This is a genomic window from Cryobacterium cryoconiti (assembly GCF_004403065.1).
GTDB classification, from domain to species: Bacteria; Actinomycetota; Actinomycetes; order Actinomycetales; family Microbacteriaceae; genus Cryobacterium; species Cryobacterium cryoconiti.
In genome coordinates, this window is the sequence record NZ_SOHA01000041.1 from 170,360 (window position 1) to 218,800 (window position 48,441).

Below are 48,441 nucleotides of genomic sequence, written 5' to 3' on the forward strand. Positions count from 1 at the left end.
GCTGTGGAGGCCTGGATCGCCGCCCTCACCGCCTGATAATCCACGCGAGAGCGCAAAAATTGCCCCTTCACGACAGGTGAAGGGGCAATTTGTGCGCTCTCGCGAGTGCTTTAGGGCTGCGGAGCGGCGGGCGGCTCCTCGGCGCGCGGGGGCTCCGACGGATGCGGCGGGGCCGGCACCACCGCGGCGGCCGCGGCCTGCCCGGACAGCAGGTTGCGGGCGCGATTGACCAGGGCGCCGTCGACGATCACCTGATAGTTGCTGGCAATCACCTGCATGGTGGATGTGAAGTCGCGGCGACGGCGATTGAGTGCGGCACTGACCACTCCGAAGAGCATGCCGAACCCGGCGCCGATCATGACCGCGGCGAAGACGAACGGCAGGCCGGCGCCGTCGGGCGAGAAGATGAAGAACAGCAGTCCGAAGAACACGCCCAGCCAGGCGCCGGAGGCCGCACCGCCCAGCGCGACGCGCCCCCAGGTGAGTTTTCCGGTCACTCGCTCGACGCTCTTGAGGTCATTGCCGAGGATGGAGACCTGTTTCACCGGGAAGTCGGCCTTCGCCAGCGTGTCCACGACTTCCTGGGCCTCGCCGTAGGTCGCATACGTGGCGAGCACCTCGCCCTTGGGCAAAACGGGGAACAATGCGGCCCTGCGCCCGCCGAAGGGACTCTGATTGCTCATGACCTCATTCTTTCACAGGACCGATAGGCCCTGAAGGTGGCCTAGATTTGTACTGTGTCTGCCACCAGAGTCTTCGTTGCCCGTTTGGCCGGGTGTACCGTTTTCGACCCCGCCGGTGACCGCGTGGGCAAGGTCCGCGATGTTCTGGTGGTCTACCGAAAAAGCGACCCGCCCCTCGTCGTCGGCCTGATCGTTGAGATCCCGGGCAAACGGCGCGTCTTCGTGTCCATCGGACGCGTCACCAGCATCGGGTCGGGCCAGATCATCACCACCGGTTTGATCAACGTGCGCCGCTTCGAGCAGCGCGGCGGCGAAGTGCGCGTCATCGCCGAATTGCTCGGCCGCACGGTGGTCTTCAACGATGGTTCCGGCGAAGCAACCATCGAGGACGTCTCGATCGAGGAACTCCCCCAGGGTGGCTGGGCGATCAACCAGCTCTTCGTGCGCCGCCCCAAGACCAGCCTGTCCCTCTTCGCGAAGGGTGCCACGACGTTCACGGACTGGGCCGAGGTGCGCGAGCAGACCACCGAGGGCCAGGCCCAGTCCGCCGAGCAACTGATCGCCACCTACTCCGACCTCAAGCCCGCCGACCTGGCGAACACGCTGCTCGACCTGCCCCCGGAGCGCATGCACGAGGTTGCGGGTGAGTTGCCGGACGGCCGCCTCGCCGACGCCCTCGAGGAGATGCCGGAAAGCGAGCAGGTCAGCATCCTGACCCGTCTCGGCGACGCCCGCGCCGCCGACGTGCTCGACCACATGCAGCCCGACGACGCCGCCGACCTGATCGCGCAACTGCCCGAGGAACTCGGCGAACAGCTGCTCGACCTGATGGAGCCCGAGGAAGCCGACGACGTGCGGTTCCTGCTGACCTACGCGCCCGACACCGCCGGCGGCCTGATGACCACCGAGCCGATCATCGTCTCCGCCGACGCCACGGTCGCCGAGGGTCTCGCCCTGATCCGCCGCCACGACCTCGCGCCCGCTCTCGGCGCGGCGATCTGCGTGACCCTGCCGCCGTACGAGCCGCCCACCGGCCGCTTCCTCGGCATGGTGCATTTCCAACGGATGCTGCGTTACCCGCCCCACGAACGCCTCGGCACGCTGCTCGACCAGGGTCTCGATCCCGTTACCGCGGACACCTCGGCGGCGGAGGTCACCCGCATCCTCGCCAGCTACGACCTCGTCTCCGTGCCCGTGGTCGACGAGAACCACCGACTCGTCGGGGTGGTGACGATTGACGACGTTCTCGACTATCTGCTGCCCGACGACTGGCGCAGCCAGGACGGCAACGACGATGTGCGCCGCCGGGCCGAGGCCCGCACCGAACTGACCACGGGAAGCATCCCACTGCACCACGGACGGAGGACCGGCAATGGCCCGAGCTAACCGAGCGGATCTCCGCCTCGACTCCCCCAAGGGCCTGCGCGCCCCCGCGCTGGGACGCAAACGCAAGCGCAACCGGAACCGCCCCAGCCGCGACCGCTTCGGCCGGTTCACCGAAGCCATCGCCCGCGGCATGGGCACGCCGTGGTTCCTGCTCGGGCTCACCTTCTTCGCCGTCAGCTGGATCGCCTGGAACACGCTCGCGCCGGCGCAGTGGCGCTTCGACTCGGTCTCGCTCGGCTTCATCGCGCTGACCCTGGTCCTGTCCATGCAGGCCTCCTACGCGGCCCCGATGATCCTGCTGGCGCAGAACCGCCAGGACGACCGCGACCGGGTGCAGTTCGAACAGGACCGGCAGCGCGCCGAACGCAACCTCGCCGACACCGAGTACCTTGCCCGCGAGGTCGTGGCCCTGCGCCTCGGCATGAAGGACCTGGCCTCCCGCGACTTCCTCCGTTCCGAGCTGCGCGCCCTGCTCGAGAACCTGGAGGAGCGCGAAGATCAGGACAAACAGACCCGCAAGCGCGCCCGCAAAGGCGACCGGGATCGTGACCGTGACCGTGACGAGCGTCCGCCCGGTGTCTGACCCGCTCTTCTCCACCGACCAGGTGCTGGCGGCCCTGGCCCGGGTGATCGACCCGGAGATCCGCCGGCCGATCACCGACCTCGACATGGTCGCCGGGGTGGACATCGTGGACGGCCGCGCCCTGGTCGGCATCCGGCTCACCATCGCCGGCTGCCCGGCGGCGCGGCAGATCGAACGCGACGTGCTGCAGGCAGCAGAGTCCGTGGCCGGCCCCGGCAACGTCTCCGTCTCCGTCGACGTGATGACGCGCGAGCAGCGCCGCGCCATGACGGAGAAGCTGCGCGGCGGCACGGAAGCCCGCGGCAACCAGTTCGGCCCGGATTCCCTGACCCGGGTGTACGCCATCACCAGCGGTAAGGGCGGCGTCGGCAAATCGACCATCACCGCGAATCTGGGTGTGGCGCTGGCCGCCCGCGGTCTTCGGGTCGGCATCGTCGACGCGGATGTCTACGGGTTCTCCATCCCCGGACTCCTCGGCCTGGTCACCCCGCCCGACCCCGAGACGGGCAAGTCCGCCGCGGTCAAGCCGACCCAGGTCGGCGAGATGATCCTGCCGCCGATCGCGTTCGACGTGAAAGTGATCTCGATCGGCATGTTCGTGGAGGACGGCTCGGTCGCCGTCGCCTGGCGCGGCCCGATGCTGCACCGCACGATCACCCAGTTCCTCACCGACGTGTACTTCGGCGACCTGGACATCCTGCTGCTGGACCTGCCGCCGGGCACGGGTGACGTGGCCATCTCGGTCGGGCAGCTGCTGCCGCAGGCCGAGGTCATCGTGGTCACCACTCCGCAGCCGGCCGCGGCCGACATCGCCGAGCGCAGCGGCGTCGTCGCCCGCCAGACCGGCCAGACCATCTACGGTGTGATCGAGAACATGGCCGGCATCGTGCAGCCGGACGGCACGGTCCTCGAACTGTTCGGCTCCGGCGGCGGCGCCGAGGTCGCACGCCGGCTCGGCGCCGGTCAGGAGTCCCCCGTGCCACTGCTGGCGCAGGTGCCGCTCAGCGTGCCGCTGCGCAGCGGCGGGGACACCGGGGTGCCCGTGGTGCTGGGTGCGGCGTCAGACCCGGCCGCGGTGGCCATCCGTCTCCTTGCCGACCGTCTCGCCACCCGGGCGCGCGGACTTTCCGGGATGAGCCTCGGAATCACCCCGAAATAGCGGCCCGCCGCACCTAGACTTCGGGGATGCCTGCCTCCCCCCTTGACCCTGTCGAAATCGCGGGCCTCACCCGCGACGTGCGCTCCACCACCGGTGACACGATCCCCGTGATCGCGCCTTTCACCGGCCGGGTGCTGCACGAACTGCCGGTCAGCGGTGTGCACGATGTTCAGGATGCGTATTCCACGGCCCGCCTGGCCCAGCTCGCCTGGGCGCGGGCCGGGTTCGCCCGCCGCCGGGCGATCCTGCTGCGGGCGCACGACCTGATCCTCGAACGCACCACGGCGCTGCAGGACACCGTGCAGGCGGAGACCGGCAAGACCCGCGGCCAGGCCTTCGAAGAGGTCTTCCAGGCCGCCGGCGTCACCCGGTTCAACGCCCTCGCCGCCCGTGGCGTGCTGCGCGGCGGTCGGCGGAGAAGCGCGATCCCGCTCGTCATCACGACCGCGGTGCGCTACCGGCCGAAGGGCGTCGCCGGCGTCATCACCCCATGGAACTACCCGCTCAGCCTCGCCGCCATGGACGTCGTGCCGGCCCTCGCCGCGGGTTGCGGCGTGGTGCAGAAGGCCGATGACCAGGGCGCGCTCAGCGTCCTCTCGCTGCGCCGGGCGTTCATCGACGCCGGCGTGCCCGAGGGGCTCTGGGCCGTGGTCACGGGCGACGGCGCGGAGATCGGCGGGGCTGTGACCGGCGGGGCGGACTACGTGTGCTTCACCGGGTCCACCGCAACCGGCAAGAGGGTCGCGGCGCAGGCGGCCGGCACCCTCACCGGGGTCTCCCTCGAACTCGGCGGCAACAACCCGCTGATCGTGCTCGACGACGCCGACCCGGCCCGTGCGGCCGCTGACGCGGCCACGGCCTGCTTCACGGCGATGGGCCAGCTCTGCGTGTCGATCGAGCGCATCTACGTGCAGCGCGGGGTGGCCGACGCGTTCCTCCGCGAATTCGTGGCGGTCACCCGCTCTCTCCGGCTGGGCGCCGCGTACGACTACTCGACGGATGTCGGCTCCCTCACCTCCGAGGCCCAGCTGAACCGGGTGAGCGCCCGCGTGGCCGACGCGGTGGCACACGGCGCCACGGTGGAGGCCGGCGGCCGGGCCCGCCCCGACCTGGGACCGTTCTTCTACGAACCGACCGTGCTGACCGGGGTCACCGCCGAGATGGAGTGCTTCGCGTCGGAGACCTTCGGCCCCGTGGTCGCGGTGACCGTGATCGACTCGGAGCAGGAGGCCATCCTCGCCGCCAACGACAGCGACTACGGTCTCAACGCCTCGGTGTTCTCCGGCTCGGTGCGCCGGGCCCTGCGGGTGGCCGGCGCCATCGAAGCAGGCAGCGTGAACATCAATGAGGGCTACCGCGGGTCGTTCTCCTCCGTGGCGGCCCCGATGGGCGGCATGAAGCAGTCCGGCATAGGACGCCGCAACGGCCCGGAGGGGCTGCTGCGGTTCGTGGACGCGGTCACCGTCGCGCGGGCGACGGGACTCGTGCAGCTGCCCCGCACCGGCCGGGATTTCGAACGGCTGGCCCGGCCGATGCTGTTACTCGCCGCGGTGCTGAAAGGCGTGCGCCGCCGCTGAACCTGGGCGCGGAGCCGTCGACCGGCTCCGCGCCGCCGAGTCAGACCGTCAGTTTGGCTTCCGCCGCTTGCTGCTTCGCAGCCTGGTCGGCTGCCTTCGCCGACGCCTGCTTCGCCGCCTTCTGAGCTGCCTTCTTCGTGGCCTTCTTCTCCTGTTTCTTGATCTTGGCCTTGCCCTTGGGCTTCGCCGTGGGCTTGTCCAGCGTGGTCGTGATGTCCGGCACGGGGCGGTTCAGCTCGCGCGGCGGGCGCTCGTATTCGGCGCCGGCGGGACGCACCGGGATGGTCACCAGGGGCGGCTCGCGATGCGTGTAGGGAACGATTGACAGCAGGTGGCTGATCATGTTGAGGCGCGCGGCCCGCTTGTCCTCGCTCTCGACGACCCACCACGGGGCCTCGGGCAGATCGGTGTGCACGAACATCTCGTCTTTGGCGCGGGAGTAGTCGACCCACTTCGTGATTGAGAACAGGTCGGTCCCGGACAGCTTCCAGCGGCGCATGGGGTCGTTCAACCGCGACCGGAAGCGCCTCTCCTGCTCATGGTCCGACACCGAGAACCAGTACTTGACGAGCAGGATGCCGTCTTCGACCAGCATCCGTTCGAAGAGGGGCGCCTGGTGCAGGAACCGGCGGTACTCGTCGGGCGTGCAGTAGCCCATCACATGTTCGACGCCGGCCCGGTTGTACCAGGACCGGTCCATCAGCACGATCTCCCCGGTGGAGGGCAGGTGCTCGATGTAGCGCTGGAAGTACCACTGGCCCCGCTCGCGTTCGGTCGGCACCGGCAGGGCGACGATCCGGGCGACGCGCGGGTTCAGGAACTCGGTGACCCGCTTGATCGCAGACCCCTTGCCGGCCGCATCCCGGCCCTCGAAGATCACGACGATGCGGGCCCCGGATTCCTTCACCCATTCCTGCATGGCGACCAGCTCGGTCTGCAGTCGCCGCAACTCGGCGGAATAGACAGAGAGCGGAACCCGCTTGGGCTTCGCGCGATTGTTCGACGGGTTCGGCACGGTCACACTCCTCAGATACGTGCGTTCAGCGTAGCGTGCGCACCTAGCCCGTTCTCCCCGGCGTGCCTATTCTGTCGGCACAAGTCGGAGCCCGAGGGGACAGCATGTCGGAGCAGCACCGAACGCTCATCTCGTCGGTGCAGCGCGCCCTGGGCCTCGTGGACCTCGTCTCCGCATCGGCCCGGCCGCTCCCGGTCAAGGCCCTGGCCCGCACGTCCGGGCTCAGCCTCGGCACCACCTACAACCTCACCCGCACTCTCGTGTACGAGGGCTATCTGGCGGCCGAGCCCGACGGGCTGGTGCTCGGGGCCCGGTTTCCGACCCTGCGCGCCGACAGCGCTCCGGGCGAATTCCTGGCCCGCGTGCGGCAGACCCTCCGCGGGGTGGCCCGGGAGCATGGGGCTCCGGCGCACCTGTCACGGTTCGAGTCCGGCGAGGTCCGTCTCGTCGACGTCGTCGACGCCACCGGCACCCCGCGCCTCGACCTGCGCGACACCATGTCCGGGATCGCCCCGGCCGCAGCGATCGGCCGCCAGATCCTGGCGCAGCTGAGCCGTGAACAGCGCTCCGTGTACCTTGCCCGGTTTCCCGACGAGGCGCCGACCCTACTGGACATGGTCGACCTGCGGTCGTCCCGGCAGAGTCGCCGCCAGCCGAAACCGGATGCCGGGGGCATCCGTTCGGGCGACCGCCCCGTGGACTGCGTCGCGGTGCCCGTGCGCGCCCCGGGCGTCATCGCGGCGTTGGCCGTGTGCGTGCCGCCAGGCCGCGTCGGGCACGACCTCGACCTGGTGCTGCGACGGCTGCGGACCGCCGCCGGGTTGCTGTCCTGCCAGCTGGGAGCGGCTCAGGTGGCTTCGGAGTCGAAGGGCGCCGGCTGAGTGGCGGCCTCCCTGGCGCGTTTCCGCTGAAGGTAGGCCCCGTCGGGGTTCGGCGCGGCCCGCGATACGGTGGCCGACTGCGCCTTCAGTTCGTCTTCGTCGGTGAGCGCCTCCCGGATGATGCGGCGCGGGTCATACTGGCGGGGGTCGAGCTTCTTCCAGTCGACGTCGTCGAACTCCGGGCCCATCTCGTCCCGCATCCGATCTTTGGCACCGTTGGCCAGGTTACGGAGCTGCTTCACGAGGCGGGCCAGCTGGGCGGCGTAGTGCGGAAGCCTTTCGGGTCCGAGCAGGAAGACGGCGACAATGCCGATCAGCAGTATCTTCTCGAACGTCAAACCGAACATTCCCCCAGAATAACCCCCGGCGAGGCCTCCACCGACCATGCCCGGGCCCCCTTAGGCTTGACCCATTCACCTACTGGAGTTGCACTGTGTCTGACAAAGATCTGAACTGGAAATTCTCCGACGACTCAGTCGTGGAGTCCGACGCTGTGGCGCGGGCCAGACAGCAGTCCCTCGAACTCGGAATCGACGCGATCTCGCCCGCCGTCGGCGCGCAGTCGGCCGTGATCGCGGCCGCCACCGGTGCGCGCAGCATCCTCGAGGTCGGCACCGGCGCGGGCGTCTCCGGCATCTGGCTGCTCACCGGCGCCCCCGGCGCCACCCTCACCTCGATCGACACCGAGGTTGACCACCAGCAGCACGCCAAGGCCAACTTCGCCGAAGCTGGCATCCCCGCGAACCGGGCGCGCCTGATCACGGGCCGGGCGGCGGATGTGCTGCCCCGCATGAACGAGAACTCCTACGACATCGTCTTCGTCGACGCGGACCCGCAGTCCGTGATCGAGTACGTCGAGCACGCCCTGCGCCTGGCCCGCCCGGGTGGAACCGTCCTCGTGGCCCACGCGCTCTGGCGCGGCCGGGTGGCCAACCCGGCCCAGCGCGACGACGTGGCGACCGGGTTCCGCACCCTGCTCACCGTCATCGCCTCCTCCACCGCCGTCATCAGTGCCCTCTCCCCCGTCGGCGACGGCCTGCTGCAGATCACCAAGCTCCGCGCCTAGGCGGTCTCCCCGCCGGTGGTCGAGCCTGTCGAGTCCAGGCCCGTCGCTGGTCGAGCCTGTCGAGACCGAGCTTGTCGAGACCCAGGCGACCCGCCCCCGGGAACTCACGTCGACGTTGGTCGAGCTTGTCGAGACCGAGCTTGTCGAGACCCAGGCGACCTGCCCCCGGGAACTCACGCTGACGCTGGTCGAGCCTGTCGAGACCGAGCCTGTCGAGACCCGGGACCAGACCCCGCCCGATGTGCTCCCGCGGGCCGCCAGGTTCGGGTCGGGTCGTAGCAGTACGGTGCCCTGACTTCGGGTTTGCCGCGGATCATGCGGATTTCCCAGCCCGACGTGTCGATGCTGTGGTGGTGGTACCAGCAGAGCAACACCCCGTTGCCGATGTCGGTTTTCCCGCCTTGGTACCAGGGGATGACGTGGTGCACCTCGCACCAGGCTGCGGGCACGGTGCAGCCCGTGATGGCGCAGCCCCCATCGCGGGCGGCGATCGCGCGGCGCTGGGCCCGGTTGAAGAAACGTTTCTCGGTGCTCAGGGTGAGGACCTCGTTGTTCTCGCCGAACAGGACCTCCTGGAACCCGCCCGCGCAGAGGGCCTGCTTGACGGTTTTCAGTGAGACGGGAGCGTCGACGCCGTCGATCCAGCCCACACCGCGGCCCGCGGTCAGGTCGGCCTGGTTCACGTGGATCATGACCGTGGGCGCCGCCCCGCCCATGGTCGGGGTTCCCGCGTCGCGGGTGGCGGCCTCGAACACCCCGCGGAGGATGTCCGCGCGCTTCTGACCGCCGTTCCGGTCATCGCTCAGGGCCGCGGCCTCCGCACCCGGGATGAGCTGCCCGGCATTCATGCGCGCCTGTTCCTCGGCCGTGGGGAACGCCGGCGCGGCATGGGCGGAGAGATACGTGTCGAAGATGCCGTTCATGATGCCGCGAAGCTCGGGGGTGACCCCGCCCCGCAAAGGGTAGAGGCCGTCACGGAAGAGGCCGAACCCGACGGTGCTGCGGGCCTCGGCGACGGGCTCGTTCGGGGCGGTGCCGTCAGGGTCGAGGCGGGCCTGCCACTGCGTGGCCATCCCGCGCACCAGATCTGCCGGGAAGGCGAAGCCTTCGCCGGGAAGCCCGCGGGTCTCGTCCGTGATCGCACCCGTCGCACTGGCGACCAGGGCACGTTCGGCCGTGCCGAGGTCATCGGGTGCGACCCGGGCGGCGACCTTGTCGAGGGCCGTCACGATGTTCTCGGCCGCGTCGACACCGAGATCACCGGCGGTGAGGGCATCCGCCACGGCCGGGTAATACGGCGGCAACACGCTGGTGCCGGCCAGGCGCGGGGTGACGTTGTCGCCCAGCCGCACCCGCCGGGTCGCCTCCCGGGCGGAGATGCGGGCCAGACGCGTGATCAGGTCGGTACCGCTGGAGGCCCCGTTCTTGTAGGCCAACGAGTCGTGGCCGAGGATGCGGCGGGACCGCACCGAAATGTCGGCGGCGGAGGCGACCCTCGCAGCATCGACCCGACGGCCCAGATCTTCGACCGTGCCGAGCACCGCCATCGCATCCGCCTCGTTCAGCAAGGAGAAGGAGACCGAATCGAGCACAGTCGCGGCCAGATCACGCGCCTGCTGCAACTGCTCCAGGACGGAAGGCTGCACAGCGGAGGCTGCCACCTGGGTGGAGGTGGTCGGGTGGTGCGGAGTGGGAGCTCCTGCCATGCATTAATAGTAAATGACTTCGAATGATAAGTCAATAGATTTGGTGAATTTACGAAAGTAATTACTTTAAGCATCAGCGTCTTGACGGTAATTCGGAGATTTGTGGGGCGCGCCGGGTGAGTAGCCCGGGATGACGGCGTGTCGCGAAAAACTCCGAGATTAGCGTGAGGGCACGGATGCTGGCGGCCGAGTGTGAAGAATGGACTCGCCGGGGTTTCGACAAGCTCAACCACCGACAGGCTCAACCACCGGGGTTTCGACAAGCTCAACCACCGACAGGCTCAACCACCGGGTTTCGACAAGCTCAACCACCGACAAGCTCAATCACCGGGTTTCGACAAGCTCAACCACCGACAAGCCCGACCAGATTCTCCGCGGTGCGCCGGATGACGGTGGGAACCCCATCCGCCCCCGGCGGGCAAAAAAAACGGCCGCGCAGCGTGAGCTGCGCGGCCGTTCTGCGACTATACGGTCGGCTGGACTACGCCGGCAAGTGCATCGTGAAGCTCTTTGGCTTCAGCGTCGTTCACAGAGACGACAAGTCGGCCTCCACCTTCGAGCGGAACACGCACGATGATGAGGCGCCCCTCTTTTACAGCCTCCATTGGCCCGTCTCCGGTCCTTGGCTTCATGGCCGCCATGAACTCCCCTTCCATTCATTCGTCTGAACCTCCATTATCGACCATCCCGGCCCCAGACAGTAATTAGGGGGGTGTCCAGTCCGCACCGTCCACTCCCCAGCACAGCAGCAGCCAGCCCCACTGGCCGAGAATGCAGAGCAGGACGACGCCCGTCCGGTACCAGGGATTGCGTGGTTGGGCGATCGCGCCGAGCAGCGGGAACAGCGGCATCAGCAGACGGAACGTGCTCGACTGCGGGAAGAACACGGCCAGCAGGTAGAGGCCGTAGCTGGCCACCCAGAAGCGCAGATCGACGCCGAGCCGCCGCACGGCCGGGAGGAACAAGATCCCCCCGAAGGCCACGATCAGGACGACGACGACGACGATGCCGAGCGGTATCCCCAGCCACCAGACCCCGCTCTGGAACCAGGCGGTGAACGGAACGAGCTCCTGGTAGCCGATGTACGGCGCCCGCCAGGCCAGCTCGGTGCCGGTGTACGCCGTGACGCTGCCGGTCACGATCCAGGCCACGACCGGCCAGGCCACCCCGACCAGGGCGCTGAACCCGGCGACGGATGCCGCCAGCATCCGTTCGCCGAGCGGGAAGGGGTCTCTCGCCCGGGTGAGCCAGCGGTGCACGACGTGCAGACCGAGGGCCAGCGCGAAGGCCAGGGCACTGGGCCGGGTCAAGCCCATCACGGCGATGACCGGGAACAGCAGCACGTACCGCCGATCGAGCAGCAGGAGCAGCGCGAGGGTGAGCCAGAACAGGTACATCGACTCGGCGTAGCCGAACTGCAGCACGGGCGACAGCGGAGCCACGCAGAACAACAGCACCGAGAACAGGGCGGCCGACGGGTCCAGCACCCGACGCATCAGCCGGAAGAACAGCAGCGCGGTGCCCAGGCTGAACGCGGCCGACACGAACACGGCTGCCACGTCCCACGGCTGGCCGCTGAGGGCCATCAGCACCCGCACGGCAGCGGGGAAGCCCGGCATGAACGCCCACGCGTTCTCCGCGATCTGCCCCTCCGCCGTCACCGGCAGCGTGGCTGGGTAGCCGCTGATCGCGACGATGTTGTACCAGCGGGCATCCCACATGTTCGCGAACGCGGCGTAGCCCGGCGACGCCGCCGTCCACGCGTTGGCGCCCTGCACATTCGCGAGCAGCAGCACCAACGTCGTCGTGACCACCCGGGATGCCGCCCAGATCACGACGACCCTGGCCCACCAGGGGGTGGCCCGGTAGCCGGCCCGCCAGCGCGACGGTCGGACTGCGGGCGGGACGGACGCCGGTGTGGCCCGGCGCACGGGCGGCTGGAGGGGCTTGGCTACCGGACGCTTGCGCTCAGCCATGAGCGGAGCCCGTCCTCACAGTCCGTGATCTGCGACAGGGCGACCCGCTCGTCGTCGGCGTGGGCCTTGAGCGGGTCGCCGGGGCCGTAGTTGACGGCCGGGATGCCGAGGGCGGAGAAGCGTGCGACGTCGGTCCAGCCGTATTTGGGTTTGGCCTCGCCGCCGACCGCGGTCAGGAACTGCAGGGCGAGCGGGGCGTCCAGGCCCGGGCGGGCACCCTCGGCCTGGTCGACGACCGTGATCTCGTACCCCGCGAACAGTTCTTCGAGGTGCTCGACGGCCTGGGCGGAGGTGCTACTGGGCGCGAAGCGATAGTTGATGTGCACCATGCACTCGTCGGGGATGACGTTGCCGGCGATGCCGCCGCTGATCCCGACGGCGTTGAGGCCCTCACGGTAGACGAGCCCCTCGACCTCGACCTGGCGCGCCTCGTAGCCGGCCAGGAGGGTGAGGATGGGGGCGACCTTGTGGATGGCGTTCTCGCCCACCCAGCTGCGGGCGGAGTGCGCGCGCAGTCCGAAGGCGCGCACTTCGATGCGCACATTGCCGTTGCAGCCACCCTCGATCCGGCTGTTGGTCGGCTCGCCGAGGATGGCGAAGTCACCCTCGAAGAGATCGGGCCGGTTGCGGGCGAGGCGGCCGAGGCCGTTGAGCTCGTCGGCGACCTCCTCGTGGTCGTACCAGATCCAGGTCACGTCGACGCTGGGCGCGGTGAGCTCGGCGGCGAGCTTCAGTTGCACGGCCACGCCCGCCTTCATGTCGACCGTGCCACGGCCCCAGAGGTACTCGACGCCGTCGATGGTCTCGAAGCGGGTCGGCAGGTTGCGGTTGACGGGGACCGTGTCGAGGTGGCCGGCGATGATCACGCGCTGGGCCCGGCCGAGGGTGGTGCGGGCCACGACGGTGTCACCGTCCCGGATGATCTCGAGGTGCCCGTACCCGGCGAGCGCACGTTCCACGGCGTCGGCGACGGTGGTCTCGTTCCCCGAGACCGACTCGATGTCGCAGAGCGCACGGGTGAGCTCGATCGAGGTTTGGGAGAGGTCCAGGGTCACGGGGATTTGAGGCACTCTACTAATCTAGAGCCATGATCACCGCCGTGCCCCCGACATCCGTTGCCCCCTCGAACGCCTGGGGGTACGGCCTCGCCACCGTCGCCGGAGACGGCACCGTGCTGGATACCTGGTTTCCGGAGCCGCAGCTCGGCCCATTGCCGGCCGGCCGCGACCGTTGGATCGTGCCGTCCGAACTCGAGCAGTTCGCCCGGGAGGACCCGCGGCGCGCCGTGCGCCTCGAGGCGGTCACCGTGGAGATCGACCTCACCGCACCGCCGGCCGGAACCTCGGATGCCTACCTGCGCCTGCACCTGCTCTCGCACTTGCTGGCCCGCCCGAACACCCTCAACCTCGACGGCATCTTCGGTCACCTGCCCGCCGTGGTCTGGACCAACGCGGGGCCGATGCTGCCCGCCGATTTCACCCGTCTGCGGCCGTCCCTGCAGCGGCATGGAATCCAGGCCACCGGGATCGACAAGTTCCCGCCGCTGCTCAACTACGTCACGCCCGACCGTGTGCGGATCGCGGATGCGTCGCGGGTGCGTCTGGGTGCCCACCTCTCCCCCGGTACGACGGTGATGCACGAGGGCTTTGTGAACTTCAACGCGGGCACGCTGGGCGTCTCAATGGTCGAAGGGCGGATCTCCCAGGGCGTGGTCGTGGGCGATGGTGCCGACATCGGCGGCGGCGCGTCGATCATGGGCACACTGTCCGGCGGCGGCACCGAACGCGTGTCGATCGGCGAGCGGGCCCTGCTCGGCGCCAATTCCGGGGTGGGCATCTCGATCGGCGCGGACAGCGTCGTGGAGGCCGGGCTCTACGTGACGGCCGGAACCAAAGTCCTGCTGCCCGGGCAGCCGCGCACCGCCGACGGGAAGACGGCGTCGGTGAAGGCCGTCGAACTCTCCGGGGTCGCCAACCTGCTGTTCCGTCGCAACTCGGTCTCGGGTGCGGTTGAAGTGCTGCAGCGCAGCGGCACCGGCATCGTGCTGAACGCCCAGCTGCACGCCTGAGCAGGGAGGCCCCGCCGCCGGAAGTTTTTCCCGCGGCGGGGCCGGCCCGGAGTACGCTGCCGTCACAAAGGAGTGACGTGGGAACCGACGCACCGCGCAGCAAACGCCACCGCCGGGTGGGGCCGGCTCTGATCGCGGTCGCCGTGGTCGTGACCCTGACCCTGGCAGGCATCGGAACCGGAATCTGGACCGTGACCCGCTCCTTCCCCCAGTTCGCGGGTGAGGCACGGCTGCCCGGCCTGGGCGCCGAGGTCACGGTGTACCGGGACGAGGCGGGCATCCCCCAGATCGTGGCCGACACCGCCGGCGACCTGTTCCGTGCCGAGGGTTACGTGCACGCCCAGGACCGGTTCTGGGAGATGGATTTCCGGCGGCACGTGACGAGCGGGCGGCTGGCCGAACTCTTCGGGGAGAGCCAGGTGGCCACCGACACCTTCATCCGCACGCTGGGCTGGCGGGCCGTAGCCGAGCAGGAGGTCGCGTTGCTCGACCCGGTCACCGCCGGCTACTACCAGGCCTATGCGGACGGCGTGAACGCGTATCTGGCCACGCACACAGGCCCTGACCTCTCCCTCGAATACGTGGCCCTGGGACTGCAGAACCCCGGCTATACGCCCGAGCCGTGGACTCCGGCCGACTCCGTGGCCTGGCTCAAGGCGATGGCCTGGGACCTGCGCTCGAACCTTGACGACGAGATCGACCGGGCACTGCTCTCGGGCAGTTACAGTCCCGCGGAAATCGAGCTGCTGCATCCGTCGTACCCGTTCGCCGCCCACCCGACCATCGTCGACGGGGCCCCGGCCCCGGCCGCCGAGGCCGAGGCCGCACCCGAGGAGACGCAGCCGGAGACGGCATCCGCCCTCACCGGGCTCGCGGGCACGCCCGCCCAGCCGGCCCTGGCCTCCTCGCTCACGGGGCTGCGAGCCGCACTCGCCGGCGTGCCCGAGCTTCTCGGCCCGGCCGGTGGGGAAATCGGCTCCAACTCCTGGGTGGTCGCCGGCGAGCACACCGACACCGGTGCGCCGATCCTCGCCAACGATCCGCACCTCGGCGCGGTGATGCCGTCGGTCTGGTACCAGGTGGGGCTGCGCTGCCGCACCGTGAGCGCGGACTGCCCGTTCGATCTGGCCGGGTACGGCTTCTCCGGCCTGCCCGGAATCATCATCGGCCACAATGCGAAGATCGCGTGGGGATTCACCAACCTCGGGCCGGATGTCGCAGACCTCTACCTGGAGAAGGTCACCGGGGACACGTATGAGTATGACGGGGCGCAGAAGCCCCTGCAGCTGCGCAGCGAGACGATCAGGGTCGCCGGCGGGGACCCGGTGCGGATCGAGATCCGGGCCACCGAACACGGTCCGATCGTGAGCGGGCTGGGCGGCACCGTCTTCCCGGCGATCGCGAACGAGTACCCGTCGGCGATCGACCTGCCGGCGGCGGACGCGCCGGCAGCCGGTGACGCGACGGATGCCGCGGCCGACGCGGGTGCCAGCGGCGCCGCCGCCGAACCCACCGTCTACGCGCTCTCGCTACAGTGGACGGCCCTGACGCCGGGGCGCACGGCATCCGCCGTCTTCGCGCTCGGAGCGGCGACCGACTGGGCGAGCTTCCGTCAGGCGGCCGAGCTGTTCGATGTGCCGTCGCAGAACCTCGTCTACGCCGATGTGGACGGCAACATCGGCTACCAGGCGCCGGGGCTGATCCCGATCCGCCGGGCGGGCGACGGCACCGTGCCGGTTCCCGGCTGGACGAGCGCGTACGGCTGGGACGGCTTCATCCCGTTCGATGCGCTGCCGCAGATTTTCAACCCGCCCCGCGGCTTCATCGTGACGGCGAACAATTCCCCGGTCGGCCCGGACTACCCCTACCTGATCACCAAGGACTGGGATCTCGGCTACCGGGCGGCGGAGATCACCCGGCGGCTGCAGGCCCGCATCGACTCCGGAACCCCCGTGACGACCGCGATGATGAGCGAGATCCAGGGTGACACCTACAACCCGCTGGCGGCGGCGCTGGTGCCCGTGCTGCAGGACATCGAGACGACCGGCGCGACCCGGGACGCGCTCGCCCTGTTCGACGGCTGGGACTACCACCTCGACGCCGGCAGCGCCGCCGCCGCGTACTTCAACATCGTCTGGCGCAACCTGCTCTCGGTCATGTTCGACCAAAAACTCCCGGAGGGCACCGCGTTCACCGGTGGTGACCGTTCCTTCGCCGTTGTGATCGCCCTGCTCGACACCCCCGAGTCACCGTGGTGGGACAACGACCGGCTCGGCTCCGGCGGCCGCGACAGCATGCTTGAACGTGTGCTCGTCCGGGCCGCGGCCGAGGGCGAGAAGCTGATGGGTGCGGATGTCGCCGGCTGGGAATGGGGCCGGATCCACACGCTCGAGGTGACGCACTCCAGCTTCGGGGAGTCGGGGATCGCCCCGCTGGAGTGGCTCTTCAACCGGGGACCGTATGAGGTCGCGGGCGGCTCCAGCGTGATCGACGCCGTCGGCTGGGATGCGACCATCGGCTACACCGTGGACTGGGTGCCGTCGATGCGGCAGGTGGTGAGCCTGGCCGACTGGGACGACTCGACCTGGCTGAACCTGACCGGAAGCTCGGGACACGCATTCCACCCGAACTACGACGACCAGACCGTGCTCTGGCAGGAGCACCGCACCCGGCCGTGGCTCTTCTCACTGGCAGCCGTGAAGCAGGCCGCCACCCACACGCTGCTGCTCACCCCGGACGTGACGGGGCCGGACCGCGAACACGGCCCGGCCGTCAATCGCTAGCGGCGCGGGAAGTCGCGCGCCGGCTCACCGATGTACAACTGCTGGGGGCGACCGATCTTGGTCGTCGGGTCCTCGTTCATCTCGCGCCAGTGCGCCACCCAGCCGGGCAGACGGCCGATCGCGAAGAGCACCGTGAACATGCTGGTCGGGAAGCCCATCGCCTTGTAGATCACGCCGGTGTAGAAGTCCACGTTCGGGTAGAGCTTGCGCTCCTTGAAGTAGTCGTCGTTGAGCGCGATGTGCTCGAGTTCCTTGGCGATGTCGAGCAGGTCGTCCTTGACGCCCAGGGCGGCGAGCACCTCGTCGGCGCTCTCCTTGACCAGGGTGGCCCGGGGGTCGTAGTTCTTGTACACCCGGTGGCCGAAGCCCATCAGGCGCACGCCCTGCTCCTTGTTCTTGACCCGTTCGACGAACTTCTCCACGCCTTCGCCGGATGCCTTGATCTCACCGAGCATCTTGAGCACGGCTTCGTTCGCGCCACCGTGCAGCGGACCGGACAGCGCGTTGATGCCCGCGGACACCGACGCGAACAGGTTCGCCTCGGTGGATCCGACCAGGCGCACGGTCGAGGTCGACGCGTTCTGCTCGTGGTCTTCGTGCAGCATCAGCAGGCGTTCGAGGGCCTTGCTGACAACGGGGTTCACCTCGTAGGGCTCGGCGAGGGTGCCGAAGATGAGGCGCAGGAAGTTGTCCACGTAACCGAGCGAGTTGTCGGGGTACAGGAACGCCTGACCGATGCTCTTCTTGTAGGCGTACGCCGCCATGACCGGCAGCTTGGAGAGCAGGTGCACGGTGGCAAGCTCGACCTGTTCCAGATTCTTGGGGTCGAGGGAGTCCTGGTAGTACGCGGCCAGGGCGGACGTGCCGGCGGAGAGCACGGCCATCGGGTGCGCGTTGTACGGCAGCACGTCGAAAAGGCGTCGCAGGTCTTCGTGCAGCAGCGTGTGCCGACGGATGCGCGTGTCGAAGGCCTCGAGTTCACTCGCACTGGGCAGGGAGCCGTAGATCAGCAGCCAGGCGGTCTCAAGGAAGTTGGAGTTCTGGGCGATCTGCTCGATCGGATAGCCCCGATAGCGCAGGATGCCCTTCTCACCGTCGATGAACGTGATGGCCGACCGCGTGGCGGCGGTGTTCACGAAGCCGGAGTCGAGGGTGATCAGGCCCGACTTGCGGGTCAGAGTCGAAATGTCGATGCCGGACGCACCGGCCGTGCCGCGCACGATCGGGAACTCGGCGGATCCGCCCGGAAACGACAGCGTCGCCTGTTTGGGTTCGATGGATGGCGTTCGCTCGGCGATGTCGCTCACGGCGGCTCCCTGGGTCTGACTGAGTGTCACTGAATATCACTACCTAACCGTCTGGTGGCTGACCGTCTGTGGCGATTGGCCACAGCACACCGATGTGTCTGGAGACGTCAACGCGGGTACAGCCTAATAGGCCGAGCCGCCTACTGTTGCATCCACCAAGAAAGCCAACTTCTCCTTGGAGGGAGTTGACAAATGGGGATCTGTGGATCTACCCGGCGTACAACCGGCTCGCGGCGGCCGCCACGCGTTCGTCCGTGGCGGTGAGCGAGAAGCGAACGTGCTGCGGATAGCCGTCACCGTAGAACGGCCCCGGCCCGGCAAGGATGCCCCGGTCTGCGAGCCCGCCGATCGACTCCCAGGCAGGGCGCCCTTCGGTGGCCCAGAGGTACAGACCGGCCTCGCTGCGGGTGATGCGGAAACCCGCCGCGACCAGGGCGGGCAGCAGAACCTCGCGGCGCGCCTGGTAGCGGCGGCGCTGCACGGCGACGTGCTCGTCGTCGCCGAGCGCGGCCACCATGGCGGCCTGCAGCGGCGCGGGAAGCATGAGACCGGCGTGCTTGCGCACCGTCAGAACCCGGGCCAGCAGTTGTGAGCAGCCGGCCGCGAACGCACCTCGGTAGCCGGCCATATTCGACTGCTTGCTCAGGGAATACAGCGCCAGCACATTGCGGCGGTCCTGACCGATCACGCGCGGGTCCAGGACGCTGGGGGTCGGCTGCTTGTCCCAGCCGTCGGTCCAGCCGAGTTCGGCGTAGCACTCGTCGGAGACGATCACCGCGCCCAGTTCGCGCGCGCGGGCGACGGCGGCCCGTAACTCGTCGACCGACAGCACCCGGCCGTCCGGGTTGCCCGGACTGTTCAGCCAGATCAGCTTCGTCGACGCGGGCCAGTCCGCGGGGTCGTCAGCGGCGAGCGCGTCGGCGCCGGCCATGGCCGCGCCGATGCTGTATGTCGGGTAGGCGGCGAGCGGGTGCACGATGGTGTCGCCCTCGCCGAACCCGAGCATGAAGGGCAGCAGTGCCACCATTTCCTTCGACCCGATGGTCGGCAGCACGTTCTTCTCGGTGAGGCCGGTGACGCCGCGACGGCGCTCATACCAGTCGATGATCGCCCGCTGCAGCTCGGGCGTGCCGGCGGTCTGCGGGTAGGCGTGGGCGTCGGTCGCGTGGGACAGTGCGTCGCGGATGACCTCGGGGGTCGGATCCACGGGCGAGCCGATCGACAAATCGACGATGCCGCCCTCGTGCGCACGGGCCCGGGTCATGAAGGGGACCATCTGGTCCCACGGATAGTCCGGGAGCGGTTTCAGCACGACGGATCAGACCTGCGGAGGCAGCACGGCGATGATCGGGTGGTCCTTGTGGATCACGCCGACCTTGGCTGCTCCACCGGGGGACCCGATGTCGTCGAAGAACTCGACATTCGCCTTGTAGTACTCGGCCCACTGCTCGGGCACGTCGTCTTCGTAGTAGATGGCCTCGACCGGGCACACCGGCTCGCAGGCGCCGCAGTCCACGCACTCATCGGGGTGGATGTACAGAGAGCGGTCACCCTCATAGATGCAGTCGACCGGGCATTCGTCGACGCAGGCGCGGTCCTTCACATCGACGCACGGCAAGGCAATGACGTATGTCACGTTGGAGGGCTCCCTTCACGAGCGAATTTCCAGTCTACGCGGTACCCGGTCTGGCCGGGATTCGGGGCCAGGCCAGCACGATCGTGGCGACCAGGGTGGGCCCGAGCGTCCAGACCATTCCCGGCAGACCCTGGGGTACCAGGACCGAGCCGCCGGCGCTGCGCAGCGACAGGATGAAGATGGTGCCGAGGAGACCGAGAGCGCAGAAGAACACGATCGTCCGGTCCCCCAGAACCAGGCGCAGTCCGGCCAGGAGCGCCGTCGCGCCGGCAAGCGCGAGGATCAGCCCGATCGGGACCGTCACGGGACCGAGCCGAACGGTGGCCTGGTGGGCGATCGTGCCCAGCAGGCCGAACGCGACCCCCGTCCCGAGGGCGAAGACAACGGCCAGAACCCGGCTGAACAACCCGGCTGGGGCCGTGACGGTCGGAGCGTGCGCCGGAGGCAGGCGCAGGAAGGTTTCCGTGCCGCCGATGGCGACCGGGAGCTGGACCCCCGCGGCGGGCAGGGCCGGCTCGGCCGGGTCGATCGGGTCGATCGGGTCGATCGGCCGAACGGTGTGGTCGGTGACGCGCCAACGGTCAGGATAGGCCGCGATCGCGCGCAGCTTCTGGTCGACCTGGGCGCTCACATCGATCGCGATCAGAAGCTGGCCGACGGCATCCGTCACCCGGCGATGCTCGAAGACGGGCACGTGGTAGCTGTCGGCGGCTCCGACGGCCGCCGCGCGGAGGTTGTCGTCGTCGGTGCCGATCACGACGGCGGTGGCCTGCACGTAGTCGAGCACGTCGCCGACGGCCTCGGCCAGTGACTGCGCCCCGGATGCCGCGGGCAGTATCCGCCAGTCGCTCACGTCGAGTTCCCGCATGGCTGTGCGCAGCTCGCGGCTTTCCGCGGTGTGCGCGGGGTCCGCACCGAACAGCACGACGACCTGGGCGCCGTCGGAGCGGAGACGGGCGATGGTTCCGCCGGTCAGGAGCGATTCCTGGCCGGGGCGGTCGTGCACGAAGACGATGCGTTCTGCACTGCCGGACATGACCATTGATGAGCTCCACGGAGTTGGGACGGGCGGACACCCACGCATGAATGATAGCTGGACAGGGCCGCGGAACCGAAGCTAGAGTGAGCCACTAAGGTAAGCCTTACCAAAGTTTTCCCACACTGAACCAGGAAGCCCCGTGCTCGCAAACTACCTGATCGGCCTGCGCGAAGGCCTCGAAGCCGCCCTGATCGTGACCATTCTGGTGGCCTACGTCGTGAAGATCGGCCGCCGCGACGTGCTTCTGCGCATCTGGGCCGGCGTGGGCCTGGCCGTGGTGCTCGCGCTCGGCATCGGCGCCCTGCTCACGTTCGGCACCTACGGCCTGTCGTTCACGGCGCAGGAGGCGATCGGCGGCGTGCTGTCGATCGTGGCCACGGGGCTGGTGACCTGGATGGTGTTCTGGATGCTGCGCACCGCCCGTGACCTGTCCGGCCACCTCCGCGGCAGCATCGACCGGTCCCTCGTGGGCTCGGGTCTCGGAATCGTCGTCGTCGCGTTCATCGCGGTCGGCCGCGAGGGAATCGAGACCGCCCTCTTCATCTGGGCAGCGGTGCAGGCCACCGGCGAAACCACCATGCCGCTGGTCGGCGCCAGTCTCGGAATCGTCACCGCCGCCGGGCTCGGTTGGCTGATCTACACCGGCATGCTGCGCATCAATCTCGCCCGCTTCTTCACCTGGACCGGTGGCATCCTTCTCGTGGTCGCGGCCGGCGTGCTCTCCTACGGCGTGCACGACCTGCAAGAGGCAGGGTTCCTGCCGGGCCTGAACAGCCTCGCCTTCAATGTGAGCGCCGTCATCCCGCCGGACAGCTGGCACGGCACCCTGCTCAAGGGCACCCTGAACTTCTCCCCGGCCACCACCTGGCTGGAGCTGATCGTCTGGGTTGCCTACCTCGTGCCGGCGCTGACCCTCTTCATCGTGACGAGCCGGAGGGGCCGACCGACCGGTTCCGGCGCCGTCGAGACCACGACCACGACCACGACCACGACCGCACCCGAGCGCGACGTCGCTACCGCGGCGCTCCCCCGCTGACCCCCGTACCTCCTCCCCTGCCCCGCCACCTGCTAAGGACCCCCATGCGCGCCCGTCTCCTCCCCCTCACCGCCGCGTCCGCGTTCGGCCTGCTCGCCCTCACCGGCTGCGTGGCCAACACCCCGGCAGATTCCGCGCGCGCCGCCCTCACTGTCGACAGCAGCACGGATGCCTGCACCGTGTCGGCCCAGGACGCCCCGGCCGGCACCCTGAGCTTCAGCATCACCAACTCGGGCGACCAGGTCACCGAGTTCTACCTGCTCGCCGAGGACGGACTGCGGATCGTGGGCGAGGCCGAGAACATCGGTCCGGGACTCACCCGCGACCTGGTGGTGCAGCTGGCGGAGGGCGAATACGTCACCGCGTGCAAGCCCGGCATGACCGGTGACGGGATCGGGAAGGCCGGCTTCACGGTGACCGCCTCCGACCAGGTCGTGGCCGTCGACGACGACCTGCAGGCGCAGATCGAGACCGCCAACGTCAACTACGCCTCCTACGTGCGAGACCAGGTGGCGCAGCTGGTCACCGGAACCGACACGTTCGCGGCCGCGTATGTGGCCGGCGACTTCGACACCGCCCGCGGCCTCTACGCATCGACCCGCTCGCACTGGGAGCGGGTGGAAACGGTTGCGGAGTCCTTCGGCGACCTCGACCCGCAGCTCGACCTGCGGGAGGCCGACCTCGAAGAGGGCCAGGACTGGACCGGCTGGCACGCGATCGAGAAGGACCTCTGGCCGGCCGACGCCGAACCCGGTTTCGCCGCCTACCCGGCCGAGGAACGCCAGCGCCTCGCCGGCCTTCTGGTACAGGACACCGCCACCCTGAACGAGAAGGTGCAGACCCTCTCCTTCACCCTGTCGCAGCAGACCAACGGCGCCATCGGCCTCCTCGACGAGGTCGCCACGGGCAAAGTCACCGGCGAGGAGGAGTTCTGGTCGCACACCGACCTGTGGGATTTCCAGGCCAACGTCGACGGAGCCGCGGTGCTCTACGCCGGTGTGCGGGACATCCTGGTCGCCAAGGATGCCGCCCTTGCCGACAGCCTCGACGCCGAGTTCGCCGCCCTGCAGACGCTGCTCGACGCGCAGCGCGTCGGCGACGGGTTCACCCTCTACACCGACCTGAGCCCCGAAGAGATCAAGGCCCTCGCCGACCAGGTGAACGCCCTGGGCGAACCGCTCAACCAGCTCACATCGACCCTGGTGCTCTAGGTGTCCGACGGAGCGTCCGGCGGCCTGTCGCGCCGTGGCCTGCTCGGCCTGGCCGGCGCGGGCGTGGCCGGCCTGGGTCTCGGGGTGGGCGGTGACCGGGCGGTGATCGCCGTCGCCGCTTCCGCCACCGCGCCGTCCCCCGCCACGGACGTGTACCCGTTCTACCAGGAGCACCAGGCCGGCATCCTCACCCCGGCGCAGGACCGCCTGCACTTCGCGGCGTTCGACGTGTCCGCGGGAACCACCCGGGCCGGGCTGATCGAGCTGCTCCAGGACTGGACGGTGGCGGCCGCAGCGATGGCCGCGGGGCGCGATATCGGCGACTTCGGCGCCGTCAGCGGCCCCTACGACGCACCCCCGGAGGACACCGGCGAGGCGCTCGACCTGCCGGCGTCCGGGCTGACGATCACCTTCGGGTTCGGCCCGAGCCTGTTCGAGGACGCCGACGGCGTCGACCGGTTCGGCATCAGGGCCCGGCGTCCGGACGAGCTGACCGAGCTGCCGCATTTCCCCGGGGACATGCTCGAGCCGGGACGCAGCGGCGGGGACCTCTGCATCCAGGCCTGTGCCGACGACCCGCAGGTCGCCGTGCACGCCATCCGCAACCTCTCCCGGATCGCCTTCGGGCGCGCGGTCATCCGCTGGTCGCAGCTGGGTTTCGGACGCACCTCGTCGACGAGCACCAGTCAGGCCACCCCGCGCAACCTTTTCGGTTTCAAAGACGGCACGTCCAACATCAAGGCCGAGGAACCGGGTGCCGCCGACGCCCACGTCTGGGTCGGCGCCGGTGGCGGGCCCGCCTGGCTGGCCGGCGGTTCCTACCTGGTGGCGCGGCGCATCCGGATGACCATCGAGACCTGGGATCGCAGCATCCTGCGCGAGCAGGAGGCCGTGTTCGGACGCGACAAGGGCGAGGGTGCTCCCCTGTCCGGCGGCACGGAGTTCACCGCGCCGGACTTCGCCATCACCGGCCGGGGCGATCTGCCTCTGATCGGCGCGGCCGCGCATGTGCGTCTGGCTCACCCCACCCGGAATGCGGGCATCCGGATGCTGCGCCGCGGCTACAACTTCGTCGACGGCACCGATGCGCTCGGCCGTCTCGACGCCGGGCTGTTCTTCATCAGCTTCCAGAGCACACCGGAGAACTTCACCGCCGTGCAGCTGAACCTGGCCCGGCACGACGCGCTGAACGAGTACATCCGTCACGTCGGTTCGGCCCTGTTCGCCGTTCCGCCCGGCGCCGCACGCGGCTCCTACGTGGGAGCCGCCCTCTTCGCCTGATCCCCCGCGGCCACTCTCCTGGCCCGACAGTGCCCGTTCCGGTCGAGAGTGACCGCAGGAGCGGTCACTCTCGACCGGAAATGTGACAGCTGAGGGGGGGCTAGGCGGCCGGGGAGACCGTGTAGAGCACGCCCTCGGGGGTGCCGGCGACGACCACGGACCAGGATTCGTTCGTCAATACGGCGACGCCGGCATCGCCGATGTTCGCCGTGGCGGCGGTGTCCGCGCTGAAACCGGCGGCCTCGAGCTTCGCCGTGGCGTCGGCGAGCGGGTCCGCGGCGCTGGACGTGACGGTGACCACCCAGCCGTCGCCGTCCGCTGTATTCGAGGCACCGAATCCGATGTTCCCCTCGATCACGGGGATCTCCCCGGGCCAACCTTCGGGCAGCTGACCGCCCAGACTGACATCGCCGCCGGTGGCCTCGTTCACCGCTCCGTCAACCGCGTTTCCGACGGTCTCCCCGGAACATCCGGACAGCACGGCCATTCCCGCAACAGCCATGGTCACGGCCAGCACACGTAGTCGGTTCAGATGCATCGATTACCCATTCGTCGGTTCGGTCACTCGCGCTTTAACAAACGAAACCGCAGCGGTGTCGCTATGGAAGACCATAAACGACGACCGCTGCGGTTTCGCTCCGAAGCTGTGCTCCGGCAGTGGCGAAGGTTAGTTCGCGTCCTGCTTCTTCAGACGTGAGACGTTGCGCTGGCGAGCGGATGCCGCCAGTTCGACCTTGCGGATACGCACGATGGCCGGGGTGACCTCGACGCACTCGTCTTCACGGGCGAACTCGAGGCACTGCTCGAGCGTGAGCTGCTTGGACGGGGTCATCGACTCGAACGTGTCGGAGGTCGACTGACGCATATTGGTCAGCTTCTTCTCCTTGGTGATGTTCACGTCCATGTCGTCGGCGCGCGAGTTCTCGCCGATGACCATGCCCTCGTAGACCTCTTCGGTCGGGTTGACGAAGAACGACATGCGCTCCTGCAGGGCGATGATCGCGAACGGCGTGACGACACCGGACCGGTCGGCGACGATGGAGCCGTTGGTGCGGGTGTTGATGGTGCCGGCCCAGGCCTCGTAGCCGTGGAAGATGGCGTTGGCGATACCGGTACCGCGGGTGTCCGTGAGGAACTCGGTGCGGAAGCCGATCAGGCCGCGCGACGGAACGATGAATTCCATGCGGACCCAGCCGGTGCCGTGGTTCGCCATGTTCTCCATGCGACCCTTGCGGGCGGCGAGCAGCTGGGTGATCGCGCCGAGGTACTCTTCGGGCGAGTCGATGGTGAGGTGCTCGTACGGCTCGTGGATCTTGCCGTCGACGCGCTTCACGACCACCTGCGGCTTGCCGACGGTGAGCTCGAAGCCTTCGCGGCGCATCTGCTCGACCAGGATGGCGAGGGCGAGTTCGCCTCGGCCCTGCACCTCCCAGGCATCCGGGCGTCCGATGTCGATGACGCGGAGCGAGACGTTGCCGACGAGCTCCTTGTCGAGACGGTCCTTGACCATGCGGGCGGTGAGCTTGTGGCCCTTGACCTTGCCGATGAGCGGCGAGGTGTTGGTGCCGATGGTCATCGAGATGGCCGGGTCGTCGACCGTGATGGTCGGCAGCGGGCGCGGGTCCTCGGGGTCGGCGAGGGTCTCACCGATGGTGATGTCGGCGAATCCGGCAACCGCGACGATGTCACCGGGGCCGGCGCTCTCGGTCGGGTAGCGGTCGAGAGCCTTGGTGATCATGAGCTCGGTGACACGCACGTTCGCGATGGTGCCGTCGTGCTTGATCCAGGCGACCGTCTGGCCCTTCTTGATCGTGCCCTGGAAAATGCGCAGGAGCGCGAGGCGGCCGAGGAACGGCGAGGAGTCGAGGTTGGTGACCCAGGCCTGCAGCGGGTGCTCGTCGTCGTAGACCGGCGCCGGGATGTGCTGGAGGATCGCTTCGAAGAGCGGCTCGAGGTCGTCGTTGTCGGGCAGCTGGCCGTTCTCGGGACGGTTGAGGCTGGCGGAGCCGTTGCGGCCGGACGCGTAGACGACGGGCACGTTGAGCACGAGGTCCAGGTCGAGGTCGGGAACGTCGTCGGCCATGTCGCTCGCGAGGCCGAGGAGCAGGTCCTGGCTCTCCTCGACGACCTCGTCGATGCGCGCATCGGGACGGTCGGTCTTGTTGACCAGGAGGATGACGGGCAGGTGCGCTTCGAGCGCCTTGCGCAGCACGAAACGGGTCTGCGGCAGCGGGCCCTCACTGGCGTCGACGAGAAGAACGACACCGTCGACCATGGACAGGCCGCGTTCGACCTCGCCACCGAAGTCGGCGTGGCCGGGGGTGTCGATCACGTTGATGGTGATGGGGCCATCCGTGGCGTGGATTCCCTTGTAAGAGATCGCCGTGTTCTTGGCGAGGATGGTGATGCCCTTTTCGCGCTCGAGCTCATTCGAGTCCATGGCGCGCTCTTCGGTGTGTGCGTGCTCAGCGAACGAGTTGGTCTGCTGGAGCATCGCATCAACCAGCGTGGTCTTGCCGTGGTCGACGTGGGCTACGATCGCGACATTTCGGAGGTTATTGCGCGTGGCAATCGCCATGAAGTAAATCCTTACGAAGAATGGATGCCGCAGAGTACCGCATGCGACGAAGAATGGATGTGTGTGGTCAAAGTCCGACCCAACGGATAATCCTACCGCACTCTCCCCGTCCGGACGCTGAGAGTCACGCCGGATTCGGCGGCGGGCACGAAAAACGGGGCGGGAACCGAAGTCCCCGTCCCGTCATCCGTGCTGTGTTGCGTGTTTTTCGGCTACTTCTTCCAGCCGACGATGGACCAGTCGACCGTTTCGAACTGGGTGGCCCCGTAGTTGACGAGACCGGACTTCACGGCGTACACGTTCGGCAGCGGCGCGACCGGGATGATCGGCACATACGCGGCGAGCACCTTGTCGATCTCGTTCGCGATGACGATGCGCTTGTCGGCGTCCAGCTCCGTGTTGGCCTCGTCGAAGAGCGCGGACAGCTTCTTGTCGGTGATGCCGGTGAAGTTCGACTCGGAGTCGACCGGGGAGAACAGGGCCTCGCTCGAGGAGATCGGCCACGGCGTGCCGACCCAGGAGAAGCTGGTCATTTCGAAGTCGCCCGGGATGATGTAGTCCGAGAAGTACTTCGCGGCGGGAACCTCGTTGAGCTCGACGGCGATGCCGACCTCCTTGAGGTCAGCCTGCACCTGCACGGCGCGCTGCTTGTTGGTGGGGGTGTCGGCCGGCACGGTGATGGACAGTTCGAGCGCCTTGCCGTCCTTTTCGCGCATGCCGCCGTCGCCGGCGGCGTAGCCGGCGTCGTCGAGGAGCTTCTCGGCAGCGGCCACGTCGTAGCCGATCGCGTCGCCCACGTTGTCTTCATAGCCCTTCTGGCCCGGCATGAAGATGTAGCTGCCCTGGGTGGTGGCGTCCACTCCGACCGGCGTGTTGGCCGATTCGGAGATCAGCGAACGGTCGACCGCGTGGCCGATGGCGCGCCGCAGCTCCACGTCGGCGAGCGGGCCCTTCGAGCCGTTCATGGTGACGTGCGTCCAGGTGAGGCCACCGGATGCCTGGATCTCGGCATCCGCTCGCTTCTCCGCGGTCTGGTACGCGTCCGCGTTCGACGAGATGTAGAGCACGTCGGTCTCGGAATTGCCGAACGACGTGGCGGCGGAAGCTCCGCTGATGACCTTGACGATGATGGTCTCCAGCTTGGCGGTCTCGCCCCACCACAGCGGGTTGCGGGTCAGGGTGATGACCTGGCCGGTGGTGTCGACGTCGGAGATGACGAACGGCCCCGAAGACGGCACCGGCGTGGTGACATAGCCGGTGTTGAACGCCTCGGGCGTCGACGTGACGCTGGCCGGCAGCACGCTGGTGAAGATCGACTCCCAATCGGCGTTGACCGAGTCGAAGGTCACCGTGAAGTCGAAGTCGGTTCCAGTCGACTCGACCGCGCTGATCTGTTCGAAGATGGCCGTGGACGCCGGCGAGAACTCTTCGTTGCTGCCGTTCATGGCTGCCCAGGTGGCCGCGTAGTCCTTGTAGGTGATCGGGGTGCCGTCTTCCCAGACGGCGGCCGGGTTGAGCTTGATCTCCACGACCTGAGGGTCGTCACCGATGAGCTCGACGCTGGTGGCGTAGTTCGGGTCGACCGTGGTGGTTCCGTCCGCGGCGACGCGGATCGGGCCGCCGGTGGTCGGCGCCACGGTGTTGACCGTGTCGGACTCGTTGCCGTCGACCTGGTACGTGTTCCAGTTCGAGGGGAGCGATCCGATGGAGAGGCTGAGCGTGCCGCCGTCCTGAACGTCCGCGGCGGCGGCGACCTCCCATGCTGTGGTGGGAAGGACGGCGCTTTCGCTCGCGGCAGGCGAGTCGTCTGCGGTGTTTCCGGGAGCGCACGCCGTGAGCAACAGGGCGGACGCACTCAGAACGGCGAGTGCTGAGAAAACAGTACTTTTCCGTTTCATGTGTGATTCTCCTTTTCTTGGTGGGAACTTTTCCGGGGTCAGGGAGGTTGTGGGGTGGGATCTAGACGGCGACGCCGAGGACCGCGCTGTCCTCCACGTGGTGGCAGGCCGTTTCGACCGTGTCGTGCAGCGCCAGCAGTGGGTCGATGCTCTCGCAGAGCGCCCGCTTCTGCGGCGGCAGGAGGGTGTACAGCGGGCAGCGGCTGCGAAAATTGCAGCCGTCGATCTGCTCCGTCGGGCTGGGCAGGTCCCCCTCCAGCAGCACCCGTTTGCGGCTGCGCTCGATCTCGGGGTCCGGGATCGGTGCCGCCGAGATCAGGGCCTGGGTGTACGGATGCCGCGGGTGGGCGAAGACCTCCGCCACCGGCCCGTATTCGACGATCCGTCCCAGGTACATGACGGCGACCGTGTCCGCGATCTGGCGCACGATGGCCAGGTCGTGGGCGACGAACAGGTAGGAGAGGTTGAGCTGCTCCTTGAGGTCTTCGAGCAGGTTGATCACGCCGGCCTGGATGGACACGTCCAGTGCGGACACCGGTTCGTCGAGCACGACGAGCCGGGGGTTCGTGGCGAGGGCCCGGGCGATCCCGACCCGCTGACGCTGTCCGCCGGAGAACTCGTGCGGGTAGCGGTCGGACATCTCCGGGTCGAGACCGACCAGGTCGAGCAGCTCGGCCACGCGGGCGCGCCGGTCAGCGGGCTTCACTCCGTGCACGGTCAGCGGTTCGGCGATGATGTCACCGATCGGCAGCCGTGGGTCCAGGGCCGCCATCGGGTCCTGGAAGACGATCTGCACGTCCTTCCGCAACCGAAGCAGGTCGGCACGGTTCAGGCTGGCCACATCCTGGCCGTCGATCAGGATCTGACCGGCCTGCGGCTTCGCCATCTCCAGGATCTCGAGGATGGTCGTCGATTTGCCGCAACCGGACTCGCCGACCAGCCCCAGGGTCTGGCCCGGCTGGATGGAGAAGGACACCCCGTCGACGGCGCGCACGGTGCCGATCTGCCGGGAGAACACCCCACCCTTGGTGAGCGGGAAGTGGCGCACCAGGCCCGTGACCGTGAGGACCGGCTCGGTGTCTGCGTTCCGTTCCCGATGCTCGACGACCAGCGGTTCCGGCCGGGGGAACACGTCGGGCCGGGTCAGCGCGCCGGAGGCGATCTCTGCCGCGCGGTGGCAGGCGGCGACGTGGGCGGTCTCGCCGAGCCCGGCAACGGGCACGCCGGGTGCGGCCGGCGCGTGTTCGAGGAGCACGGGCTCGGTCTCGAGGCAGGCGGAGACGGCGATCGGGCACCGGGCCGCGAACGGGCATCCGCTCGGCAGTGCCGTGAGCGACGGCGGCCGGCCCTCGAGCGGGACCAGCCGTTGGGTTCCGGCGGTCTGCATATTGGGCACCGAGCGCAGCAGCCCGATCGTGTACGGCATGTGCGGGGCGGCGAAGACCTCGTCAGTCGTGCCGTTCTCCACGAGCTTGCCCGCGTACATCACGGCGATGCGGTCGGCATGGCCGGCCACCACGCCCAGGTCGTGGGTGATCAGCACCACGGCGGCGCCGGTCAGGCTCTTCGCCTGCTCCAGCACCTCGAGGATCTGCGCCTGGATGGTGACGTCCAGGGCGGTCGTCGGCTCGTCGGCGATGATCAGCAGCGGGTCGTTGGCGATGGACATGGCGATCATGGCGCGCTGGCGCATCCCGCCGGAGAACTCGTGCGGGAACGCTCGGGCACGCCGCTCGGGCGCCGGGATACCGACGATCTTGAGCAGTTCGACCGCCCGGGCCGCGGCGGCCCGCTTGCTCAGCGCGGCGTCGTGCAGCAAGAGCGCCTCGGCGATCTGGTCGCCCACGGTGTACACGGGGGTCAACGCCGAGAGCGGATCCTGGAAGATCATCGTGATTTCCCGGCCGCGGATGCCGGAGAGCTGCCGGTCGTTCAGCTCCAGCAGCGACCGGCCGCCGAACAGGATGCTGCCGGTGACCTCCGCCGAGCTGGGGAGCAGTCCCATCAATGCCAGCGACGACACGGACTTGCCCGAACCGGACTCCCCCACGATGCCGAGGAATTCGCCCTTGTGCACCTGGTAGCTGATACCGCGCACCGCCTGGACCGACGGGCCGCCGCGCTGGGGGAACGTGACCGACAGGTCTCTGACCTCCAGGAGCGGGGGGTCTGTGCGACGGTTCGCGATCGGGTTCTCGTTCGTCAGAAGATTAGTCACGGTTGACCCCCGAGGTTGGATCGACGGCGTCACGCAGGGCGTCACCGATGAGGCTGACGGCGAACAGGGTCACGATGAGCACACCCGCCGGGAAAACGAACAGCCACGGCCGCGTCACGGCCGCGCTCGTCCCCTCGGCCAGCAGGGTGCCGAGGGAGACGTCGGGAGCCCGGATGCCGAAACCGAAGTAGCTGAGGCTGGTCTCGGCCAGGATCGCCGCCACCACACCGAGGGTCGCGTCGATGATCAGCAGGGAGGCCACGTTCGGAATGATGTGGCGGCCGAGGATCTTGCGCATCGGCACGCCCATGTAGCGGGCCGCCTTGACGAAGTCGCGGTCGCGCAGCGACTTGGTCTGGGAGCGCACCACCTGGGCCATGATCATCCAGCTGAAGCCGGCGATGAAGATGGTCAGGAACACCCAGGACAGCCCCTTGAACAGCGGGCTCAGAATCACCAGGAGGATGAAGGACGGCAGCACCAGGAGCAGGTTGATGCACCAGACCAGAACCCGGTCGACGACACCGCCCATATACCCGGCGACGGAACCGACCACCGCGGCGATGAGGGTGCCGAGCGGCCCGGCGATCAGGCCGATCACCAGCGACTTCTGCAGCCCGACGAGGGTCTGGGCGTACAGGTCCTGGCCGATACTGTTGGTGCCGAACCAGTGCAGCTGGGTGGGTCCGAGCCCCATGTTCAGCGGGTCACGGGTGAGCGCGTCGAACGGGTAGAACAGCGGGCCGAGCAGTGCCCAGATGAGGATCAGGCCGATCGCGATCGCCCCCACCCAGAACCGGGAGGTCTGCGTGAGCCGCCGCCAGATCAGGCGTCCCCGGGACCGGGATCTTGCCGGCGGACCGCTCGGCACGCCCACCCCGAGAGGCGTCGGCGTGACCAGGACGTCCGGGGCGCCCAGTTCGGCGTTGGTTTCTTCGACCAGGGACATCTCAGTTCCTCACTCTCGGGTCGAGCGCGGCGTAGAGCACTTCGGAGAGCGTCGACGAGAACAGGATGAGGATCGCCACGAACAGCGTCGTGCCGGCGACGGCGTTGATGTCGCTCTGGCTGATGGCGTTCAGGGCGAATTCACCCATTCCGTGGAAGGAGAAGACGATCTCGAGCATGATCGAGCCGGAGATCAGGGTGCCGAAGCTGTAGGCGAAGAAGGTGGACATCGGGATGAGCGCGACCCGCACGCCGTGGCGCACGAGCGCCGAGTTGCGGGAACGGCCCTTGGCGCGTGCGGTGCGGATGAAGTCGGCCGACAACACGTCGAGCATGACGCTGCGCTGGTAGCGGGAGTAGCCGGCCGCGCCGATCAGCACCAGCGCGATGGTGGGCAGGAGCAGGTGGATGCCGCGGTCGAGGGCCAGATCCCACCACGACCCGGTGAGACCGGCCGAGTATTCTCCGGTGAAGGTGATCAGCTGCATGCCCGCGGCCCCGTTCAGGGCGGTCGCGCCGATCATCAGGAGCACGCCGATCACGAAGGTGGGCGTGGCGAAGATCAGGTAGGAGCCGTAGGTCACCGCCTGGTCGCTCAGCTTGTACTGCCGCACGGCACCCCAGACTCCCAGGGTCACGCCCACGATGGCCCCGATCAGGGACCCGATCAGGAGCAGCCGAAGGCTGACTCCCGCCCGGGAGATGATCTGGTCGCCGATGGAGACGCCGTTGACGCCGTTGCCCAGCGAACCGTGCACGACGATGTTGACCAGCCAGTCCCACAGCCGCTGCAGAACGGGCACATCCGGGTTGACGCCCAGGCCGTTGAGGATGTTGTCGATCGTCTGCTGCGTCGGCTGCGGGTTGCGCCCGTAGTACTTGGCCGCCGGGTCGAGCGCCAGACTGGAGACGACGTAGGCAAGGCAGGTGGCGATCAGTGACAGGAAGAAGTAGTTGACGAAGCGTCGGAAGATGTAGAAAACCATGGGGGCGGATCAGCCCCGAACGCCGGGCAGTGTCGTCGGCAGCGTGCAGCGATTCGAAACCATGAAAACTCCCCCGTCGTTCCCTCCGCCGCGATACCGGGGAAAGGAACTGTTCTCGTGTGCTTAAGGGGAGAGCTTATGCCTGCGTGAAGCGACTCTGCCCCGGAACCCAGTCTGGAGCACATTCAGACAAAAGTTGTAACAGTTTCGAAACGTAGTGGGCAGACTGCGCAGAAAAACGCGCACTCATTGAGCAAACCTCAGGCCAACTGCGCGGCCAGTCCGAGGATGAGCGCGGCGCCGCCCAGGAGTGACCACCGATGCCACCGACGCACAATGGGCTCTCCGGCGCGCTGCGGAGTCTCATGACGGTCCCAGAAGCCGCGAATGGCGCGGTGCGCGGCCGAGCCGCGGATGCGCCCGCTGGGCTCCCTGGCCGACCCGGGCGCGCGGGAGGTAGCCACCGAGGATCTGGCGGATGACGGCGCACCCCAGCACACGAGGCGTTCGCCCGATCGGGTCACCACGACGACCTGGTGCCGAAGCACGAGATCGTCCACTTCCCCCCAGGGCACGGTGGTCGTGCGCAGTACGTTGACGATGGTCAGCCCCTGCGCGTCCAGGCGCAGACAGGGACGCGCGAAGACGAGCCACGCACCCCAGACGACGAATGCCAGCGACGGGGTCGAGGCCAGCGCCGTGTCCCAGCGACCGCGAACGGCCGCGTCGGCCAGCAGTGCCGCGCAGAGCAGCACCACGGCGACGAAGACCGCGGCGGACGCCGGCGACCGCACCGCGATCCCGGCAGGCGCCGGCGACGAGGCAGGAAGCCGAGGTCCCCGGCGGCCGGGAACCCGTCCCGAACCGCCGGACACGCGCTTAGCGGCCGAACTCGAAGTTGGCACCCGGGATGGCTGCGAGGAGCTCCTGGGTGTAGGCCTCGCGCGGGCTGTCGAAGACCTCGTCGGTGGACGCGGACTCCACGATCCTGCCGCGCTGCATGACGCAGACGTTGTCGGCGACCAGGCGCACGACCGCCAGGTCGTGGGTGATGAACAGGTAGGTCAGGCCGAGTTCCGTCTGCAGCTCGGTGAGCAGGTTCAGGATCTGGCCCTGCACGAGCACGTCGAGAGCGGAGACCGCCTCGTCGAGCACCAGCACGTCCGGCTTGAGGGCCAGGGCGCGCGCGACGGCGATGCGCTGACGCTGCCCGCCGGACAGTTCGCTCGGGTAGCGGTACCGGGTGGCCCACGGCAGGGAGACCTGGTCGAGCAACTCACGCACGCGAGCCTGGCGCTCCGCCGAGGTGCCGATCTTGTGCGCCAGGAGGGGCTCCGCGATGGTGTTGCCCACGTTGTACTGCGGGTCGAGGGAACCGTAGGGGTCCTGGAAGACCGGCTGAACCCGGCGGCGGAACTTCAGCAGCGCCGCACCCTTGAGCCCGGCGACGTCCTGGCCGTCGAATTCGATCGTCCCGCTCGTGATGCTCTCCAGCTGCAGGAGGAGCTTCGCCACGGTGGATTTGCCCGAACCGGACTCGCCGACGAGGGCGGTGGTGGTGCCCTTCTTGATGGCGAAGGAGACGTCGTTGACGGCCAGCAGTTCGTTGTACTTCAGACCCTTGGTGCGGATGCGGTACAGCTTGGAGATGTTCTGAACCTTGATGAGGTCTTTCGCCTCGGCGGCCTGTTCCCGCTCGGCCGCACGCGCCACGAGGGTCGTGTCGAGCGATCCGCCGGAGAAGATCTCCGCGCCGACCGCATCGTCGTTCTTAGCCGATTGGATGCGCCGTGACGCCAGGCTCGGAGCCGCGGCCACGAGACGCTGGGTGTAGGGGTGCTGCGGGTTGGCGAGGATCTCCTGCGACGGCCCGGACTCGACGACCTTGCCCTTGTACATGACGACGAGCTGTTCGGCCCGCTCGGCCGCGAGGCCGAGGTCGTGGGTGATGAACAGCACCGAGGTGCCGTAGTCACGCGTGAGGGTACCGAGGTGGTCGAGGATCTGGCGCTGCACCGTGACGTCGAGCGCCGAGGTGGGCTCGTCGGCGATCAGGAGCTTCGGCCGGGCGGACAGGCCGATACCGATCAGCACGCGCTGGCGCATGCCGCCGGAGAACTGGTGCGGGAACTGCTTGAGGCGGTCCTCCGCGTCGCTGAGGCCGGCTTCCTGCAACACCTGGATGGTGCGCTGCCGTGCGGCCTTCCCCTGGGCGACGTTGTTGGCTTTGATGGCCTCCTCAACCTGGAAGCCGATGTTCCAGACGGGGTTCAGGTTGCTCATCGGGTCCTGCGGCACGTAGCCGATCAGGCGACCGCGCACATCCTGCATCTGCTTCTCGGACAGGCCCGCGAGGTCGCGGCCCTCGAACAGGATCTGCCCGGCCGTGATCTTGCCGGTGCCGGCGAGGAGTTTGATGATGGCCTGCGCGGTCGTGGTCTTGCCCGAACCGGACTCCCCCACGATCGCCAGTGTCTGGCCGGCGTACAGGGTGAGGCTGACCCCGCGCACAGCGGGGACGACGCCGTGCTGAGTCTGGAAACCGACCTCGAGGTCGCGAATCTGGAGCAGTGGCTCGTGGGACACGCCGGAGCCGTTGTTGACGGGCTCGCTGACGGGTTCGATGACGGTCTGGCTCATCGGCGGGCCCTCGCTTCGGGGTCGAGGGCGTCGCGCACGACGTCGCCCAGCATGAGGAACGCGAGGACTGTCACGGACAGGGCCGCCGCGGGGTACAGCAACACCTGCGGGTTGGTGCGGAGGGAACTCTTGGCGGCGTCGATGTCGTTACCCCAGGACATGATGGCCGGCGGGAGACCGATACCGAGGAAGGACAGGGTGGCCTCGGCCACGATGAACGTGCCCAGCGAGACGGTCGCGATCACGATCACGGGTGCGATGGAGTTCGGCACGACGTGGCGCAGCAGGATACGGAACTTGGAGACGCCCAGGGCGATGGAGGCCGTGACGTAATCGGAGTTGCGCGCGGACAGCACGGCGCCGCGCATGATGCGCGCGATCTGCGGCCACGCGAAGAGCGAGAGCACGAGTGCGATGGTGACGGGGGTGCGCTCCGGCAGGACCGACATGAGTACGATCGCGCCCAGCACGGTGGGGACGGCGAAGAAGATGTCGCCGATGCGCGAGACGATCGCGTCGAGCACGCCGCCGTAGTAACCGGCGAGCGAACCCACGATGATTCCCGTGAAGGTGACCAGGATCGTCGCGAGCAGGCCGACGGTGACGGAAGCCTGTGTGCCGAAGATGATCCGAGCGTAGATGTCGCAGCCCTGACGGGTGAAGCCGAGCGGATGTCCGTCTTCGGGGCCGCCGTGGCTGTCACCGAGGTCGCAGGCCCGAGGCGAGACCTGGGCGAACAGGCTCGGGAACAGGGCGACGATCACGATCAGGAGGATCAGGGCCGAGGAGATCCAGAAGCTGGGCCGCACGCGCATGGCGTCCCAGGCATCCGCCCAGGTGCTGCGGGCCTTCTGCGATTCGTCCAGGCGGTCGACTGTTTCGACCGGGGTTTCTTCCAGCGCGGCGACGTAGTGCGTCTGCGCGTTCGGGTTCTTATTTGGCATAGCGAATCCTCGGATCCAGTGCTGCGTAGAGGAGGTCGACGAGCAGGTTGGCCAGCACGAAGATCACGACCATCACCGCGATGAACGACACCACGGTCGGTCCCTCGCCGAGCTTGATGGCTTTGTAGACGGTGCCGCCGACGCCGTTGATGTTGAAGATGCCCTCGGTGACGATCGCACCGACCATCAACGATCCGAGGTCGACGCCGAGGAAGGTGACGACGGGCACCAGGGAGTTGCGCAGCACGTGCACGCCCACCACGCGGCGGCGGGAGAGCCCCTTGGCCGTGGCCGTGCGCACGAAGTCCGCGTTCAGGTTGTCGGACACGCTCGCCCGGGTGAGGCGCACGATGTACGCGAACGACACCGAGGCCAGCACGAGGGCAGGGAGCAGGAGTTCGCTGAGAGGAGCCTCGCTGCTCACCGTGGTGCGCGCCCAGCCGAGTTGCACGGCGAAGACGTACTGCAGCACGAACCCGATCACGAACGTGGGAACGCTGATCAGGAGGAGGCTGACGACGAGGGCGCTGGTGTCGAACAGCTTGCCCTTGCGCAGACCTGCGACCAGGCCGACCAGAATGCCGAAGAAGGCCTCGATGGCCAGGGCGAGCAGGGCCAGGCGGGCCGTGATCGGGAACGCCTTGGCCATCACGTCGCTGACGGGACGGCCGGAGTAGGTCGTGCCCAGGTCTCCCTGGAAGAAGTTGCCGATGTAGATGAGGTACTGCACGATGAACGGCTTGTCCAGGTTGTACTGGGCGCGGATCTGCTCGACAACTCCGGGCGCCGGGGGCCGGTCGCCGTACAGGGCCGCAATGGGATCTCCGGGGAGGGAGAACACCATGAAGTAGATCAGGAGGGTTGCACCGAAAAACACCGGGATCATCTGGAGCAGGCGTTTGCCGGTATACCAGATCATCAGGTCCCCAAGCCGGAACGTATGTACATGAGATTCACAATCACTGGTTGAGTCTAGTCAGTGTGGGGTCCGTGGCTGCACGCCCCGGACCCCACACTTGGTTCTATCTACTGCTGTTGAACGGTTGGAACGAGTATTACTCGCTCTTGGTGATGTCGGTGTACAGCGGCACGGAGTCCCAGCCGTAGACGACGTTGTCGACCTTGTCAGACCAGACCCCGGTGACGTTGGAGTACCAGAGCGGAATGGTCGGAAGGTCCACGAGCAGGAGTTCCTGTGCTTCCTGGTACTTCTTGGTCGCATCCTCGACGGAGGACGCGGAGGCGCCTTCCTTCAGCAGCGCGTCGAACTCGGGGCTGGCGTAGTCCTCGTAGTTCGAGCCGGCACCGGTCTGGTACAGCGGGGCGAGGAAGTTGTAGAGCGACGGGTAGTCGCCCTGCCAGCCGGCGCGGGTTCCACCGGTCAGCTTGTCAGCGGAACGGTCTTCGAGCGCAGCGGCGAAGGTCGGGTACGGCTTGCCGACGGCTTCGATGCCGAGCGTGTTCTTGATGCTGTTGGTGACGGCGTCAACCCAGGCGGCGTGGCCGCCGTCGGAGTTGTAGGCAAGGTCGAACGTGCCGGTGTAGGGCGCGATCGCGTCGGCTTCGGCCCACTTGGCCTTGGCCTCTTCGGGGTTGAACTCGAGAACCTCGGAACCCTTGAGGGAGTCGGAGTAGCCGTCGATGACCGGCGAGGTGAAGTCGGTCGCCGGGGTACGGGTGCCCTGGAAGATGACGTCGGTGATTTCCTTGCGGTCGATCGACATCGAGATGGCGGCGCGGCGCAGCTTGCCTTCCTCACCGCTCCAGTGCTCGAGGTAGTACGGCATGTTGAAGCCCTGGAAGATGGCGGCCGGCTGGTTGACGAAACGGTCCGGGAAGTCCGACTCGTAGGTCTCGAAGGCGGCGTCCGGGACGGCGTCGAGCACGTCGAGGTTGCCACCCTGCACGTCCGCGTACGCGGCGTCCTGCGAGGCGTAGAAGACGATGCTCAGGCCGCCGTTGGCGGGCTTGCGCACGCCGTCGTAGTCGGGGTTGGTGACGAGGTCGATCCCGACCTCGTTCTCCCAGGCGCCCTCTCCGTCCAGCATGTACGGGCCGTTGCCGATCGGGTCCTGACCGAAGGCTTCCATGTCGTCGTATGCGACGGAGGGCAGCGGCATGAACGCCGTGTAGCCCAGGCGAAGCGGCCAGTCGGCCTCGGGCGAGGCCAGCTCGACGGTGAAGGTGGTGTCGTCGACGACCTTGAGGCCGGTCAGCTCGGCGTCAGCCTCGGGGTCGAAGCCCGCGATGTTGTCGAAGAAGTAAGAGGCACCCTGCGCGTTGCTGAACGTCGCGCCGTAGGTCCAGGCATCCACGAAGGAATCGGCCGTGACGGCCTCGCCGTTGGTGAACTCCCAGCCGTCGTTGAGCGTGACGGTCCAGTTCTGCGAATCGTCGGACTCGATCGACTTGGCGACCTCGTTCTCGATCTCTCCCTCGGCGGTGTACGAAACGAGTCCGGCGAAGATCGAGGTGGCGATCTTGCCGCCACCGGTTTCGGTGGTGTTCGTGGGGATGATCGGGTTCTGCGGCTCAGAACCGTTGGTCGTGATAATCGACGCGTTGCCGCCCTCTGCGGGGGTGTCTCCGCCGGCGCAACCGGAGAGCACGAGCGCTCCCGCGGCGGCCAAGGCGATGGCTGGTATGCCCAGTCTCCTGATTTTCAATTTTCCTCCAGTGCGCAGGGAAGTGCCGCCGGGCCTTTGGGCGCGCAGACACCTCAGTTATATCGACCTTAAAGAGCAGGTGCGGACTTCGCATAATCTATTGAGGAAACGTTACACATGCGAAACAAACTGCGCAGGATAGTTGCGCCACAACAGGTTCTTGCGCGCAAACTATCCGCCAGATTCAGCAACATGCTCGTTCCAGGCAGTGGGAGGATTGAACAATGACCGTCACCGCCCCCGCCCGTCCTCCGTTGCTGATCTTCGACGGCGACTGCGCCTTCTGCACCACGTCCGTGAACGCGATGAAGCGCCTCCTGCCCGCCATGCCGGCCTCCTCCCCCTACCAGTGGACCGACCTGGCTTCCTATGCCCTGACGACGAAGGATGCCCAGTCCCGGGTCTGGCTGGTCATCGACGGACACCAGTACGGCGGGGCCGCCGCCGTGGCCGCGTTGCTCCGGCACCAGCCCGCGGCCGCACTGCGCGCCCTGGGCTGGCTGGGCACCGTGCCGCCGTGGTCGTGGGCCGCCGAAGTGGGCTACCGCTTCGTAGCCCGCTACCGTCACCGCCTGCCCGGCGGGACCCCGGCCTGCCGGATGAAGCCCGGAGCGTGACTCCGCGCGGCGATCGCACCGCACTCCGCTGGGAGGTGGGGATCGTCCTCGGGCTCTCGCTCGGGGCATCCGCTCTCTACTCGGTCATTGCGATCATCGCCCGGCTGACCGACACCCGGCCGCTCTCGGAACAGTCGGCGACCCTCAACGGGTCGCAGTCGACTCGGGAGTGGCTCGATTTCAGTTACCAGTTCCTGGGCATCTTCTTCGCCCTGTTCGCGGTTGTCCTGGTGCTCTACCTGCTGTGGCTCCCCGGTCAGAACTCGTTCCGACGTCTCGGATTCGACTTCACGCAGCCGGGGCGTGACCTGGGGAGGGGCGTCGGGCTGGTGCTCGTGATCGGCATCCCCGGCCTGGCGCTCTACCTCGCCGGGCGGGCCTTCGGCTTCACGGTGGCCGTCGTCCCCTCGCCGCTGGACACGTTCTGGTGGACGGTCCCGATCCTGGTGTTCTCGGCGCTGCGCTCGGCGCTGGTCGAAGAGCTGATCGTGGTCGGCTACCTGTTCACCCGGCTGCGTGAACTGGGCTGGTCGACCTGGACCGTGATCGTGTCCTCGGCGCTGCTGCGCGGCAGCTACCACCTATATCAGGGCGTGGGCCCGTTCTTCGGCAATGCGGTCATGGGCGTGGTGTTCGGCTGGTGCTATGTGCGCTGGGGACGCACCATGCCGCTGGTGATCGCGCACTGGATCCTCGACATCGTCTCCTTCGTCGGCTACCCGCTGGCCCTGGCCTGGTGGCCCGGCCTCCTCGCCCCCGCCGCCTGACCGGCTGCCCGTAGGCCCGGGCCCCCGTGCCCGTGCCCGTGCGAATTCGACGGAGATTTTGCCTCAGAAGGCGCTAATCAGGCCGAAACGCGGCCGAATGGGCAAAATCTCCGTCGAATTCGTTCGGGGCGTTCTACTCGAAGGCCTCCGGCGGCGGGCAGGCGCAAACGAGGTTGCGATCCCCGTAGGCGTTGTCGATGCGGCGCACGGGCGGCCAGTACTTGCCGCGGATGAGGCTGCGCACCGGGTAGACCGCGGTCTCGCGGTCGTAGGCGTGCGTCCACTCCCCCTCGATCACCGACTGCGCGGTGTGCGGGGCGTTGTGCAGCGGATTGTCGTCGGCAGGCCAGCGGCCGGCGGCCACGGCATCCGCTTCGGCCTTGATCGCGATCATGGCCTCGACGAACCGGTCGATCTCGGCCAGGTCTTCGCTCTCGGTCGGTTCGATCATGAGCGTGCCGGAGACCGGGAAGCTCATGGTCGGCGCGTGGAAGCCGTAGTCGACCAGGCGCTTGGCCACGTCGTCGACGCTGACCCCGGTGGCCTCGGTGAGCGGGCGGAGGTCGAGGATGCACTCGTGCGCGACCAGACCGTTGTCACCCGAGTACAACACCGGGTAGTGCGCCTCGAGCCGTTTGGCCACGTAGTTGGCCGCCAGAACAGCGGCGCCGGTGGCCTCATGCAGTCCCTCGGCTCCCATCATGCGCACATAGGCCCAGGAGATGGGCAGGATGCTCGGGCTGCCGTACGGCGCCGCCGAGACCGGACCGCCGGCGTGCACGACCGTTCCGCCGACGGCGCCGGCCTCGGTGTCACCTGTCGCCGCGTCGCCGGAGGCGAGCAGGTAGTGCTCCGCTCTCTGGGCCATGGGGTGCCCCGGCAGGAACGGCGCAAGGTGCGCCTTGGCCCCGACCGGGCCGACGCCGGGCCCGCCGCCGCCGTGCGGGATGCAGAACGTCTTGTGCAGGTTCAGGTGCGACACGTCGCCGCCGAAGTCACCGTACCGGGCGAAGCCGAGCAGGGCGTTGAGGTTGGCGCCGTCCACGTAGACCTGGCCACCGGCCTCGTGCACGGCCCGGCAGATGGTGCCGACCTCGTGCTCGTAGACGCCGTGCGTGGACGGGTAGGTGATCATCAGCGCGGCCAGGTTTCCGGCGTGCAGGGCGATCTTTGCTCGCAGGTCGTCCAGGTCGACGTTGCCGAGCTCGTCGCAGGCGACGACGACGACCTTCATCCCGGCCAGAACGGCGGATGCCGCGTTGGTGCCGTGCGCGCTCGACGGGATCAGGCAGACGGTGCGCTGGGTGTCCCCGTTGGACAGGTGGAAGCCGCGGATCGCGAGCAGACCGGCCAGTTCACCCTGGCTGCCCGCATTGGGCTGGAGGGACACCGAGTCGTAGCCGGTGACATCCGTGAGCCAGGTTTCGAGCTGCCGGATCAGTTCCAGGTAACCCTCCACGTCGGCACGTGGCGCGAACGGGTGCAGACCGCCGAACTCGGGCCAGCTGACGGCCTCCATCTCGGTGGCCGCGTTCAGCTTCATGGTGCAGGAACCGAGTGGGATCATGCCGCGGTCCAGCGCGTAGTCGTAGTCGGCGAGGCGCTTGAGGTAGCGCATCATGCTCGTCTCGGAGCGGTGCGTGTTGAACACCGGGTGGGTGAGGAACTCGCTGGTGCGGTGCAGTTCGGGCGGCAGCCCGGCCTCGACCATGCTGAAGTCGACCAGGCCGAAGGCGTCGCGGCCGCCGAACGCGCCGACGACGAGGGCGAGGTCGGCGAGGGTCGTCGTCTCGTCGACGGCGATGCCGATGGTGTCCGAATCGACGAGGTGCAGGTTGATGCCGCTGTCGGCGACCGCCCCGACGATCTCGGCTGCACGGCCGGGAACGGAGACCCGGACCGTGTCGAAGAACGTCTCGGTGCGCACGTCGGCTCCGGCGGCGAGGAGCGCGACGACGAGCTGCCCGGCGCGCTCATGCACCTGGGCGGCGATTTTCCGAAGGCCGTCAGGCCCGTGGTACACGGCGTACATGCCGGCCATCACGGCCAGGAGAACCTGAGCCGTGCAGATGTTCGAGGTGGCCTTGTCCCGACGGATGTGCTGCTCCCGGACTTGCAACGACAACCGGTAGGCCGGGTGTCCGGCCGCGTCGACGCTGACGCCGACCAGGCGGCCGGGAAGCTGGCGCTCGAGGCCCTTGCGCACGGCCATATAGCCCGCGTGCGGACCGCCGAAGCCCATCGGCACGCCGAAGCGCTGGCTGGTTCCCACGGCGACGTCGGCACCGAGCTCGCCGGGCGAGCTGATCAGGGTCAGGGCGAGCAGGTCGGCGGCGACGACGGCGAGCGCTCCCTGCGCCTGGGCGGCGGCGATGACGCCGGCCGGGTTCCAGACCCGGCCGGACGCGCCGGGGTATTGCACGAAGACGCCGAAGTACTCGCCGAGGTCTGCCCCGCCGGTCGAGCCACCCCCGGTGGTCGAGCCACCCCCGGTGGTCGAGCCTGTCGAGACCCCGCCGGTCGAGCCACCCCCGGTGGTCGAGCCTGTCGAGACCCCGCCGGTCGAGCCGCCCCCGGTGGTCGAGCCTGTCGAGACCCCGCCGGTCGAGCCGCCCCCGGTGGTCGAGCCTGTCGAGACCCCGCCGAGGTCGACCTCGACCAGGTCGATCCCGAGGGCGCCCGCGCGATTGGCCAGCAGCGCCTTCGTCTGCGGCAGCGCGTCGGCGTCGACGATGAACCGGGTCGACGTGGACTTCGACGCCCGGCGGGTGAGCAGCATGCCCTCCACCACGGCGGTCGACTCGTCGAGCATGGACGCGTTGGCGGTGGACAGCCCGGTCAGGTCCGCGATCATGGTCTGGAAGTTGATCAGTGCCTCGAGCCGGCCCTGGGAGATCTCGGGCTGGTACGGCGTGTACGCCGTGTACCAGCTGGGGTTCTCGAACACATTCCGCTTGATCACGGCCGGGGTGACGGTGTCGTAGTAGCCCAGCCCGATCATCGAACGCTTCACGGTGTTGCGGCCGGCGAGCTCGCGCAACTCCGCGATGGCCTCACGCTCGGTCGCCGCAGGCGGCAGGGTGCTGTCGCCGATGGTGCGGAACTGGTCCACCTGGATCGATTCGGGCACGGCGGCGTTGACGAGGGCGTCAACGGAGTCGTACCCGAGGATGGCCAGCATGCGGGACTGCGCGTCGGCATCCGTGCCGATATGGCGTTGGGTGAAGGGCTGTGACATGGGTGCGGGAACCTGCGCTTTTCGGTTTCGTTACTCGCCGATGAGGGCGGAGTATTCGGCGTAGCTGAGGAGGGGAGGAAGCTCGGAGAAGCTGACCTTGATCAGCCAGCCGTCGCCGAAGGGGTCGCTGTTGACGAGCTCGGGGCTGTCGACGACAGCGTCATTGGTCTCGGCGACGGTGCCCGTGATGGGCGCGAAGAGTTCGCCGACCGACTTGGTCGACTCGATCTCGCCGACGACGGTGCCACCGGCGACATCGCTGCCCACGGCCGGCAGCTCGACGAAGACGACGTCACCGAGCTTGTCGGCGGCGTACGCGGTGATGCCGACGGTGGCGGTGTTGCCGTCGACCTGCACCCACTCGTGCTCGGCGGTGTACTGGAGTTCAGACTGTTCGGCCATGGGGGTGTTCCTCTCGAGGGGGTGAATTATTTCTGACGTTTGTAGAACGGAAGGGCGGTCACGGTCGCGGGGATGCGCGTGCCGCGCACGTCGACGAACACCTCGGTGCCGAGGCGGGCGAGTCCGGGTGCGACATAGGCCATGGCGATCGGATGTCCGAGCGTCGGTGACAGCGCACCGCTCGTGATCACGCCGTCGGCCACGGTCGCGTCGGAGCTGCGATACACCAGGTAGTCGGCCCGCCCGGCGCGCTTGCCGGCCGAGGCCAGCCCCACGAGCACGCGCGCCTCGGCGCTGGGACCTTCTTCGCTGGCCTCGCGGCCGATGAAGTCGACCTCCTTGCCGAGATTGACGACGCGGCCGAGCCCGGCCTGGGCGGGGTAGGTAGTGGTGCTCAGCTCGTGGCCGTAGAGCGGCATGCCGGCTTCCAGGCGCAACGTGTCGCGACTGGCGAGCCCGGCCGGTACGAGGTGGAAGGATGCCCCTGCCGCGCGGAGCGCGTCCCAGAGGGCCGCGGCATCCGGCACGTCGACGTAGAGCTCGAAGCCGTCTTCTCCGGTGTAACCGGTGCGGGCGATGAGCACGGTGCCGGCCTGGAAGGTGCCGCCGAGGGCGCGATAGTACTTCAGCGCGGACAGGTCACCGTCGACGGTCAGGTCGGCAGTGGCCTCGAGGATGGCGCGGGAGTTCGGTCCCTGCACGGCGATCAGGGCGACGTCGTCGCTCCGATCCGTGACCGTGACGTCGAAGCGTGCGGCGCGGGTCGACAGCGCCTCGAAGGCCGGAAACCGGTTGCCGGCGTTGGCGATGACGAGGTACTCGTTCTCGGCCGTGCGGTAGACGACCACGTCGTCGATGATGCCGCCGGCGCGGTTGAGGATGAGGCTGTACTTGGCCTGGAGCAGATCGATCGCCGAGAGTTTGCCGGCGAGGGCATAGTCGAGGAATGCGCCCGCGTCCGGCCCCGAGACGACGATCTCGGCCATGTGCGAGAGGTCGAAGATGCCCGCGCTGGTGCGCACCGCGTGATGCTCGGCCAGATCGCTCGAGTAACGCACCGGCATCTGCCAGCCGGCGAAGTCCGTGAAGCCGGCCCCGGCATCGACGTGCGCCTGGTGCAGGGGGGAGAAGCGTTCCGCCGCGGGGGTGGAATCAGGGTGGGCGGCAGTGTCCGAGGTCATGAGTTCTCCAGGTTGTCGTCGGCCGAGAGCCGAGCGAGAATCTCCGGGGCGCGGTCGAGCGATCGAACCCCTGGGAACTCCCCCTCTGTCGTCAGGCCTGAGAGCTTCACCGGTCCGTTGCCGGAGCGATTTTCACCATGGGCGAGCCACTGTTGTGCCGCGACTACTTTTCAGAGTGGCCAGTCCGATGCGGTACGAGTACCTGAGAGATTGTCGGGGAGGATTGCTCCTTCGGTGTTCGGCTGCCTGGCGGCGCCGAACTCTCCCGCATCGACCTTGATGGCCCGATATTCACTTTTCGGCACCAGCCTAGCGTGCGCCGGGATCGCACAGCGGTGGCCGGCCGGGTCCGGACAGGGAAAAGCGGGCAGCCGGTCGTGCCGGCTGCCCGCTTCGAACCCTGAACTCCAGTGGGTCGTGTGACTCCTAGTAGCCGTAGGCGTAGACCGGCTTGCCGCCCTCCATGGTGATCCGGCCGTCCACGTAGAAGTCGCGCTGACCGGTCATGGGCTCCACGGTGCCGCTGAACCCCTGACGGTTGTAGTTCACGCTGGCGGAACCCTGGACGTCCGTGGTCACGTACCACTCGTCGTCGTAGGAATCCTCGATTTCGAACGTCGCTGCCTCGTCGATGGTCCAGGCCACGTCCGTGACGGTGCCGAAGTCGAACGTGTACATCGGGCAGTCGTCGGCGTCGAGTTCCTTCAGCGCCACACACGCCTCGACCATCGCGGTGACCTGCTCGTCGATGCTCTTCTCGAAGGCCTTGGTGGGCACCAGCTCGAGTTCGACGCTCTCGCCCCCGTCGAGGTAGGAGGATCCGACCGTTGTCGTGCGGGGCTCGGCCGTGATCCACTCGTCGTCGCCGGCGACGCCGACGGTGTACTCGCCCGGGAACGCGAGCAGCTGCACATAGCCGTCACCCTGCTGCCCCTTGGTGAGCGAGACGGTGACGCCGTTGACGTCGAGTTCGGTGATGCCGTCGCTCAGCATGACGTCGAGGCTGGACAGCCCCACGGTGCTCAGCTTCCAGTCATCGAAGAACAGCAGGGTGGACCCGGTCCGCTTGAGCTCGTATAGTTCGGTGGACTTGCCACCGTCCTGCTTGAGCTCGGCGGTCACCTGGGCGGAATCCCCGTTGATGCTGACGTCGGTGATCGTGAAGTCGGTCACGCCGCCATCCGTCGCCTGGAAGACCTTGTCGGTCAGCAGCACACGCTCGGCCCGGGTCCCATCCGGAACCGAGAGTTCGAGTGCGGCCGACGCGTCCTGGTCGACCAGTGCGCCCAGGTAGCTCTGCACCTGGTGCTTGGGGCTGTAGATCGTCTTGTTGACGACCGCGATACCGATCGAGGCGGCCACCACGAGAACAGCGGCACCGCCGACGAGGCCGAGGACGAGGAGCAACCGGCGCTTGCGCTCGGGAGTCATCGGCTCGGTTGCCCCGGGGGCGACCGGAACGCCCACGCCCGGGCCTGCAACGGCGTCCGCGGCGTCGCCCGACATGGCGGTCATCACGGCGGGTTCGCCCACCGGCGCGGTGGGACGGATGCCGGCAGTCAGGGGCACACCGACCCGCGCCGTGAGCCGCCCGACCCGGGCGATCCAGGCGGCGGGGATGAGCGCGATCAGTGCCGGGGCCAGGTACAGGGCCACCGCCTCGACGAGTGCGCCGAGAGCCGCGAAGACGAGGAACGCCCAGGCGGCCAGACCCACGGATCCGCGGCCGGAGCCGGCGCCTTCCAGCAGGCCGATCAGGGAGTCGCTGTCGGAGCCGGCGTCGACGGTCGTCCAGCCGCTGATGCTGCCCAGCAGGGACGCCAGGACGCCCACCAGGGCGAAGGCGACGATGGTGGTCACCCAGGAGACCGACGACGCGGGTGCGCCGGTCGGGCGCCGCAGCCGCAGAATGATCCCGGCGCCACAGATCAGGGCCAGGTTGACGATCACGATCAGGGCCGTGGCCCAGAACGGCAGCACCGCCGGCATCCAGTAGCTGTCGGGGACGCCTCCGAGGGGCAGCGAAGACAGCGCGCCGGTGAGCGTGATCGGTGCGAAGTTGACGAAGCCGAGGCCGTCGAGCACGGCCGTGGGGAGCCACAGCGGCGCGGTCAGCAGGGCGTTCACCCCCACCTCCACGACGGTCCAGATCAGCAGCCCGACCGTGAGGAGGGCGGCGAGAACAGCCGTGTAGAGAGCGACAACGGGGGCGGTTCCGCGGACGTTGTCGCGCACGACGCGTGACGCGGGCGCCGCGGCCGGAGGCAGGGTGGCGGGGCGCACGCGTCCGGCGACGCGGGCGCGGCCGGCGTAGGCGGCGATCGTGCCGAGCACGAGCGCGCCCAGGAAGGCGGTGAAGGAGGCTGAGGACAGCGCCACGTCGGAGTCCAGCGCGGAAGCCAGCTCGTCGGACGAGTCCAGGCGCAACGGGAGAACGGCCGCCACGATCACGGTGAGGAGGGCGAGAACCAGGCCCGTCGTCACCGACAGGAGCCACCGGATGCCGCGGGTCGCACTGCCCTGCAGTCGCTCGTCCCGGCGGGCGAGGAAGACGCCGGCCGCGACAAGGAACGCGGTGATCACGAGAGGGAGCCACAGGAACGAGACGGATGCGGTGACACCCAGGACCGTCGAGGTCCCGGTCAGCGTGCCGCCGACGGCGAGACCCACGAGTTGGGCCGGCGCCTGGAACGCCCAGAACCACTCGGGGTCGGATTCCAGGAGGCTCACGCCGAGAAGCAGGGTTACGACGAAGGCGAACACCCAGGCTGCAAGGAATACCAGGGCACCGGCTGCGGCGGCGGCGATGAATCGTTCGGGTGACACGCTGCGCACGAGCGCTCCGGCACGCGTGACGACCGTCGGGCCGGCGGGCGCGGCCGGAGTCCCGGCAACGGGAGGAGCGGGCGGGCCCGCCGGCGGCACGGGCGGAACCGCAGCATCCGCGGGCGGCGCGGGCGGACCG

39 protein-coding genes, 1 pseudogene and 2 riboswitches (1 of these 42 running past the window's edge) are annotated in these 48,441 nt (G+C 68.3%); of the genes and pseudogenes, 14 read left to right on the plus strand and 26 right to left on the minus strand.

Going from position 1 to position 48,441, the window contains the following annotated elements:
* Window positions 1–36, plus strand: partial view of an aminopeptidase P family protein gene (locus E3T49_RS15095; protein WP_420898563.1) — the 3' portion only. It extends 1,521 nt beyond the left edge of the window; only the last 36 of its 1,557 coding nucleotides appear in the window; the start codon falls outside the window, past its left edge; it ends in the stop codon at window positions 34–36.
* A gap of 74 nt (window positions 37–110) precedes the next feature.
* Here the strand turns inward: E3T49_RS15095 and E3T49_RS15100 are convergent, their stop codons facing one another.
* Window positions 111–683, minus strand: coding sequence for a YflT domain-containing protein (locus tag E3T49_RS15100; protein ID WP_134425719.1), 573 nt, complete (start codon window positions 681–683; stop codon window positions 111–113).
* Between the two features lie 54 nt (window positions 684–737).
* Here E3T49_RS15100 and E3T49_RS15105 point away from each other — a divergent pair, with 54 nt between their 5' ends.
* From E3T49_RS15105 to E3T49_RS15120, 4 genes are read left to right on the plus strand one after another with little or no spacing between them, the layout of a single operon-like run.
* Window positions 738–2,069: a magnesium transporter MgtE N-terminal domain-containing protein gene (locus E3T49_RS15105; RefSeq protein ID WP_134425720.1), complete on the plus strand. Its 1,332-nt coding sequence runs from the start codon at window positions 738–740 to the stop codon at window positions 2,067–2,069.
* On the plus strand, window positions 2,056–2,652 hold the full coding sequence (locus E3T49_RS15110; RefSeq protein WP_134425721.1) for a DUF1003 domain-containing protein: 597 nt from the start codon (window positions 2,056–2,058) through the stop codon (window positions 2,650–2,652). Before E3T49_RS15105 ends, E3T49_RS15110 begins: the two co-directional genes overlap by 14 nt.
* Window positions 2,645–3,811: a P-loop NTPase gene (locus E3T49_RS15115; RefSeq protein ID WP_134425722.1), complete on the plus strand. Its 1,167-nt coding sequence runs from the start codon at window positions 2,645–2,647 to the stop codon at window positions 3,809–3,811. Before E3T49_RS15110 ends, E3T49_RS15115 begins: the two co-directional genes overlap by 8 nt.
* A gap of 26 nt (window positions 3,812–3,837) precedes the next feature.
* Entirely contained in the window at window positions 3,838–5,388 is a 1,551-nt protein-coding gene (locus tag E3T49_RS15120) for a succinic semialdehyde dehydrogenase (protein ID WP_134425723.1), read from the plus strand.
* 40 nt (window positions 5,389–5,428) lie between these two features.
* Here E3T49_RS15120 and ppk2 read toward each other — a convergent pair whose 3' ends face one another.
* Window positions 5,429–6,403, minus strand: coding sequence for a polyphosphate kinase 2 (ppk2, locus tag E3T49_RS15125; RefSeq protein WP_134425724.1), 975 nt, complete (start codon window positions 6,401–6,403; stop codon window positions 5,429–5,431).
* Window positions 6,404–6,507: 104 nt separating this feature from the next.
* On the opposite strand from ppk2, the gene E3T49_RS15130 reads away from it, so the two are divergent.
* Window positions 6,508–7,284 (plus strand): IclR family transcriptional regulator, encoded by a 777-nt coding sequence (locus E3T49_RS15130; RefSeq protein WP_134425725.1) that lies wholly within the window; start codon window positions 6,508–6,510, stop codon window positions 7,282–7,284.
* On the opposite strand, the gene E3T49_RS15135 is transcribed toward E3T49_RS15130, so the two are convergent.
* A complete protein-coding gene (locus tag E3T49_RS15135) occupies window positions 7,251–7,631 on the minus strand; it encodes a sec-independent translocase (protein WP_134425726.1) in 381 nt (126 codons plus the stop codon). The two genes, E3T49_RS15130 and E3T49_RS15135, sit on opposite strands and share 34 nt — an antisense overlap.
* 86 nt (window positions 7,632–7,717) lie before the next feature.
* Here E3T49_RS15135 and E3T49_RS15140 point away from each other — a divergent pair, with 86 nt between their 5' ends.
* Window positions 7,718–8,350 (plus strand): O-methyltransferase, encoded by a 633-nt coding sequence (locus tag E3T49_RS15140; protein ID WP_134425727.1) that lies wholly within the window; start codon window positions 7,718–7,720, stop codon window positions 8,348–8,350.
* A 173-nt stretch (window positions 8,351–8,523) separates the two neighbouring features.
* Here E3T49_RS15140 and E3T49_RS15145 read toward each other — a convergent pair whose 3' ends face one another.
* The 4 genes from E3T49_RS15145 to dapE all read right to left on the minus strand — a co-directional run bounded on the left by E3T49_RS15145 (window position 8,524) and on the right by dapE (window position 13,093).
* On the minus strand, window positions 8,524–10,056 hold the full coding sequence (locus tag E3T49_RS15145) for an HNH endonuclease signature motif containing protein (RefSeq protein WP_134425728.1): 1,533 nt from the start codon (window positions 10,054–10,056) through the stop codon (window positions 8,524–8,526).
* Window positions 10,057–10,520: 464 nt separating this feature from the next.
* Window positions 10,521–10,697: a DUF3117 domain-containing protein gene (locus E3T49_RS15150; protein WP_104099180.1), complete on the minus strand. Its 177-nt coding sequence runs from the start codon at window positions 10,695–10,697 to the stop codon at window positions 10,521–10,523.
* Between the two features lie 63 nt (window positions 10,698–10,760).
* Entirely contained in the window at window positions 10,761–12,032 is a 1,272-nt protein-coding gene (locus E3T49_RS15155; protein ID WP_134425729.1) for a glycosyltransferase family protein, read from the minus strand.
* Window positions 12,008–13,093 carry a succinyl-diaminopimelate desuccinylase gene (dapE, locus tag E3T49_RS15160; protein WP_134425776.1) on the minus strand — a complete coding sequence of 362 codons (1,086 nt, stop codon included), beginning with the start codon at window positions 13,091–13,093 and terminating at the stop codon, window positions 12,008–12,010. The genes E3T49_RS15155 and dapE overlap by 25 nt, the downstream gene beginning before the upstream one ends.
* 26 nt (window positions 13,094–13,119) lie before the next feature.
* Between dapE and dapD the strand changes: the two genes are divergently transcribed.
* Window positions 13,120–14,100, plus strand: a complete 981-nt coding sequence (gene dapD, locus E3T49_RS15165; RefSeq protein WP_134425730.1) for a 2,3,4,5-tetrahydropyridine-2,6-dicarboxylate N-succinyltransferase — start codon at window positions 13,120–13,122, stop codon at window positions 14,098–14,100.
* Window positions 14,101–14,177: 77 nt separating this feature from the next.
* A complete protein-coding gene (locus E3T49_RS15170) occupies window positions 14,178–16,883 on the plus strand; it encodes a penicillin acylase family protein (RefSeq protein ID WP_134425731.1) in 2,706 nt (901 codons plus the stop codon).
* Here the strand turns inward: E3T49_RS15170 and E3T49_RS15175 are convergent.
* The 4 genes from E3T49_RS15175 to E3T49_RS15190 all read right to left on the minus strand — a co-directional run bounded on the left by E3T49_RS15175 (window position 16,880) and on the right by E3T49_RS15190 (window position 20,862).
* Window positions 16,880–18,181, minus strand: coding sequence for a citrate synthase (locus tag E3T49_RS15175; protein ID WP_134425777.1), 1,302 nt, complete (start codon window positions 18,179–18,181; stop codon window positions 16,880–16,882). The two genes, E3T49_RS15170 and E3T49_RS15175, sit on opposite strands and share 4 nt — an antisense overlap.
* Before the next feature lie 217 nt (window positions 18,182–18,398).
* Window positions 18,399–19,502 carry a succinyldiaminopimelate transaminase gene (gene dapC / locus E3T49_RS15180; RefSeq protein ID WP_277613109.1) on the minus strand — a complete coding sequence of 368 codons (1,104 nt, stop codon included), beginning with the start codon at window positions 19,500–19,502 and terminating at the stop codon, window positions 18,399–18,401.
* 6 nt (window positions 19,503–19,508) lie between these two features.
* Window positions 19,509–19,826 (minus strand): ferredoxin, encoded by a 318-nt coding sequence (gene fdxA / locus E3T49_RS15185; protein WP_104099174.1) that lies wholly within the window; start codon window positions 19,824–19,826, stop codon window positions 19,509–19,511.
* Between the two features lie 34 nt (window positions 19,827–19,860).
* Window positions 19,861–20,862, minus strand: coding sequence for a PIG-L deacetylase family protein (locus E3T49_RS15190; protein WP_134425732.1), 1,002 nt, complete (start codon window positions 20,860–20,862; stop codon window positions 19,861–19,863).
* Between the two features lie 142 nt (window positions 20,863–21,004).
* On the opposite strand from E3T49_RS15190, the gene efeU reads away from it, so the two are divergent.
* The 3 genes from efeU to efeB are packed head-to-tail and all read left to right on the plus strand — an operon-like array spanning window position 21,005 to window position 24,393.
* Window positions 21,005–21,901 carry an iron uptake transporter permease EfeU gene (gene efeU, locus E3T49_RS15195; RefSeq protein WP_134425733.1) on the plus strand — a complete coding sequence of 299 codons (897 nt, stop codon included), beginning with the start codon at window positions 21,005–21,007 and terminating at the stop codon, window positions 21,899–21,901.
* 44 nt (window positions 21,902–21,945) lie between these two features.
* Window positions 21,946–23,112, plus strand: coding sequence for an iron uptake system protein EfeO (gene efeO / locus E3T49_RS15200; protein WP_134425734.1), 1,167 nt, complete (start codon window positions 21,946–21,948; stop codon window positions 23,110–23,112).
* Window positions 23,113–24,393: an iron uptake transporter deferrochelatase/peroxidase subunit gene (gene efeB / locus E3T49_RS15205; protein WP_134425735.1), complete on the plus strand. Its 1,281-nt coding sequence runs from the start codon at window positions 23,113–23,115 to the stop codon at window positions 24,391–24,393. It abuts the gene before it with no gap.
* Window positions 24,394–24,493: 100 nt separating this feature from the next.
* Here the strand turns inward: efeB and E3T49_RS15210 are convergent, their stop codons facing one another.
* From E3T49_RS15210 to E3T49_RS15260, 11 genes are all read right to left on the minus strand, one after another.
* Window positions 24,494–24,931 (minus strand): hypothetical protein, encoded by a 438-nt coding sequence (locus E3T49_RS15210; RefSeq protein WP_134425736.1) that lies wholly within the window; start codon window positions 24,929–24,931, stop codon window positions 24,494–24,496.
* 129 nt (window positions 24,932–25,060) lie between these two features.
* Entirely contained in the window at window positions 25,061–26,971 is a 1,911-nt protein-coding gene (gene typA / locus E3T49_RS15215; RefSeq protein WP_134425737.1) for a translational GTPase TypA, read from the minus strand.
* Between the two features lie 212 nt (window positions 26,972–27,183).
* Window positions 27,184–28,869, minus strand: a complete 1,686-nt coding sequence (locus E3T49_RS15220; RefSeq protein ID WP_134425738.1) for an ABC transporter family substrate-binding protein — start codon at window positions 28,867–28,869, stop codon at window positions 27,184–27,186.
* Window positions 28,870–28,930: 61 nt separating this feature from the next.
* Entirely contained in the window at window positions 28,931–31,087 is a 2,157-nt protein-coding gene (locus E3T49_RS15225) for an ABC transporter ATP-binding protein (RefSeq protein ID WP_241972854.1), read from the minus strand.
* Window positions 31,080–32,036, minus strand: coding sequence for an ABC transporter permease (locus E3T49_RS15230; protein ID WP_134425739.1), 957 nt, complete (start codon window positions 32,034–32,036; stop codon window positions 31,080–31,082). Before E3T49_RS15230 ends, E3T49_RS15225 begins: the two co-directional genes overlap by 8 nt.
* Before the next feature lies 1 nt (window position 32,037).
* On the minus strand, window positions 32,038–33,021 hold the full coding sequence (locus tag E3T49_RS15235) for an ABC transporter permease (RefSeq protein WP_134425740.1): 984 nt from the start codon (window positions 33,019–33,021) through the stop codon (window positions 32,038–32,040).
* A gap of 260 nt (window positions 33,022–33,281) precedes the next feature.
* Window positions 33,282–33,815, minus strand: coding sequence for a PH domain-containing protein (locus E3T49_RS15240; protein WP_134425742.1), 534 nt, complete (start codon window positions 33,813–33,815; stop codon window positions 33,282–33,284).
* Window positions 33,816–33,900: 85 nt separating this feature from the next.
* Window positions 33,901–35,661, minus strand: a complete 1,761-nt coding sequence (locus E3T49_RS15245; protein ID WP_134425743.1) for a dipeptide ABC transporter ATP-binding protein — start codon at window positions 35,659–35,661, stop codon at window positions 33,901–33,903.
* The gene (locus E3T49_RS15250) at window positions 35,658–36,605 is read right to left on the minus strand and encodes an ABC transporter permease (RefSeq protein WP_134425744.1); all 948 of its coding nucleotides are present in this window, start codon (window positions 36,603–36,605) and stop codon (window positions 35,658–35,660) included. The genes E3T49_RS15245 and E3T49_RS15250 overlap by 4 nt, the downstream gene beginning before the upstream one ends.
* Window positions 36,595–37,524 carry an ABC transporter permease gene (locus E3T49_RS15255; RefSeq protein ID WP_134425745.1) on the minus strand — a complete coding sequence of 310 codons (930 nt, stop codon included), beginning with the start codon at window positions 37,522–37,524 and terminating at the stop codon, window positions 36,595–36,597. Before E3T49_RS15255 ends, E3T49_RS15250 begins: the two co-directional genes overlap by 11 nt.
* A 136-nt stretch (window positions 37,525–37,660) precedes the next feature.
* On the minus strand, window positions 37,661–39,271 hold the full coding sequence (locus E3T49_RS15260) for a peptide ABC transporter substrate-binding protein (RefSeq protein WP_134425747.1): 1,611 nt from the start codon (window positions 39,269–39,271) through the stop codon (window positions 37,661–37,663).
* Between the two features lie 224 nt (window positions 39,272–39,495).
* Here E3T49_RS15260 and E3T49_RS15265 point away from each other — a divergent pair, with 224 nt between their 5' ends.
* Both E3T49_RS15265 and E3T49_RS15270 read left to right on the plus strand, forming a co-directional pair.
* Window positions 39,496–39,888, plus strand: coding sequence for a thiol-disulfide oxidoreductase DCC family protein (locus E3T49_RS15265; RefSeq protein ID WP_134425749.1), 393 nt, complete (start codon window positions 39,496–39,498; stop codon window positions 39,886–39,888).
* Complete coding sequence (locus E3T49_RS15270; protein ID WP_241972855.1) at window positions 39,885–40,655, plus strand: CPBP family intramembrane glutamic endopeptidase; 771 nt, start codon at window positions 39,885–39,887, stop codon at window positions 40,653–40,655. Before E3T49_RS15265 ends, E3T49_RS15270 begins: the two co-directional genes overlap by 4 nt.
* 133 nt (window positions 40,656–40,788) lie before the next feature.
* Here the strand turns inward: E3T49_RS15270 and gcvP are convergent, their stop codons facing one another.
* The 4 genes and pseudogenes from gcvP to E3T49_RS16285 all read right to left on the minus strand — a co-directional run.
* Window positions 40,789–43,893, minus strand: coding sequence for an aminomethyl-transferring glycine dehydrogenase (gcvP, locus tag E3T49_RS15275; RefSeq protein WP_134425750.1), 3,105 nt, complete (start codon window positions 43,891–43,893; stop codon window positions 40,789–40,791).
* Window positions 43,894–43,923: 30 nt separating this feature from the next.
* Entirely contained in the window at window positions 43,924–44,295 is a 372-nt protein-coding gene (gene gcvH / locus E3T49_RS15280; RefSeq protein ID WP_134425751.1) for a glycine cleavage system protein GcvH, read from the minus strand.
* Window positions 44,296–44,321: 26 nt separating this feature from the next.
* Window positions 44,322–45,476 carry a glycine cleavage system aminomethyltransferase GcvT gene (gcvT, locus tag E3T49_RS15285; RefSeq protein ID WP_134425752.1) on the minus strand — a complete coding sequence of 385 codons (1,155 nt, stop codon included), beginning with the start codon at window positions 45,474–45,476 and terminating at the stop codon, window positions 44,322–44,324.
* Window positions 45,477–45,554: 78 nt separating this feature from the next.
* A riboswitch (glycine riboswitch) is annotated at window positions 45,555–45,655 on the minus strand.
* A 1-nt stretch (window position 45,656) separates the two neighbouring features.
* Window positions 45,657–45,754: riboswitch (glycine riboswitch) on the minus strand.
* A 148-nt stretch (window positions 45,755–45,902) separates the two neighbouring features.
* Window positions 45,903–48,441 (minus strand): annotated as a pseudogene (locus tag E3T49_RS16285) (hypothetical protein); the annotation flags it as partial.

Coding starts and splice junctions, on each gene's coding strand:
- E3T49_RS15110 (WP_134425721.1), top strand. CDS start 2,056: ATGGCCCGAGCTAACCGAGCGGATCTCCGCCTCGACTCCCCCAAGGGC.
- E3T49_RS15190 (WP_134425732.1), bottom strand. CDS start 20,862: ATGTCCGGCAGTGCAGAACGCATCGTCTTCGTGCACGACCGCCCCGGC.
- E3T49_RS15130 (WP_134425725.1), top strand. CDS start 6,508: ATGTCGGAGCAGCACCGAACGCTCATCTCGTCGGTGCAGCGCGCCCTG.
- E3T49_RS15255 (WP_134425745.1), bottom strand. CDS start 37,524: ATGATCTGGTATACCGGCAAACGCCTGCTCCAGATGATCCCGGTGTTT.
- gcvT (WP_134425752.1), bottom strand. CDS start 45,476: ATGACCTCGGACACTGCCGCCCACCCTGATTCCACCCCCGCGGCGGAA.
- gcvP (WP_134425750.1), bottom strand. CDS start 43,893: ATGTCACAGCCCTTCACCCAACGCCATATCGGCACGGATGCCGACGCG.
- efeO (WP_134425734.1), top strand. CDS start 21,946: ATGCGCGCCCGTCTCCTCCCCCTCACCGCCGCGTCCGCGTTCGGCCTG.
- E3T49_RS15100 (WP_134425719.1), bottom strand. CDS start 683: ATGAGCAATCAGAGTCCCTTCGGCGGGCGCAGGGCCGCATTGTTCCCC.
- E3T49_RS15245 (WP_134425743.1), bottom strand. CDS start 35,661: ATGAGCCAGACCGTCATCGAACCCGTCAGCGAGCCCGTCAACAACGGC.
- E3T49_RS15150 (WP_104099180.1), bottom strand. CDS start 10,697: ATGGCGGCCATGAAGCCAAGGACCGGAGACGGGCCAATGGAGGCTGTA.
- E3T49_RS15250 (WP_134425744.1), bottom strand. CDS start 36,605: ATGCCAAATAAGAACCCGAACGCGCAGACGCACTACGTCGCCGCGCTG.
- dapD (WP_134425730.1), top strand. CDS start 13,120: ATGATCACCGCCGTGCCCCCGACATCCGTTGCCCCCTCGAACGCCTGG.
- E3T49_RS15155 (WP_134425729.1), bottom strand. CDS start 12,032: ATGGCTGAGCGCAAGCGTCCGGTAGCCAAGCCCCTCCAGCCGCCCGTG.
- typA (WP_134425737.1), bottom strand. CDS start 26,971: ATGGCGATTGCCACGCGCAATAACCTCCGAAATGTCGCGATCGTAGCC.
- E3T49_RS15135 (WP_134425726.1), bottom strand. CDS start 7,631: ATGTTCGGTTTGACGTTCGAGAAGATACTGCTGATCGGCATTGTCGCC.
- E3T49_RS15210 (WP_134425736.1), bottom strand. CDS start 24,931: ATGCATCTGAACCGACTACGTGTGCTGGCCGTGACCATGGCTGTTGCG.
- E3T49_RS15145 (WP_134425728.1), bottom strand. CDS start 10,056: ATGGCAGGAGCTCCCACTCCGCACCACCCGACCACCTCCACCCAGGTG.
- gcvH (WP_134425751.1), bottom strand. CDS start 44,295: ATGGCCGAACAGTCTGAACTCCAGTACACCGCCGAGCACGAGTGGGTG.
- E3T49_RS15265 (WP_134425749.1), top strand. CDS start 39,496: ATGACCGTCACCGCCCCCGCCCGTCCTCCGTTGCTGATCTTCGACGGC.
- E3T49_RS15235 (WP_134425740.1), bottom strand. CDS start 33,021: ATGGTTTTCTACATCTTCCGACGCTTCGTCAACTACTTCTTCCTGTCA.
- E3T49_RS15120 (WP_134425723.1), top strand. CDS start 3,838: ATGCCTGCCTCCCCCCTTGACCCTGTCGAAATCGCGGGCCTCACCCGC.
- E3T49_RS15220 (WP_134425738.1), bottom strand. CDS start 28,869: ATGAAACGGAAAAGTACTGTTTTCTCAGCACTCGCCGTTCTGAGTGCG.
- E3T49_RS15230 (WP_134425739.1), bottom strand. CDS start 32,036: ATGTCCCTGGTCGAAGAAACCAACGCCGAACTGGGCGCCCCGGACGTC.